This window comes from Streptomyces sp. bgisy159, from assembly GCF_965341775.1.
Taxonomy (GTDB): Bacteria; Actinomycetota; Actinomycetes; order Streptomycetales; family Streptomycetaceae; genus Streptomyces.
In genome coordinates this window covers 1-44,206 of sequence record NZ_CBDQZH010000054.1, presented here as the reverse complement: position 1 = coordinate 44,206, position 44,206 = coordinate 1, and the positions used below count along the sequence as shown (strand labels likewise).

Here is a 44,206-nt window from a genome sequence, read left to right as displayed (position 1 = left end):
CCCGTCGAGCACGTCGGCGGGGCACATCGCCCGCAACCGGGGGAAGAGGAGCTGTTCCTCCTCGACGACATGGTCCGTGACCTGCTCGATCAAGGAGAGCAGAAGGGTGCCGAAGCGCTCCTCGCCCGCTTCCAGGTCCTCCAGCGCGCGCAGCGTCTCGGCGATCCGGCCCTGCCGGTCCAGATCCCGGTCCGCCCAGTCGTCACCGTCCAGGACGTACCGGCGCACGACGGGGAAGAGGTGCTCCCTCGTGACGACGGAGTGGCGGGCCATGGCGGTGCTGAGCTGTTCCAGCAGGGCCTTGCGGCCGTCGCCGTCCCGCGGCGCGGCACGGATCCGGTCGAAGAGCCGCTGCATCCGCTGGTGGTCCGCCGCGAGTTCGTCGATGAGCCCACTGTGACCGTCCACTGCGCCTCCCGGGTCGCCTGCGTCGCTCCGCCTGACAGGGCAGGTGCCCTTGCCGCGCCCGCACCATGCGGCGGGCCGGGCGGATTGAACCGGGCGGCCCATGGGGTACCCCTGGTCTGGCGCCCGACCGGGCAGGCGCCAGACGAGGCGATGACGCGGAGGAGCGTGGTGCCGGCATGGTGGTGACGCGGCGGAAGGCGCGGACGCGGGCCAGGGCTCGTCAAGCCGCCCTCGGGAGTTATGTCTCGGTCGACCGGCGCGCGCCGGTGTCGCAACTGGCGGCCCAGCTCCTGCGCAAGGCGTTCCCCGACCACTGGTCCTTCCTGCTGGGCGAGATCGCCCTCTACAGCTTCGTGGTCCTCGTGCTCACGGGCAGCTATCTGACCCTGTTCTTCGACCCGAGCCTGGCCGAGGTGCCCTACCGGGGCTCGTTCGAACCCCTCCAGGGCCTGCTGGTCTCCAAGGCGTACGAGTCCACGCTCCATCTCAGCTTCGACGTCAGAGGGGGTCTGCTGGTCCGGCAGATGCACCACTGGGCCGCGCTGGTGTTCGTCGCGGCCATCGGCGTCCACATGCTGAGGATCTTCTTCACCGGCGCCTTCCGCCGCCCGCGCGAGGGCAACTGGATCATCGGGGTGACGCTGTTCCTGCTGGCCCTGCTCGAAGGGTTCGCCGGCTACTCGCTCCCGGACGACCTGCTCTCCGGCACCGGGTTGCGCACGGCCAACTCCATCGTGCTGTCCATCCCGGTGGTCGGGACGTATCTGAGTCTGTTCCTGTGGGGCGGTACCTTCCCCGGGGACGCGATCATCGACCGCCTCTACATCGTGCACGTGCTGTTCGTACCCGGACTGCTCATCGCCCTGATCACCGTGCACCTGATCATGGTGGTCTATCTGAAGCACACCCAGTGGGCGGTGCCGGGGCGCACGAACCGCAATGTGGTGGGGCAGCCGATGTTCCCCTCGTTCATCGCCAAGTCGACCGGACTGAGCCTCGTCGTGGCCGCCGTCATCACCCTGATGGCGGCCACCGCGCAGATCAACCCGGTCTGGAACTACGGCCCCTACCGGCCCGACCAGGTGTCCACCGACGCCCAGCCCGACTGGTACGTCGGCTTCCTGGAGGGTGCGCTGCGGCTGATGCCGCCCGCCGAGACGGTCGTCGCCGGGCACACCATCATGTGGAACGTCTTCCTGCCCGCGGTCGTGCTGCCGGCGCTGCTGTTCGCCGTGCTGTACCTGTACCCGTTCTTCGAGCGGTGGGTGACCGGGGACCTGGTGGAGCATCATCTGTGCGACCGACCGCGTGACCGTCCGGTCCGCACGGGGCTCGGGGTGGCCGCCATCGTCTTCTACGCGGTGCTCCTCGTCGCGGGCGGCAACGACGTGATCGCGGTGGTGTTCGACGTATCCGTCAACTCCCTGACCTGGGCCCTGCGCGTGGCCGTCTTCGTCGGCCCGGTCCTCGCCTACCTCCTCACCCGTCGGGTCTGCCTGGCCCTGCAGAAGCACGAGCGGCGGCTGCTGGAGGAGGGCGAGGAGACGGGCGAGGTGCTGCAGGACGTCGCCGGGGGCCTGGCGGAGACCCACGAGGACGTCGACCGTACGCGCCGCTACCGGATGCTGGTCCGGGACGTCCCCCGGCCGCTCGGCCACCCGGGCCCCGGGGCGCCGCTGCGCCGGCGTCTCCAGGTCTCGCTCAGCTCCTGGTACTCCCGCGACCGGATCGAGACCCCCGCCACCACCGAGGAGCGCCTCCAGGCCACGGGCCGCACGGTCGACCCTGTCGCGGGAGGGCCCGCCGAGGAGGAGTGAGCGGGCGGGGCGTACCGCCCCCGCATCGGCGGGTGGTTGCCGCACCGCGGTACGGCCCGCGGCCCGCAGAACGAAGCGGGCCGCGGGCCGCGCGGAGGACGTGCCGGGGCGGGACCGCCCCCGTCAGGCGCTCTCGCGGCCCGCGTACTGGAAGACCATGCCGAAGACCCCTGCGGCGAGCACGCCGAAGCCGATCAGGAAGAGCCACAGGCCGTACACGACGCCGACGGCGAGCACGGTGACGCCCGCGGCGGTGACGACCGGGTACGTGCTGTGCGGCGGGAAGAAGTCGACCCGGCCGGCACGCTCCTGGATCTCACCGTCCGGACGGTCCTCCGGGCGGGGGCCTTTGCGGTGGTGGTTGATCAGCGCGAAGAAGGCGATGACCGCCGCCATGAGGAAGGACACCGTCAGTGCGGCGATGCCCGCGGGTTCCCGGGCGAACCAGATGTAGGCGGCGTCGGTGACGAGGAAGAAGAGGGCGACGCCCGCGAAGAGATATGCCTCGGACTTCATTCGCTCTGCTTTCCCAGGGTGTCGGGTGTGGGTTCGACGGTTCCGCGGTCCGCGGGGCTCAGCCGGTCGAGCGCCTCGGGGTGGCGCAGGTCGAAGGCCGGGGAGTCGGACCGGACGCGCGGCAGGGCCGTGAAGTTGTGGCGGGGCGGCGGGCAGGAGGTGGCCCATTCCAGTGAACGGCCGTACCCCCAGGGGTCGTCCACCTCGACCCTCGGCGCGTATTTCGCGGTCTTCCAGACGTTGTACAGGAAGGGGAGGGTCGAAAGCCCCAGCAGGAGGGCGCCGATGGAGGAGATGGTGTTCAGCGTGGTGAAGCCGTCGGCGGGCAGGTAGTCGGCGTACCGGCGGGGCATGCCGATCTCGCCGAGCCAGTGCTGGACGAGGAACGTCGTCTGGAATCCGGCGAACAGCGTCCAGAACTGGATCTTCCCCAGGCGTTCGTCGAGCATCTTGCCAGTCATCTTCGGCCACCAGAAGTAGAAGCCGGAGAACATGGCGAAGACGATCGTCCCGAAGAGCACGTAGTGCAGGTGGGCGACGACGAAGTAGGTGTCCGTCAGGTGGAAGTCCATCGCCGGGGAGGCGACGAGGACGCCGCTGAGCCCGCCCAGCAGGAAGGTGACCAGGAAGCCCAAGGACCAGAGCATCGGTGTCTCGAAGGAGACGCTGCCGTGCCACATGGTGCCGATCCAGTTGAAGAACTTCACCCCCGTGGGCACCGCGATCAGGAAGGACATCAGCGAGAAGAACGGCAGCAGCACACCGCCCGTGGCGAACATGTGGTGGGCCCACACCGTGGCCGACAGCATGGTGATGGCGATGGTCGCGCCGACCATGCCGACGTACCCGAAGACCGGCTTGCGGCTGAAGACCGGGATCACCTCGGTGACCACGCCGAAGAACGGCAGCGCCACGATGTAGACCTCCGGGTGGCCGAAGAACCAGAACAGGTGCTGCCACAGCAGGGCGCCCCCGTTGGCGGGGTCGTAGATGTGCGCGCCGAACTTGCGGTCGGCCTCCAGCGCGAGCAGGGCCGCGGTGAGCACCGGGAAGGCCAGCAGCGCGAGGATCGAGGTGAAGAGGATGTTCCAGGTGAAGATGGGCATCCGGAACATGGTCATGCCCGGCGCCCGCAGACACACGATGGTGGCGATGAAGTTGACCGACCCGAGCGTGGTGCTGAGCCCCGCGACCACCAGCCCCATGATCCACAGGTCGGCGCCGTGCCCCGGGGTGTGCACCGCGTCGGTCAGCGGCGCGTAGGCGAACCAGCCGAAGGGCGCCGCCCCGTGGGACACCGCGAAGCCGGACAGGACGGTCAGGCCGCCGAAGAGGAACAGCCAGTACGTCAGGGCGTTCAGCCGGGGGAAGGCGACGTCGGGCGCGCCGATCTGCAACGGCATGATGGCGTTCGCGAAACCGGCGAAGGTGGGCGTGGCGAACAGCAGCATCATGATGGTGCCGTGGATGGTGAAGAGCTGGTTGTACTCGTGGCGGGTGACGATCTGCAGTCCGGGCCGGGCGAGTTCGGCCCGCATGAGCAGCGCGAGGATGCCGGCCACCAGGAAGAAGCCGAAGGACGTGACGAGATACAGGTGGCCGATCTTCTTGTGGTCGGTGGTGGTCAGGTAGTCCCGTACGGTCTCGCCCGTGCGGACCCGGGGGGCCGGGGCGGGGCGGGGCTCCTCCAGGCCCGTGTGCGTCTGTGGCATGAACCCTCCACTGGCTGGACCGGCGATGCGGCATCGGCAGGGAGCGGAGTAGCCCCCGGGGGCCCATCGCAAACGCGCGGGCGCCGGTGAGCGCCATGGCCCCCGCCCCGCCCCGGGCCGCCGCACAGCGTAGGGGCCCCGAGCGGCCGGACCGGTCATCCACCGCTGGGGTTCACGAGATCGGCGCAGCGCCGCCGTTGCCGTGGGCCGCTCGGTTCGGCCGGTCCTGGTCAGTCCGTCTGGAGGTGGCGGCGCAGGGTGCCGCAGGCGCGGGACAGCAGGCGGGAGATGTGCATCTGGGAGACGCCGACCCGTTCGGCGACCTGGCGTTGGGTGAGACCGTCTGCGAAGTACAGGTGCATCACCCGGCGCTCCCGTTCGGGCAGGGTGGTCACGAGTGAGCCGAGTGCCACTCTGTCGGTCACACGGTCCAGCGCCGGATCGTCGGCGCCGATGGTGTCGGCCAGGGAGACGCTGCGCTCGGGGCCGCGCAGTTCGTCCACCGAGACCGGGTTGCGCGCCTGGTCGGCGAGGAGAGCCAGCTCGATCTCCCGTTCGTCGAGGCCGGTGAGTTGCCGCAGTTCCCGGGTGGTGCCGCCGTCCGCGCGGCCCGCGCGGCGCAGTTCCTCCTGGGCAGCGCGCACCCGACGGTGCTTCTCCTGGATCCGCCGGGGCACGTGCACGTGCCAGGTGTGGTCGCGCAGGTGCCGCTTGAGCTCCCCGTCGATGGTGGGGACGGCGTACGAGAGGAAGTCGTGCCCACGGGCCGGGTCGAAGCCGTCGACCGCCTTGACCAGTCCGAGGCAGGCCACCTGGTAGAGGTCCTCGCGGCTGTCGGCGGGAGAGCCGTAGCGGCGCGCCAGCCGCCGGGCGACCGGCAGGAAGGCGCGTACGACCGCCTCCCGCAGGGCTCGGCGCTCCGGACCCGGTCCGCAGGCGGCCATGCGATGCACCAGTTCGTCCTGCGGCGTGCGGCTCCTGGCGCGGCCCCGGCCGGGACCTGCGGCATCGCCGTGGGGCTGCGCTGCCCGGCTCTGAACGCTCATGGGTTTCTGTCTACGCGACGGCGGCGCCGCCCGCCTTTCGGCGGACGCCGTTCGGAGGCGGCCCGGCCCGCGCAGGCCGGTCCGGCGTCGGTCGGGCACCGCCTCCGCCGCCGTCGCCACCGCTCCTGGATGCTCGTGTCAGACGTCCCCGGCCCCGTCCTCCCGCACCTGCCGCAGCCGCTCGTTGTGCCAGGCGATGCCGCGCCGGAGTTCCGGTTCGTGCAGGCCGGTGCGGCAGCCGAGTTCCTCCAGGCTGCGCACCGGGCCACCGGTGGTGAAGGCGCAGTCGATCTTGGCGGCCCAGAGCTCCTCCGGGACGAACGGACGGTGCCGGTACCTCTCCCGCACGGTCTCGAAGTGGTCCGCGCAGCAGGCGGTCAACCGGCGCAGCCCGTCGAACCACTGGCGCCTGACGTAGGCGCAGGACGAGTCGGGGACGTAGCCGCTCACCGCCTCGTCCTCGGGGAAGACCGTGCCGCACAGGTCGCAGAGTTCCAGTGCGACGGGTGTCCTGCGGCGGGCGGCAGCCTTGCCTCGTCTCCACATGTCTCACTCCAGGGCCGGGTCGGTCGCCGCACGCTGACCGCCCGGTGGTCAGCGTGCGGCGAAGGCGATGGTCGACAGCAGCGCGTTCGCCGGCTGCCTGCTGTCCAGCCGGGTGTGCTGGACGACCACCGGCACGTCGCTGACGAGTACGGAGGCGTAGTCCGCGTCGGTGGGCAGCGCACCGTCGTCGACGAGTTCCCGGAACCGCTGGTGACGGGTCCGGCGGGCCGGCACGGTGACGTGGTAGGGGCCCGCGGGTTCCCGGTCGGGGAAGAACAGGGTGATCTCCACATGCGCGTCCGCGTCACCGGTGTTGAGGATGCACGCCGTCTCGTGGCTGGTCATCGACGCGGGTCCGGTGCTGGCCCCGGGCACGAACCCCTCGGGGATGGCCCATACTCGCTGTCCCAGGTGTTCCATCTCGCTGCCTCCTTCTAGCGGTCCGAGGCGAGGGGAGTATCCGCCGCCCGCCGGGGTGAAACGGCGTGGCCGCGCGACACGGACTGCGGGAGGGCAGGCTTGCCGTGAACGGGCAACCCGGGAGACTCCGGTGGACGGTGTGGGGCCGGCCGAGGTCTCCGGGACCGTCCACGGCAGGGAAAAGGGAAGACCATGCCCGTCGACAGCCGTCCGAGCGTACTCGTCCTCGACGTCAACGAGACGCTCACCGACCTCACCTCCCTCGGCACCCGCCTGGAGGCCGTGGGGCTGCCCGCGGCCGTGCTGCCGGCCTGGCTCGCCGGCGTGCTGCGCGACGGCATCGCCCTCACGCTGGCCGGCGGCCCCGCCTCCTTCGCCGACGTTGCGGGCTAGGCGCTGCGCACCCTGCTCGCCCAGGAGGGCACGGCCGGACACGACGCGGACCGCGCCGTCGAACACGTCCTCGGCGGGCTCCCCGGCCTGCCCCTCCACCCGGACGTGAGCGAGGGCGTCACAGCCCTGCACGCGAGCGGCCACCGGCTGCTGACCCTCACCAACGGCTCGGCCGACACCACCCGCACCGTGCCGACCCGCGCGGGCCTCGCCGACCGCTGCGAGACCCACCTCGACGTGCAGGGCGCGGGCGGCCGCTGGAAGCCCGCGCCCGACGCCTACGCGTACGCGGTCCGCGCCGCCGGTGCGGAGGCACGGGCGGTGATGCTCGTCTCCGTCCACCCCTGGGACATCGACGGAGCCGCCCGCGCCGGCCTCGCCACCGCCTGGGTGCGTCGCACGCCGGTGCCGTACCCGGCGTCGCGGCGACCGCCCGACCTGGTGGCCACCGGGTTCACGGACCTGGCGCGGCAACTGGACGGCGGGCCGGGCGGACCCCGTTCGGCGGGCTGACGCTCGGAACGCCTCCGACCCGACGGAGGCCGGGCGAGGGGCGACGGTCCGGCCTCCGTCGGGTCGTCGACGGAGGCCGGGCGAGGGGCGACGGTCCGGCCGGCACGGCCATGGGCGCGGCGGCACCTCGGACCAGGGAGAAGGGAAAAACAAAGGCAAGGAGAACGCGCTCCTCGCCACTCTCAACGTATAGCGCACCGGGGGGCTTGCGGCAAGGCCCCGGTCGCGGCGCACAATCGTCGGCCGAAGCCACAACCTGCGGAAATGAGGGCACGACGTGCGCGTGTCGGACGAGGACATGCCCGGCGACGGATGCGACGAGGCGGGCGGCACAGGGGACCCGGCCGTCCGGGCCGGTGCGACGGAACGCGGCACCCCGGGAGCTACGGCGAGAACCGAGCGGTACGTGGTGGATCTGGGTGACGTCGACGAGACGCAGGTCGCCGTCGTCGGCGGCAAGGGCGCGCACCTGGGCGCGCTGTCGGCGGTCGAGGGCGCCCGGGTGCCCGAGGGCTTCTGCGTGACCACGGACGCCTTCCACCGGATCATGGCGCAGGCACCGTCGGTCGAGGAGGAGCTCGCTCGGCTGTCCGCCCTGGACCCGGACGACCGGGAGGCGATCCGCGCGCTGAGCGCGCGGGTCCGCCGGGCCGTCGAGGACGTGCCCGTCCCGGGCGACCTCGCGGCGGCCGTCACCGGAGCGCTCGCCCGGCACGGCGCGCGGACTCCCTACGCGGTCCGGTCCAGCGCGACGGCGGAGGACCTGCCGACGGCCTCCTTCGCCGGCGCGGCTGACGGCCATGGCGCCCATGCACGAGGCCGGCGGGCGGCTGTTCGTGGACGCCGCCCGGCGCCTGGCCTCGCCCGCGAGCCGCGCCGGCCTGCTGGACCTGGTGGGCAGGTCCGATCCGCTGGTCAGGGACGCGTTGGAGACCGTACTCGAACGGGACGGCTTCGTGCCCTCGCTCCCGGACCCGGAGCCCGCCGGGCCCGCGGCCGGTGGCGCGCCCGCCCCGGTCGCGACCGACCCGGCCGTCGTCACCGAGCTGATCGGGCGCAGCCAGGCGTCCACCGCCGCTCTGCGGCGTGAGATCGGGACGAAGAGCGGACCGGAGCTGTTCGACTTCCTGCTGGAGGCCCTCGAGGAGCACAAGCGGGTCCTGGTGGACCCCTTGAGCATCCAGGCCGTCATGGCGGGGATGGAGGCCACCTGGTGGCTCAACGACAAGCTCCGGGAATGGCTGGGCGAGAAGAACGCGACGGACACGCTCACCCTGTCCGTCCGCGACAACATCACGTCGGAGATGGGCCTGGCGCTGCTGGACGTCGCGGACGTGATCCGTCCTCATCCGGAGGTGGTGGCGTTCCTGCGGGACGTCGAGGACGAGGAATTCCTGACGCGGCTGCCGGAACTCCCGGGCGGCGCCGCGGCGCGCGCCGCCGTCGAGGACTACCTCGACCGGTACGGCATGCGCTGCGTGGGCGAGATCGACATCACGCGGCCGCGTTGGCGTGAGCGGCCCACCGCCCTGGTGCCGGCGATCCTCGACAACGTCCGGAACTTCGAGGCGGGCGCCGCCGCACGGCGCTTCGAGCAGGGACTGGAGGCGGCGCGGAGCAAGGAGCGGGACGTGCTCGCCCGCCTGAGAGCCCTGCCGGACGGGGAGCGGAAGGCCGAGGAGACGCAGCGGATGATCCACCGCGTCCGCACCTTCATCGGATACCGGGAGTACCCGAAGTACGACATCGTCAGCCGCTACTTCCTCTACCGGCAGGCTCTCCTGACGGAGGCCGAGCGCCTGGTGCGGGCCGGTGTGGTCACCGAGAAGGAGGACGTCTACCACCTCACGTTCGAGGAGTTCCACGAGGCCGTAAGGTCGGGCCGGGTGGACGCACGGCTGATCCGGCGGCGCAGGGAGGCGTTCCGGACGCACCGCTCACTGACGCCGCCCCGGGTGCTCACCGGAGGGCGAGGCCATCAGCGGGGCGTACCGGCGTGCGGACGCTCCGGCGGGCGCCCTGCTCGGCCTTCCGGTCTCCGCCGGGGCCGTGGAGGGGCGGGCCCGCGTCGTCCATGACATGGCGGACGCCGATCTCCAGGCCGGGGACATCCTGGTCACGGCCTACACCGACCCCAGTTGGTCGCCGCTGTTCGTGGGCATCGCGGGCCTGGTCACCGAGGTGGGCGGGCTGATGACGCATGGCGCGGTGATCGCCCGGGAGTACGGCCTGCCGGCCGTCGTGGGCGTGGAGGGGGCCACTCGCCGCATCCGGGACGGCCGGCGCATCCGCGTGCACGGAACCGACGGGTACGTCGAGATCCTCACCTGAGCGGCCCCGCCCCGGCCGCCGCTGCTCCGTTCCGCCGAGCCCGGTGCGGCGGTCCGGGGGCGGGACGGTGCCGGGGCACCTCGGCGGCGGGTGCCCTCAGGCGTCCTCGACGGCCCGGTCCGCGCCGCCGGGCCCGCTGTCGAGGACGCCTACGAACGCCGAGGCGACGAGGGCGACGGCGCGGTCGTCGTCGTGGGCCAGTCGGCGCAGGACCTGCCGCGCGGTTCTCCCCGGCAGCTCGACGAGGGCCTGGGTCAGGCGGATCCGGGGCGCGGAGTCGGCTCGGGGCGCTGCCAGCTCGTCGACCAGAGCGGACGTGATCCGGGCCGCGCACGCGGGGTCCTCGGACAGCGTGCTCAGGGTGTCCGCCGCCTCCACGTCGTTGTCGCCCTCGACCACCATCGCGACCAGTGCCGGCACGGCAGCGGTCACGCCCCGTCTGCCCAGCGCCACCGCGGCCTGTCCGCGCACCCTGGTGTCCCCGTCCGCCAGTGCTCCGGTGAGCGCCGCGGTCGTCGCCGGGGTCTCGGGCAGCTCGGCGAGCGCGAGCACCGCTCGCCGCCGGGTGCCGGCGTCCCGCGAGCGCATTCCGGCGGTCAGCACGGCGGTGCCGCCGCCGTCGGATCGGGCCAGCGCCCAGCGCAGGGCGCCCGCCACGTTGGGGTCGGTCTCGGTCAGGACCGCCTCCGCCAGCAGTCCGGCGGGGACGCGGACACCCTCCGGCGGGGACAGGACGGCCTGTTGTCTGCGCGCGGCGCTGTGCGAGTCGAGCCCCTGCATCAGTTCGACGACGCGCAGCACGTCCTGCCAGCCGGTGGGGGTCGACGCGTCGATCGCGCGGAGCCGTGCGAGCAGTTCCCGCTCCCGTTCCAGGCGGTCCTCGGTCCACCGGATGAGGTCGCCGACCAGGGCGGACGGGGTGAACGCCGGGTCCTGCAGGGCGCGCCCGATCTGCTTGAGGGAGAGCCCGAGGGACCGCAGGCTCTCCACGTGGAAGATCCTGCGGACGTCCTCGGGGGAGTACTCGCGGTAGCCGCCGACGGTACGGCCGGTCGGCCGTACCAGCCCGAGGGCGTCGTAGTGCCGCAGCATCCGGGGACTCACCCCGGAACGGCGGGCGACCTCGCCGATCAGCACGCGGTGCTCTCCCCCGCGTCTCGCGCCGGGCCGGCCGGCGCCGGCCGGGCGGAGGCGGCGGCCCGTCCGGGGCCGAGTGCGACGACTCGTCTCGCCTCGTCGAGGGCGGTGTCGAAAGAGGCCTCGGGGTTCTGCCGGAGCAGTTCCGTGGCGCGGGCGTGTTCGGCCACCGCCGGGTCGGGGTGGGCCGCGGCCTGCCGCAGAGCCGGTTCGGACGCGTCGCCGAGGTCGGCGAGGGCCCGGCTCAGGCTCAGCCGCACCTCACGGTCGCCGCGGCCGAGGTGCGTGACCAGTTCGTCGGCGAGGCACCGCTGCTCGGACTCGGGGACGAGGGCCACGGCAGCACGCCATGCGGTCCGCGCGACCTCGTCGTCGGTGTCCCGCAGCATGTCGGGGGCGATCCAGGACCAGGTGCCGCTGTCGCCGATCTTGGACAGTGTGTGCACCGCCTGGCTGCGGGCCTGTGGGCGCTCGGAGCCGAGTTCCCGGCGGAGCCGGGGCAGGACGGTCTCCTGTGGGAGGCGGGTCAGCGCCCAGGACAGCATGTCCCGCACGTAGAAGTCCGGTTCGGCCGCGCACCGTTCGACGAGCGTCGGCAGGAACCCGGGGTGTGGGTCCGAGCCGGCCGCCAGGGCGGCCTGGAGCCGGACCGACGGGTCCTCGGCGCCCAGGGCCTCGGCGACACGGGCGTGGTGCGGGGCGATGGGCGGGGTGCTTGCTGGGGTGCTGATCGGGACCACCTCCTGTACCCAGCGCACACCCTGCCACGGTGTCAGGGTCAAGCCGGGTCCGGGTAGGCGCAGGCGCCCGCCAGGGAGTTCCTCCGGTGCGGGCCGAGGGCGATGACTGCGCACGTAGTACTCTGCTTGCAGTGGTTTGGAGCGGGCTACGGCTGGAGTGGTGTCCATGGCCAGACGGAACGACCAGCGGCGCGCCGCCCTAGTCGACTCGGCGATCGAGGTGCTGGCCAGAGAGGGCGCGCGGGGCCTGACGTTCCGGGCGGTGGACGCCGAGGCCGCCGTCCCCGCCGGTACCGCCTCCAACTACTTCGCCAACCGGGACGACCTGCTCACCCAGGCCGGCGCCAGGGTCTACGAACGGCTCCAGCCCGACGAGGCGACGATCGCCCGCCAGCGGACGGCCGGCCGCGACCGGGAGACGTACGTGGAGCTGATGCGGGAGCTCGTCGGCCGCGTCTCCGCGTTCCGCACCGGCTATCTCGCGCTGCTCGAACTGCGCCTGGAGGCCACCCGCCGCCCAGAGCTGCGCAAGGTCCTCACCGAGCGCGTGCGCGCCGATGTCGACGCCAACGTCGCCTACCACGAGACCGCCGGATTCCCCGGCGACGCCATGGCCGTAAAACTCCTGATCCTCACCCTGAACTGGCTGATCGTCGAGCAACTCACCCTGCCGGACGTCTTCACCGAGGCCGAGCGCGATCAACTGGTGACGGCAGCGGTCGAACGCATCGTGGGGGAAGGGTAGGGAGCCGCGAAGGCGGCCGGGTCGTCCGGACCGCCTGCTGGGACACGGCCTGCCCGACGCGGGTGGCGGGTTAGTCGACTGACCCGCCACCGCGATCCGCCGCGGCTCGTCACACACGCGTCACGCCTCGGTCACGCGACGACGTCGCAGCTGAGCACCCACAGATGCCCGAAGGGGTCCCTCACCCGGCCCTGCCGCTTGCCGTAGGGGCGGTCCTCGACAGGGATGACGATCTCGGCGCCGAGCCGTGCCATGCGGTCCGCAACGGCCGCCGGGTCGGGGAGGTCGAGCATCAGCAGGACCGGGGTACCGCCCACCGACAGCGGGTCGTGCCAGCCCCACGCGTCGACGCCCTGCGCCAGCGCGAAGGTCGTGGTGCCCAGGGACAGTTCGGCATGCACGACGCGTCCCTGGTCGTCGGTGACGCGCGAGGTCGGCGCCACTCCCAGGGCGTCGGTGTAGAAGTCGATCGCGGCGTCGGCGTCGGAGACGAGCAGCTTCGGATGCAGTTCAGTGGTCATGGCTCGATGATCGCGGCGCAGGACGCGGCGGGCCTTGTAGATTTCGGCCCTCCTCCGCGAGCCAGCCGCTCGGTGTGGTCCGCATCAGGTCCCGGAAGTCCCGCACCAGATGACTCTGGTCGTGGTAGGCGCTCTCGGCGGCGATCTGGGCCCAGGACTCGGCCCCCTGCCCCGCGCGGTGCGCCGCCGCCGCCAGCCGGGCGACGCGGGAGGCGAACTTCGGGCCGACCCCCACCGCGCTGCCCATCACCTGGCGCAGGCGGCGCGGGCTGAGGTGCACCTGCCGGGCGACGTCCTCCACCGATACCCCGCCGTGCCCGGCCCGGATGATCCGCAGGGCCTCGATGGCGTACGGCGACACGTGGGGCGGGGAGGTCCGGGCCAGTCGGTCGAGGAGACGGCGGCGCATGAGCGGGGCCCGCAGTCCGGCCGGACTGTCCGCCAGTTCCTCTCTCAGGTCGCGCAGCCATGGCAGGAGCAGGTCGGCGTCCAGCCCGCCCGCGTCGACCTCGCCCACCGGGACGCCGGTCAGGCGCTGGGCGGCCAGGGGCGACAGCTCGACGTACACCATCGGCTGGTCGGGGAGCAGGGTGAGGGAGGGCGTGGCGGTGCCGGGCCGCATCAAGCCGGTCACGACGGCCGGCACGCGCCGGGTGTGGTCGCCGTAGCGGACGTCGATGGGCGGCCCGAGGCTGACGACCAGGCGTGAGGCGAGCAGCGGAAGCGCCCGATGCAGCCGAGGGGGGCCGGTGTGCTCGCTGACGGCGACCACGCCGATGCCCGCCGCACGACATGCCTGACGCGACTCCACCGGAGGATTGTCCCATCGCCGCGGGTGCCGTGTCGTCCGGTGCGGCAAGGGGCGATCCGTCCCACCCGCGCTGCACGGGGCGCTGTGCCGACCCACGCGAACACGCCTCCGGGCGGAAAGGATTCCCGCTTGCGGGCCTCGCCCCCGTCCACACCATGGGGGTACGGACACTGCCGCGCCGCCGGTTCACCGCCGCCCGGCAGGGCACTCCCGACAGGGCCGCACATCACCGCAGCACAGAGAGCCGAGGGCGTATGAGTGTGCAGCACGACGACCGCGAGAAGAACCGGGACCTGCATATCAACCCCGTCTTCAGTCGCGAACCCGTCCGGATTCCCCGGTACGCGATGCCGGACGGGGAGATGGAACCGGAGACCGCCTATCAGGTGGTCCACGACGAGCTCATGCTCGACGGCAACGCCCGGCAGAACCTGGCGACTTTCGTTTCCACCTGGGCCGATCCCCAGGCCCGGCGGCTGATGGACGAGTGCGCCGAGAAAAACATGATCGACAAGGACGAGTATCCGCAGACCGCGGAGCTGGAGACCCGCTGCGTGCACATGCTCGCCCGGCTCTGGCACGCCGAGCACCCCCGGCAGGCGATCGGGTGCTCGACCACCGGTTCCAGCGAGGCCGCCATGCTGGGCGGGCTGGCGCTCAAGCGGCGCTGGCAGCACCGCCGCCGCGCCGAGGGCAAGTCCACCGACCGGCCCAACCTGGTCATGGGCATCAACGTGCAGATCTGCTGGGAGAAGTTCGCCGAGTACTTCGAGGTGGAGCCCCGCTACGTCCCCATGGAGGGCGACCGGTACTGCCTCACGCCGGAGAAGGCGGTCGAGCTGTGCGACGAGAACACCATCGGGGTCGTCGCCGTACTCGGCTCCACCTTCGACGGGAGCTACGAACCGGTCGCCGACATCGCCGCCGCCCTGGACGACCTGCAGTCCCGCAGTGGGCTGGACATCCCCGTCCACGTCGACGGCGCCTCCGGAGCGATGATCGCCCCCTTCCTCGACCCGGACCTCCAGTGGGACTTCCGTCTGCCCCGCGTGGCCTCCATCAACACCTCCGGTCACAAGTACGGCCTGGTCATGCCCGGTGTCGGCTGGGCCCTGTGGCGCGACGAGAGCGCCCTGCCCAAGGAGCTGGTGTTCCACGTCAACTACCTCGGCGGCGACATGCCCACCTTCGCGCTCAACTTCTCCCGCCCCGGAGCCCAGGTGGTCGCCCAGTACTACAACTTCCTGCGCCTGGGCTTCGAGGGTTACCGGCGCGTACAGCAGACCTGCCGGGACGTCGCCACGCGCCTGGCGCGGGAGATCGCCGAGCTGGGTCCGTTCGAGCTGATCACGGACGGCAGCCAACTCCCCGTGTTCGCGTTCCGGGTGCGCGAGGGCATCGAGCACTTCAGCGTGTTCGACGTCTCCGCAGCCCTGCGCGAGAACGGTTGGCTGGTCCCCGCCTACACGTTCCCGGAGAACCGCACCGACCTGGCCGCGCTGCGCATCGTGATCCGCAACGGCTTCAGCCACGACCTGGCCGACCTGCTCCTGCGGGACCTGCGCCGGGTGCTGCCCCGGCTGGACAAGCAAAATGAGCCGCATCGCGACGCCGACGACGCGGGCGGCTTCGCGCACGGCGCCGAGACCAAGAATCCGCGCACGCCGGGCCGCCACTGACCGCGCCGCCCGCCTCGGCAGTCGCTCAGTGGTCAGCCGTCGTCGATCGACAGCCGACAGCCGTCTCCGTCGGCAGTCGCAGTCGTCCGGACGAGCCCCATGTGCCGGCTGTTCCGTCTCGGCTGCGCTCGCCTGCGTGCCCGTGCCACCTTCTGACGGCAGGGGAGCCGCGGCTCATCGCTTCACCAGTTCCAGGATCAGGGCGGCGATGTCCTCGGGCCGCTCCTCGGCCATGAAGTGGCCCGCCCGGGTGGTGACGTGCCGGAGGTCGGTGGCCCACGGACGCCAGGTCGCCGCGGCGTCGAAGCCCAACTGGGCGCCCCAGTCCTGCTGGACCACCGTCACCGGCATGGTGAGCCGGTGGCCGGCGTCCAGGTCGGCCCGGTCGTGCTCGATGTCGATCGTCGCGGTGGCCCGGTAGTCGGCGACGATCGACGGGACGGCGGCGGCGCAGGCGCGGAGGTACTCGGCGCGCACATCCGCGGGGACGGCGTCCGAACCGGCGGACCAGACATCGAGGAAGTGGCCGAAGAACGTGTCGGCGCCGGCCGCGATCATCCGCTCGGGCAGGCCGGGCGGCTGGGCCATCAGATAGAGGTGGAAGCCCACCGCCGCACCGACGCCGTGGAGGACGTTCCACATGTCCAGGGTGGGGAGGATGTCCAGAATCCCGAGGTGGGAGATCCGGTGCGGGTGGTCCAGACCGGCCCGGAAGGCGACGTGCGCGCCGCGGTCGTGGCCGACCAGCGCGAACCGGTCGAGTCCGAGTGCGTCGGCCAGGCCGACGACGTCGGCGGCCATCGCCCGCTTGGAGTAGGTGTCCTCGGTGACCGCGTCCGGCTTGCTGCTGGCGCCGTATCCGCGGAGGTCGGGGCAGACCACGGTGTGGTTCTCGGCCAGGACGGGAGCGACGTGCCGCCACATCAGATGGGTCTGGGGAAAGCCGTGGAGCAGCACGATCGCGGGCCCCTCCCCACCGACCGCCGCGGTCAGCTCGATGCCGTCGCACACGCCGATCCGCCTGGTCGTGAATCCGTCGAGGGTGATGCCCATCGCGCCGTCGTCTCCTTCTGTCGAACCCGTAAGCCAGTACCGCCCGCGGGAGGTGGGTGAACGAGAACAGGATCGTCCGGCCGGATCAGCGGCGGATCAGCGGCGACGGCCCGAAGCCGGGCCGCCCGTGGACACGGGCGGCCGAGGACGCGAGCGGCCGAGGACCCTGGCGGCCGAGGACAATGAGGACATGCAGATGCTCGTCAAGGTGCTCGGGCCGATCCTGGTCACGGATGCCGAGGGCCGGCCGGTGGCCGTCGGCAGCCGGCGCCGACGTGAGGTTCTGGGGCGGCTGGTCGCCGCCGGCGGGCGGGCCGTCTCGCTCCCGGTGCTGGTCGCGGATCTCTGGGAGGACCCTCCGCCCACGGCGGCCGGTACGGTCCGCACGTTCGTCTCCGAGCTGCGCCGGGCCCTCGAACCGGACCGTCTCCCCCGGACCCGCTCGCGCCCCATCGAGACCGTCGGCACCGGGTACGCCCTGCGCGTCCCCCGCGCACACGTCGACGCCCACCGCTTCGAGGACACCCTTCGGGCCGCCCGCGACGCACCCGGTGCCGAGGCGGCTGACGCACTGAGCGAAGCGCTCTCGTGGTGGCGGGGCGAGCCGTACGCCGACCTCGACGCCTCGCCCTGGCTGGCGCCGGAGCGCGCCCGTCTGGCCGAGCTGCACAGTCAGGCCGTCGAACTGCGCGCCGAGGCCCTGCTCCGCCTCGGGCGCGGCGCGGCCCTCGTACCGGAGCTGGAGGCGTTCATGGCCGCCCATCCGTGGCGGGAGGGCGCCTGGGCCCTGCTGTCCCACGCCCTCTACCAGGCCGGCCGTCAGGTCGACGCGCTCGCCTCGCTGCGGTCCGCGCGGACCGCTCTGCTGGACCGGTTCGGGCTGGACGCGGTGGACGCCCTGGACCGTCTCGAACGCGACATCCTCCAGCGCGCTCCGCACCTGACGCCCGCCCCCCTGTCGGAGGAGCGGGTGCGCCTGCTCACGCGCACGGAGGCGACGGGCACCTACACCCGGCTTCGCTCGATGAGCACGGTGGCGAGGGCCGCCGCGGTCACCGGGGGCACCAACCTCGTCCTCGCCCAGGAGCAGCGCGCCGCGGCGGCCGCCGAGGCCGAACGGAGCGGGGACCCCGGCCTGACCGCCCGTGTGATCGCCGCGTACGACGTCCCCACCGTCTGGACGCGCGCCGACGATCCCGAGCGCTCCCGTGCCCTGGTGGCGACCGTCCGGCGCACCCTGCACCGGCTCGGGCCCCAGGCGCCGCCCGCGCTGCGGGCGCGGCTCCTCGCCACGCTCGGGCTGGAGCACCGCGGAACCCGGGACCGCTGGGCCGCCGAGGCCGCGGCCGAGGCGGAACGGCTGGCCCGGGAGCTGCACGACCCGGGCGTGCTGGTCCTCGCGCTCAACGCCCGGTTCGTGCAGTCCTTCCAGCGGCCCGGACGCACCGCCGAGCGGGACGCCCTCGCCGACGAACTGATCGTCGTCTCGCGGCGCCACGACCTCCCCGCGTTCGAGATCCTCGGGCACCTGGTCAAGCTCCAGGTGCTCGGGGCCCGCGGCGAGACCGGCACGGAGGCGGCGCGCCACCATGTCGGGGAGGCCGAGCGGCTCGGCGGCCTGCACGAGGCCCCGCTCGCGGGGGTCCTCACCGCCGCCTTCCGTACCATGCGGCTGGCGGAGCGGTCGAACGATTCCGCGGCGGTCGCACACGCCTACCACGCCCTCGCCCGGGATCTCGCCGGCGCGGGCATGCCGGGGGTCGAGGCCGGTGTGCTTCCGCTCGCGCTCCTCTCGCTCCACCTGCGTCACGACCGCCCCGCCCCGACCGATCCCCGCCTCGACTGGGGCCCCTACCGTCCCTGGGCACAGCCCCTCCTCGACCTCGCTCACGGCGACACCGCCGCGGCCCACCGCGCGGCGGCCGCCCTGCCCACACCACCTGCCGACCACCTGTACGACGCGCTCTGGGCCGTCACCGCGCACACGGCGATCCGGCTCGAGGACGCGGCACTTGCCGCTCAGGCCCATGACGCGCTGTCTCCACTGGGCGGGGAGAGCGCGGGCGGGACCACGGCCGTCCTCTCGTTCGGCCCGGTCGACGACCTGCTGTGCGCCCTGGCCGGACACGTCGCCCGGCGCTGACGTCGCCCGCAGCCGGCCGCGCGGGTCTTCGGGTCCGGTTTCAGCGGCCCGCCCCCGGGCACGGGGCACGGGTACGAAGGTCCCGTGGCGCCCTCGCACCGCTGCTCCCCCTGGAGTGCGGTGTCCCCTACGAGTCGCTGCCCGGGGAGCCGATCCGACGGACTGATGCAGCGTCAGGAGGCGCCCCCGAACGGGGCGGTGGGATTCCTCGAAGCGGTTGATGCACACCGGTGCGCCGCGGGACCGCGCAGCACATGCCCGGGCGGGCCTTCGCGGGGTACCGCCGCACCGATGCGTACGCTGGGAGGGTGCAGTTGCTTCCGGAGCCCGTTCGTCGGCTTGCCGCCTGGTGCGCCGCGATTCTGCTGGTCACCGGTGTCGTCTACGTCGGTATCCAGGTGTGTGTGGCGCTCCGGTCCGCCGTGATCCCCGTACTGCTCGCCCTGCTCGGCACCGCGCTGCTGCTGCCCGTCCACCGGTGGCTGGTCAGGGCCCGGGTCAACCGGTCCGTCGCCGCCGGGCTCACCTGCGCCGCGGTCATCGCCGTGGTCGGCGGCGCCGTGTACCTCGTCACGGTGACGCTGGTCGACACGTGGGACCAGATCGTGTCCTCGCTGCGCGAGGCGGTGCGGCAGTTGGCCGACCGGTTCGGCGCGTCCGACACCTCCCTGAACGACCTCGCGGACGACGCGCTGGACCTGCTGGGCAGGCTCGACGGAACGGCCGCCTCCGGCGTCGTCCAAGGGGTCGGTCTCGCAGTCCAGGTCCTCGGCATGGCGGTCCTCGCGCTGCTGCTGGTCTTCTTCTTCCTGCGGGACGCCGACCGGGCCACCGGCGCCCTGCGCTCGCTGGTCCCGGGCGATCGCACCGGCCTCGTGGAGGGGATGGCCCGCCGGGCCTTCGAGGGCGTCGAGGGCTTCATGCGGGGCACCACCGTCGTGGCGCTCATCGACGCGTTCTTCATCACCCTCGGCCTGCTGATCCTCCGTGTACCCGGTGCCCTCGGGCTCGGGGCGATCGTCTTCATCGGTGCCTACGTGCCGTACATCGGCGCCTTCCTCTCGGGCGCCGCGGCGGTCCTGGTTGCGCTGGCGGACCGCGGCTTGGCCATCGCGGTGTGGGTGCTGGGCGTGGTGCTGGCGGTCCAGGTGCTGGAAGGCAACATCTTCCAGCCGATGGTCCAGAGCCGCACCGTGCGGATCCATCCCGCGGTGATCCTCGTGGCGCTGACGGCGGGCGGGGCCGTGGCCGGGATCGTGGGGGTGCTCCTCGCGGTGCCCGCGACCGCCGCGGCCTTCGGGGTCGTCCACGAGCTGCGCGCCCACTACTCCCCCGCACCGCACGACGCGTAGAGAGCACCGGCACGCCGAAAGACCACCGCTCGGTGGGCGCGTCCGCGCCGCGCACGAGCCGAGCAGCCCCGCGCGATGCGCCGTGAGGGCGGCGCAACAGGCCCGCCGTCGGGGCTGCGGGGCCCGCGGGGTGGCGGTGTGTCAGGCCGCGAGGCACCCGGATCATCCGTAATGTCCGGACCGCCGCAGTTATGGACGAGGTGAGGAAGTGGTGTCATGCCGGTCGGTGACTTCCCCTCGGGCCACCGGGCCGGTGTGCGGCCCCGGGGCTGGACGCACGACGTCCGGACCCGCCTCGCCGGCACCCGGCACGAGAAGACCGCCCGGCGCGAGGAGACCGGCCGGTGAGGCAGCGTGACGTCTTCGGCACCGTCTTCGCCCTGGAGGCCGTCGTCGCCGGGACGGTCCTCCTCGTCGTTCTCGCCCACTTCGGCTACGCCCTGGTCCGCCGCCGCGCACGGCTCCGCCCCCGGCGAGACCGGACGGCCCGAGCGACCGCGCCTGGAGGCGTTCTACGTCAGCGTCCTCGCGGCGTTCGCCGTCTTCCTGGTGGCCTGGACCGCCTGGCAGAACCACCGTGAGCACGAGACGTCCGGGCCCGCGCCGGTGCGCGTCGACGTCACCGCCTTCCAGTGGTGCTGGAAGTTCACCCATGTGCGGGCGGAGTGTGCGCGCAGCGTCAGCGCGAACTGCCGGGACGGCCGGCTGCCCACCCTGGTGGTGCCCACCGGCCGCCCGGTGCGGCTGCGGCTGACCTCGCAGGACGTGATCCACTCGCTCTGGGTCCCGGAACTGCGCTGCAAGATGGACGTGTTCCCGCACCACACCAACTCCTTCACCCTGACCCTCGACCACGAGGGACGCTGGCTGGGCAAGTGCGCCGAGTTCTGCGGCCAGCGGCACACCACCATGCACTTCTGGCTGAAGGCCGTTCCGCCCGAGGAGTACGACCGCTACCTCGACGCCCAGCAGGACACGGCGGGAGGCGCGGCGGCATGACGGTCGCCCCGCCGGCGTCGGACCAGGAGGACACCGGGGGCCGGCCCGTCAGGCCGAGCGGCTGGCTCGGCTGGGTGGCGACCACGGACCACAAGCGGATCGGGCTCATCCTCGGCACGTCCCTCGCCATGCTGCTGCTGGTCGGTGTCATCGCACTGGTGATGCGCAGTCAGCTCGCCCTCGCGGAACGGGACCTGATCGACGCCCACACGTACAACCAGCTGTTCACCATCCACGGTTCCGGCACGATCTACCTGGTCGTCACGCCGTTCGCCCTCGGGATGGGCGTCTACCTGGTCCCCCTTCAGATCGGCGCCCCCGGCATCGCGATGCCACGCCTGACTCTGTCACCACCCAGGACCAGCAGGCTGTAGAGGGCGATCTCCCCGAGCAGGAAGGACCAGTGGTCGGGGAACGCCTTGCGCAGGTACTCCTTGCCGGCCTCGCTGAGCGGCACCCGCCGGTCGACGACGGTCGCCACCCGCTCCCCACGACGTGGCCGCGGCGGTCTCCCTCCGCCGGACAGCCCCATGCGCCCTCGTTTCCCGTCGGCCGCCCCGCTCAGGTGGCCCTCCGCCTTCGATGCGTGACTCTTCGCATCCGAGGCTGTCACGGGAGTTCGGGGGGCGCTCGGCGGAGGACGGAGGCGGGACACACGGCGGGCGCCTCCCGCGCCGGGCTTCGCCGTACCACCCGTACGAGTCGGCGAAGCGCCGTTTACGGATCACCGGGCGAGGCTACCCAGCAGGCGTCCGTCGATCGTTTCCTCCATCTCGGGAGCACTCATGACAGAAGTCGCCGACTACGTACTCCAGCGCCTCACCGAATGGGGAGTGGGCAGGGTGTACGGCTATCCCGGTGACGGGATCAACGGCTTCCTCGGCGCCTTCGACCGTGCGAACGGGAACCCGGAGTTCATCCAGGTACGGCACGAGGAGATGGCCGCCTTCATGGCGTGCGCACACGCCAAGTTCACCGGCGAGGTGGGCTGCTGCACGGCGACGTCGGGGCCGGGCGCCGTGCACCTGCTGAACGGGCTGTACGACGCGAAGCTGGACCACCAGCCGGTGGTGGCGGTGGTGGGCCAGCAGAAGAGGCTGAGCCTGGGCGCCCACTACCAGCAGGAGGTGCACCTGGACCGGCTGTTCGCCGACGTCTCCGAGTTCTGCGAGATGGTGACGCATCCGGGGCAGGCCCGGCACGTGGTCGACCGGGCCTTCAAGACGGCGTTGACCACGCGCGGCGTGGCCACCATCATCATCCCGGAGGACATCCAGGAGGCGGACGCCCAGCCATCCCCGCCGAAGCAGCACGGCTCAGTGTTCTCCAGCGTCGGCTGGAGCCGCCCGCGGGTGCTGCCGGACCCCGGCGAACTGCGCAAGGCGGCCGATGTCCTCAACGCGGGGAAGAAGGTCGCCATCCTGGTCGGCCAGGGCGCGGCCCGGGCCCAGGACGAGGTGGTCGAGACGGCCGAACTCCTGGGCGCCGGCGTGGCCAAGGCGCTGCTGGGGCGGGAGGTGCTGCCGGACGACCTGCCGTTCGTGACCGGTCCGATCGGGCTGCTGGGAAGCAAGGCCAGCGACAACATGATCCAGGGCTGCGACACGCTCCTCATGATCGGCACCAGCTTCCCGTACTCCGAATGGCTGCCGGACGAGGGGCAGGCGCGCGGGGTGGAGATCGACATCGACGGGCGGATGATCGGCATCCGCTATCCGATGGATGCCCACCTCGTCGGGGACGCCAGGGAGACCCTGCGCGAGCTGATCCCGCTGCTCCACCGCAAGGAGGACCGGAGCTGGCGAGAGAAGATCGAGAAGGATGTCGTCGAATGGGACGACCTGTGCGAGCGGTGGGCCGCGCAGCACTTCGGCGACACGATCAATCCCCAGGCGGTGGCCGCCGAGCTGTCGCGGCGGCTGCCCGAGAACGCGATCCTGACCGCCGACTCCGGCTCCGGCACCAACTGGTGGGCGCGGAACGTCAAGCTGCGCGAGGGCATGCAGGCGTCGCTGTCGGGGACGCTGGCCACCATGGGGCCGGGCACGCCGTACGCGATCGCCGCCCGGTTCGCCCATCCCGACCGGCCGGTGATCGCGTTCGTCGGTGACGGGGCGTTCCAGATGAACGGCATGAACGAGATGATCACCGTGAAGCGGTACCTGGACCGGCTCTCCGGGTCGACGCCGTTCGTCTTCTGCGTCTTCAACAACCAGGACCTGAACCAGGTCACCTGGGAGCAGCGCGCGATGGCCGGCGACCCCAAGTACCCGGGTTCGCAGGACATCCCGGACGTGCCCTACGCGGCGTACGCCGAACTGCTGGGGCTCAAGGGCATCGTGTGCAGCGACCCGAAGAAGATCGGCGACGCCTGGGAGGAGGCGCTGGCCTGTGACCAGCCGGTGGTTCTGGAGTTCAAGGTGGACAGCGAGATCGCGCCGATCCCGCCGCACATCATGAAGACCCAGGGCAAGGAGGCCGCCAAGGCGGCGCTGCGCGACCCGGAGAAGGCCGGCATCGCCGCGAAGGGCGCCCGGCAGAAGCTCACCCAGTACGCCGAGCACCTGCCCGGCCGGGGTCGCAAGTGACAGGCGCGGCGGACCGTCACGCCCCGGAGGGCCACGGCTCCGGGGCGGGCTCCCAGGTGGTGGTCGTCACCGGGGCGAGCGCCGGCGTGGGGCGCGCCACGGCCCGCGCCTTCGGGGCGCGGGGTGCCGCCGTCGCGCTGCTGGCCCGGGGTGAGGAGGGGCTGGAGAAGGCGGCCCAGGAGATCCGCTCGGCGGGTGGGCAGGCCCTGCCGCTGGTGGTGGACGTGGCCGACCCGGAGGCCGTGGACGGGGCGGCCGAACACGTGGAACGGGAGTTCGGCCCGATCGACGTCTGGGTGAACGCCGCCTTCGCCACCGTCTTCGCCACGGTGCGGGACGTCGAACCGCAGGAACTCAAGCGTGCCACCGAGGTCACCTACCTCGGCTGTGTCCACGGCACGCAGGCCGCCCTCAAGCGCATGCTGCCCCGCGACCGGGGCACCATCGTCCAGGTCGGGTCGGCCCTCGCCTACCGCAGCGTCCCGCTGCAGGCGGTGTACTGTGCGGCCAAGCACGCCATCCAGGGGTTCACCGAGTCCCTGCGCTGCGAACTGCTGCACGACGGCAGTGGAGTGCGGGTCACGATGGTGCAGTTGCCCGGCCTGAACACCCCCCAGTTCACCTGGGTGCGCACCCGTCTGCCCCGGCATCCGCGCCCGGTGGCCCCCGTCTACCAGCCGGAGGTCGCCGCCCGGGGCATCCTGTACGCCGCCGATCACCCCGGCCGACGCGAGTACTGGGTCGGCGGTTCCACGGTCGCCACCCTGCTCGCCCAGAAGGTCGTTCCCGGCCTGCTCGACCGGTATCTGGCGCGCAGCGGGTACGGCGGGCAGCAGACCGACGACCCGGTGGACCCGTCGCGCCCGGCCAACCTGTGGGAGCCCGCGGACAACGCCGAGGGAACCGACCACGGGGCGCACGGGGAGTTCGACAGCGAGGCCCATGCGCGCAGTCTCCAGCTCTGGGTGTCCCGTCACCGCCGGCCGCTCGCCGTGGGGGCTGCCGTGGCCACCACCGCAGGTACGGCGATCGCCGGGAGCCTGCGCCGACGGCCGGCCGCCGGCCGGTGGCCGCGGCACGGCGGCGGCATGGCTGCGGTGCTGCGACGCTCCGGGTGAGGCGGGCAGCCGGGCGCCGGGCAGGCTTCGGGGCCGGCCGCCGCGTCTCAGAGGCCATTTCCGGCTCCGCGCATGTGGCGAGCAGGCCGGTAAGTCCCGGAAGCCGCACCGGCACAGACACGCAGGGGACGGGGGCCAGGCACAAGTGTCGGCGGGTGAACCGAGAGCGTCCGGACGGTGCCGGAGGAAGGTGGCAGTCATGCGCGTGAGGATCGCTGGACCGTGGCGGAGAGCGGTCGCCGTCGTCGCGGCGGGCTGTCTCGCCACCGTGGGCGTGGCGGGATGCTCCGCCGACGACGACATCACACACAACCCGCCGGGTGCCAACGCACGTGTGGGATCGGTTCTGATCCGGTACGGGCACATCGCAGAGCCCACCGACGGCCCCTGGGAGAGGGGGGACGACGCCCCCTTCTACGCCTGGCTGTTCGATCAGGGGCAGCAGCCCGACCGGCTGCTCGGCGCGGAGACGACCGCCGCCCAGTCCGTGGACATCGTGTCCGCGGACGGCACCGTGCGGGGCCCCGTCGAGGTACCCACCGGCCGTCTCGTCGAGCTGAAGAAGGGCAACCCTCACCTGCTGCTCAGGGGCCTGCGCCAGGAGATCCGTGCCGGGGACTACGTGTGGATCACCCTGCGCTTCGAACGAGCCGGCGAGATCGCCCTGCAGGCCCACGCCCAGCTCCCCACCTACGTCGACCGGGAAGCCACCCAGGAGCCGGGGCTCACCTCTCCCTCCCCCGGCGGGTGACACGGATGGAGCGGCGCCGGCGGCCGACGCGGGCCCCCGGTGACGTGCCGCCCGGCACACTCCCGCCGCCGGCCGCGGGCCTGTCGCACCGGCCGGCGGCACAGGGACGGACCCGGGCCCGATGAGGTCGCGGCGGCACCGGCCGACCCCACGACAGGGTCGCGGGACGCGGCGGCGGATCGCGGCCGCCTCCCTGCGTCTCCTCGGCCTCTCGGCCCTGGCGCTGGCCGCGGTGTGGCTGGCGGTACGGATCACTCCGCTGCAACCGGTGTCCGCGGCCGGTCAGACGGTACGGGTGGGCGCCGCGCCGCTGGAGTGGAGTCTGTCCGGCCCGGGGCAGCTCGATCTGTTCGGCCAGAGCATCCCCACCCAACCTGACTTCGACGGCCCGATCAGGCCCCGGCTGGAACTCGCCCACATCAAGGAGGACGCCGAGGTGGCCCGGCTCCTGCGGTCCGGGGACCATGATCGGCTCACCCTGGACGTCGGCCGGAAGCTGGCGGCCGGCTGGCTGCGCTACGGGGCCTGGGAGACCCTGATCGCCGCCGGTCTGGTGGTGCTGCCCCTGGCCGCCTGGACGGGGCTGCGCCGCATGCCCCCGCGCCGTGTCGCCCTGGTGCTGGCCGGCGGTGTGGCTCTGGTGGCCGCGGTCAACGCCGTCGGCTTCTATCTGCTGGCCTCGGACACGCCGCGGGCGCTGCGCCAGGTGCGGTCCCTGGAGGACCTGGTGGGCAAGAGCCCGCTGGCCCCGGTGCCCCGGGCCGAGGGGGCGGCGCTGGGCGACGTCCGAGCGGTGGTCCTGGGCGACTCCACCGCGGCGGGCACCGGGAACGGCCCGCTGCCCGACCCCACCGCGCTCGACGCGGCGTGCCGACGCAGCGCGGACTCCTACCCGCGGGCGCTGGCCCGCGCCAACGGCTGGGACGTGTTCAACCTGGCCTGCGCCGGCGCCACCGTCCGCGACGGCATCCTCGGCGTGCAGATCGTCGGCGACCAGGTGGCGCCGCCGCAGCTGGCCCAGGCGCGGCGGGCGACGGAAGCTTCCTACGTGATCGTCAGTGTCGGGGCCAACGATGTGCGCTGGGCGGACCTGGTCGGTCTGTGCGCAACCTCCCCCACCTGCGACGACCGTGCCACCACCGCCTTCTTCCAGGACCGTCTCGCCCGGTTCGCCCTCGACTACCGTCGGCTGCTGCGCCAGCTGGCCGCCCTCCCCGGGCACCCTGCCGTCCTGGTCAACGAGTACTACGACCCGTTCGGACCGGATGTCGGCTGCCTGCGCGCGGAGCACCTCACCGAGCGGAAGGTGCGGACGCTGCGCTCGCGGCTGGCCGCACTCAACACCGTGCTGCGGGAGGGGGCCGAGGCCGCGGGCTTCCCGGCGGTGCGGCCGGACTTCACGGGGCACGGTCTGTGCAGCGCGCAGCCGTACGTACAGGGGCCGACGGACCGCGCCCCCCTGCATCCGACGGCCGCCGGATCACTGGCCATCGCCCTCACCGACCAGCACGCGCTGACCGCCGAGGCGCCCTGACCGGCGGTTCCCCCTGGCGGAGCGCTCCGCTTCCCGGTGTACCGCCGTGCCGCCGTCACCCCGTACGCCGTCCCGCGGCGAAACAGCGGCCCGGCCGTTTGGGGCGGATCCTCACGGGGACTCCGGCAGCGGGACAGTCCCGGTGACGAGGAGGCGAGCCATGGCCTTCCTCCGAAGCCCGGCAGGTGTGCCGGCCCTGTGCGTGACGGCCGTCCTGGTGGCCGCCGGATGCGTCGGCGGCGAGCCCGGCGGGGGCGCCTCGGCCACGTCCCCGGCGGTGACGGCGGGCGATCGGCAGATCCCGCTGTCGGTGGTGGAGAACGACGGGCAGGTCATCGTGTTCGTGCCGGTGACCATCCAGGGCGAGGGGCCCCTCCGGTTCGTCCTGGACACCGGCGCCTCCGCGAGCGCCGTCGACGACGACGTGGTGCGTGAACTCGGTCTGCCGCGCACCGGCGAGCGCCAGGCCGTCACCGGTGTCACCGGTACGCGGACCGTGCCCGTGGTGAAGGTGTCCGAGTGGAAGGCCGGCGAGGTCGAGCTCGATCCGGCCGAGGTGACCGTGATCGACGTGGACACGCCCCGGGGCGCACCCGGCATCCAGGGCCTGCTGGGTTCCGACGTCCTCAGCGCGTTCGGCAACGTGACCGTGGACTACGAGCACGAGACCCTGCGGTTCCCGGCCCGGTGAGCGGCTCGGCGACGGCGTGATCGGATCGTGACACCTGGTGCAGAATCGTCCCGCAGAAGCATGGTTGGCTCACCTTTCCTCGGATACGCGGGAGATAAGGAAGATCCGCCGAGGAAAGGAAGCAGGTGACGACGTGGCCATGCACTCGCGCATCGAGGAACACCCTGACATCCAGGCCATGCGCGCCCGGGCAGCCGAGGTGTCGGTGCAACCCGCCGCGCAGGCGACGGAGGGGCTGACTCTCCTCACCGGCCTGTACCTGGCCATCTCCCCCTGGGTGATCGGCTTCAACGGCAACCCGCTGGCCGTCAGCAACCTGGTCACCGGGATCGCCCTGGCCGTCCTGGCCCTGGGCTTCGGCTCGGCCTTCGAGCGCACCTTCGGCATGGGCTGGGCGGCGGCCGGAATCGGCGCTTGGGCCGTGATCGCGCCGTGGGTGATGCAGAACGCCTCGACGACGACGGGAACCATCGTCAGCAACTCCATCACCGGAGGCGTCGCGGTCGTCCTCGGCCTGATGACGACGGCGATGGCCAGGGGACGCTCCTGACCCGTCAAGCGGCCGGCCCACCGCTGCCCGCGGGGCGCGGCCGGTGCGTGCCTCGGCCGGGTGGACACGCGGCCGGGGCGTCGTCCGTCCCGCCCCGACCTTCTGGCCGGGACGGCACCGCCGACAACCGCTCGCCGCGCGGGGCGCCGCAAGCCGCCGGTCGGCGTACCGGCCGCGAGGCGCCGCCGTGCGGCGGGTGACCGTCCACCGACCGCCTACGAGCGTGGGAGAGAATTCCGTGCGGACCGTCACCCTGAACAACGGCGTCGAGATGCCGATCCTCGGCTTCGGCGTGTACCAGATCCCGCCGGAGGAGACCGAGCGGGCCGTCAGCGACGCCCTCGCGGCCGGCTACCGGTCGCTGGACACCGCCGCCGCCTACGGCAACGAGGAGGCCGTCGGCCGCGCGATCCGCCGCAGCGGCATCCCCCGCGGGGAACTCTTCGTCACCACCAAGCTGTGGTCCTCCGACGCAGGCGAGGACAGGGCCGCGCGCGCCTTCGACACCTCGCTGCGCAAGCTCGGTCTGGACCACCTCGACCTGTATCTGATCCACCAGCCCTACGGCGATGTCTACGGCTCCTGGCGCGCCATGGAGCGCCTGCACCGTGAGGGCCTGGTCAGGGCCATCGGCGTGTCGAACTTCTACCCGGACCGCCTGGTGGACCTCATCGACCACAACGAGATCACCCCGGCGGTGAACCAGATCGAGACCCACCCCTTCTTCCAGCGCACGCAGTACCAGGAACTCATGCGCGGGCGCGGCGTGCAGATCGAGTCGTGGGGGCCGTTCGCCGAGGGCCGCAACCAGTTCTTCACGCACCCGGTGCTCAAGGAGATCGCCGCGGCGCACGGCCGGTCGGTGGCGCAGGTCGTGCTGCGCTGGCTCGTCCAACGCGATGTCGTGGTCATCCCCAAGTCGGTGCGCGCCGAGCGGATGGCCGAGAACCTCGACGTCTTCGGCTTCCAACTCACCGCGGACCAGATGGCTGCCGTCGCCGCCCTGGACACCGGGTCGTCGCTGTTCTTCGACCACCGCGACCCGGCCGTGACCGCTCGGCTCGGCACCGTCACCCTGGAGGCCTGACCCGCCGGGCGGGCCGGCCGCTCACCAGGCCATCTCGTCGATCAGTGCCGTCATGTCCGGGGGCCCGGCGGCGCCGCCCAGGTTCTGTTCGGCCCAGATCACCTTCCCGTGGGCCTCGTAGCGGGTGCCCCAGCCCTCCGCGAACTGCGAGACCAGGAACAGGCCGCGGCCGCCTTCGTCGGTGATGGCGGCCCGGCGCAGCCGCGGCGAGGTGTTGCTGCCGTCCGCCACCTCGCACACCAGGGTGCGGCCGAGCAGCATCCTCACCGAGACCGGCGGCGCGCCGTAGCGGATGGCGTTGGTGAGGAGTTCGCTGAGGATGAGTTCCGTGCTGAACGACACCTCCTGCAGACCCCACTCCAGCAGCCGGCGGCCGACATTCGCGCGGACCCGGGAGACCTCCGTCACGTCGAACGGCACGTCCCAGGTGGCCACCCGGGAGGGGTCGAGCAGCCGCGTCCTGGCGACCAGCAGCGCGACGTCGTCGCTGGGGTGGGCGGGCAGCATCGTCTCCATCAGCACCCGGCAGGTCTCCTCCGGTGTGCCGTCCGGCCGGGGCACGGCCCCACGCAGCAGGTCGAGACCCTCGTCGATGTCCCGCCCCCGGTCCTCGACCAGCCCGTCCGTGAACAGCACCAGCCGACTGCCCTCGGCCAGCCGCAGCTCTCCGGACTCGAACGGGTAGCCGCCCACGCCGAGCGGCGGTGAGAGGGGGATGTCGGGGAAGGTCACCCGGCCGCGCGGGTCGACGACCGCCGGCGACAGGTGCCCGGCACGGGAGAGGGTGCACCGGCCGCTGACCGGGTCGTAGATGGCGTACAGGCAGGTGGTGCCGGTGAGCGGCTCCGGAGCGCCCTCGGCCGTCTCCGCCTGGGCGTCCAGCCGCGCCACCATCTCGTCGAGATGGCCGAGCAGTTCGTCCGGGGCGAGGTCCAGGGAGGAGAAGTTCAGCACCGCGGTGCGCAACCGGCCCATGGTGACCGCCGCGTGCATTCCGTGGCCGACGATGTCCCCGACGACCAGTGCCACACGGAACCCGGGCAGCGGAATGACGTCGAACCAGTCACCGCCCACACCGGACTGGGCCGGCAGGTACCGCCAGGCGACCTCCAGCGCGTCCTGCTCCGGCAGGTCGCGGGGCAGCAGGCTGCGCTGCAGGGTCACCGCCATGGCGTGCTCGCGGGAGTAGCGGCGGGCGTTGTCGATGGCGACGGCCGCCCGGGCCACCAGTTCCTCGGCGACGGCGATGTCCTCCTGTTCGAACGCCGGGGAGCCTTCGCCACGCCAGAAGTTGACCATGCCGAGGACCACGCCGCGGGCCCGCAGCGGCACGGTGATCAGCGAGTGGATGCCGTACTCCAGGGCCCGCCGGGCGCCCTGCGGGTCGTGGGCCCGCCAGTCCTCGGCGGTGTGCAGGTCCGGCACCAGGACGGCCCGGCCGCCGTAGAGCGCCGCGACCATCGGGGTGTCGGCCACCACGAACCGGATCAGGTCGCCGACCGCCTGCAGCGGGTGCCCGGTCCGGGTCTCGCTCAGCGCGGTGCGCCGCATCCGGGTCACGGCGCCGGTGGGCTCCTCGCCGCGCAGGACGGAGTCGAGCAGTTCCACGGTGACGAAGTCGGCCATGCGCGGGACCGCGACGTCGGCGAGTTCCTCCGCGGTGCGCCGCACATCGAGCGTGGTGCCGATTCGCACGCCGGCCTCGTAGAGCAGGGTCAGCCGGCCGCGGGCCACCTCGGCCTGGCCGGACAGGGCGCTCAGCTCGGTGGTGTCGCGGAAGGTCGCCACCAGGCCCTGGCCGCCGCCGTAGGGCTCGGTGAGCCGGATGTTGACCGCCAGCAGCCGGTCCCCGGCCGGGATGACCTGGTCGGACACGGCCTCACCCGAGGTCATGGTCCGGGTCAGCGTCGGCCCCAGACCCAGGTCGGTGACGTACCCCTGGTCGGTCTCCTCCGGCAGGTCCAGCAGGCGGCGGGCCTCGTCGTTGACGAGCAGGACCCGTCCGTCGCCGCCGACGATGAGCACGCCCTCGCGCACGGCGTGCAGGACGGCGTCGTGGTGCTCGTACATCCGGGTCATCTCGGCGGGGCCGAGGCCGTGCGTCTGCCGGCGCAGCCGCCGGCCGACGAGGGCCGCGCCGCCGGTCGCGAGCACCAGTGCCCCGGCCGCCGAACCCAGCATGACCGGTAGCTGCTGGTTCACCACGTGCCCGAGGGTCGCGACGCGGATCCCGGCGCTGACCATGCCGACCACCCGCCGGCTGGCATCCGTGACGGGCACCACCGCGCGCACGGCGTCGACCGGCTCGCCGCGGAAGGTCTCGGTGAAGGCCTCGCCGGCGGCGGCCCGCTCCACCCCCTCGGCCCGGGTGCCGACGAGGGAGGGATCGGAGGCGGCGATCCGCAGGCCGCGCTTGTCGAGGACGGAGATGAAGTCCACGCCGGTCCCCGCCTGGGCCCGTTCGGTCGGCTCCTGCAGGAGGGCGGCGGCGTTCGAGGAACGCAGCGCCAGGGCGGTGCCGGGCGCGTGGGCGAACGCCTCGGCGGCGGCGAGACTGCGGTTCTCGGCGGCGCGCTCGCCGTCGTAGCGGCTCTGCACCACCAGGGCGGCGGCGGCCGCCGCGACGAGGATGAGCATGATCAGCGCCTGGAGCAGGAAGACCTGCGTGGCGAACGTGCGCACGCTCAGGGCGGCCGGCAACCTGCGCGCCGGCGACGGCCTGGGCGCCGCGGACGGTGGCCGCGCACCGCCGTCGGCCCGCTCTCCGCGCCGTCGTCGGCCTCTCGGTGAGCGAGCCCGATCACGCAGCCGCCGTGCGCCGCTCGGCGGCGGCGCCGCCCTCTTTCGGGACCAGCGCGACCGTCCGCCCATGTCCCCTTTCTAACACTGTGGCTCGGCGGCGGGCGAACGGTGACCGTCCCGCCGAGTGCGCGGTGGCGCCGTCGTCTGCGGACGGCCGCGACGGCCGCGGTGGCGTCGGGCACCGCCTCCCTCACATGGCGGGGTCGGCCGGCCGGTGAAAGGATGGGGGTGGTGCTGGACGCCACTCCCCCACTCCACGCTTTCGCGAGGAGGGATGGTCATGGCCAAGCGTCTGGTCGTCTGCTGCGACGGCACGTGGAACTTCGCCGACCAACCCAGCAGGACGAACGTGGCCAAGGTCGCCCTGTCGGTGCGCCAGGGGTCCGCCGGTGGGAAGGAGCAGCGGACCTACTACCATGCCGGAGTCGGCACGCGGCGCTCGGAGCGCCTGCGCGGTGGGGCCTTCGGCGTGGGACTGTCGCGCAACGTCGCCGACGCCTACCGGTTCCTCGTGGAGTCGTACGAACCGGACGACGAACTGTTCCTCTTCGGTTTCAGCCGGGGCGCGTTCACCGCCCGCAGTCTGGCCGGACTGGTGCGCAACAGCGGCATCCTGCGCCGGGAGCACGTGAGCCGGGCGCGCCAGGCGTGGTCCCTCTACCGCGACCGGCTCGAGCGACCGAACGGCACGGCGTCCACGTTGTTCCGCCGCTCCTACGCCCACGAGACGCGGATCCGCTTCATCGGGGTGTGGGACACCGTCGGCGCGCTGGGCATCCCCCTCCCGGACGCGGCCGCGCTGCAACCCGTGGTGAACCGGTTCAACCGCCGCTGGGCCTTCCACGACACCGAGCTGAGCGGCTGGGTCGACGGTGCCTTCCACGCGCTGGCCGTCGACGAGAAGCGCTCGGCGTTCCGGCCGACGTTGTGGCACCAGCGGCCCGACGCCGCCCGGCAGGGGCAGGAGTTGAAGCAGGTGTGGTTCGCCGGGGTGCACTGCGATGTGGGCGGCGGGTACCAGGAGACGGGGCTGTCCGACATCGCCCTGCTGTGGATGGTGGACCAGGCTCGGCGCTACGGGCTGGCGTTCGACCCCCAGGCCCTCAGTGCGCAGGGGCCGCAGGCGATGGCACCGCGGCGGAGCACCGACTTCCGGGTCCAGCCGGACGGCGCGGGCCGGCTGCACGAGTCCCGCACCGCCTTGTTCGTGCTGTCCAGGCCCTTCCACCGGCCCCTGGGCGGCGCGGTGAACGACCGGAACGAGCCGGACGGGAACGAGTTCCTGGCGGTGCCGGCCAAGGAGCGCCACGACCGCGACGCCGCGTACCGGCCGCCGGAACTCGGACGGTATCTCGCCGCCCAGGACCGGGTCCGGCTGGAGCCCGTCCTGCTGCCGGACCTCGCGGCCGGTCTGCCGCCGATGCCCCCGGCCGCGCCGGCGCCGGGAGCGAAACGCTCGCGCTGAGGACGCGGACGCGCGCGACGGCTTGGCCCCGGGCGGACGGGACGCCCCTGTCTGCCCCACGGGTTCCGGGGCGTCGGTGACGGCACCTGGCCGTGGAACCGCTCGGCAGCCCGGGGTCCGAGGCGATCGGTCGGCCCGAGGTTTGATGCAATCCGACGGACGACGGGGGCGCCGGGACCGGGGGTGGCGGGACCGGAGGCGGCCGGAGCAGGTCGCGGGACCGGAGGCAGGACCGGACCGAGGGCGGGACGGGAAGAGGGCGGAGCAGACCGCGGATCGGCCCGGCTTGCCTACGTGATCACCTGTCCGCTGATGGCGCCCGGGCAGGACGGCGCCGACGGCCGGGGCCGTCAGGTGCTGGCACGGACGACCATACGGGTGGGCAGGACCAGCGGGGTGGGATCCGCCCCGCTGACGAGCGCGACGAGCATCCGCGCCATCTCCCGGCCGAGCCCCTGGATCGGCTGGTGGACGGTGGTGAGCGGGGGATCGGCGACCTGGGCCACGGCCAGGTCGTCGAAGCCGACCACGGCGACGTCGGCGGGCACCGCGCGGCCGGCCTCGCGCAGCGTGCGCAGCGCACCGGCGCCCATGTTGTCGTTGGCGGCGAACAGCCCGTCCAGGTCGGGGCGGTCCGCCAGCAGCGCCGCCATGGCGGCGGCCCCGCTGGGCTCGGTGAAGTCCCCCTCCCTCGGCGGGAACGGTTCGAGACCGGCCCCCAGCATGGCGTCCCGGTAGCCGCGATAGCGGGCGCGCCCCACCTCGGTGTCCAGCCGTCCGCAGATCACGGCCACCCGGGTGCGGCCCCGCGAGATCAGGTACTCGGTCGCCTCGCGCGCCCCGCCGACGTTGTCGACGTCCACGTACCACCGGGGCGCCGATCCGACGGGGCGGCCCCCGAACACGACGGGCATCGCGGCGTCCTCGGCCATCCGGACCAGCGGGTCGTCCTCGCGCAGCGCCATCAGCATGACGCCGTCGGCCCCCTTGGAACGGAAGAGCTCCTCCACCCGCTTGCGGCTTCGGTCGGAAGCGGCCAGACACAGCATCAGGTACAGGTCGGACTCCTCCAGGGCGGCCGACGCCCCGGCGATCACCTGGGCGAAGAAGGGGTCGGCGAAGATCGACGGTTCCTCTCCCGAGACGACCAGGGCCGCCGCTCCCGTCTGCCGGGTGGCCAGCGCACGGGCGGTGGGATTGGGCACGAAGCCGAGGCGCCGCACGGCCCGTTCGACCGCCTCGCGTTTGGCGCGGCTGACGTGCGGGGCGTTGTTCAGGGCGCGGGAGGCCACGGAGCGGGAGACGCCCGCGAGTTCGGCCACCTCCTCCAGCGTCGGCCGCCGCCGCGCAACGTCCTCTGCCATGAGCATGAGCCTTCCGCTCGATCGGACGGGAAGCTTCTCACCCCGCCCCGTACGCCTGCCACCCGTCGGAACTCCTACCCGGCCGGTACCGGGAGCGCTTCCAGAACGCACCGGAATCGGCCCCGCGCCCGAGGACGGCCGAAGACGGCCGACCGAGGTTCTTGACAGCTGGATCGGCCGACCTGACCATACCGATCACACCCAGAAGAGGCCACCGCTTCTGGGAGCGCTTCCACCAGAAGCGCTCGCAGCGATTCGTACCACCGCACTTCCTTCAGCGTGTCGCACGCTCGGGACGAGAGCGCGCGACGCATCCCTGCCAGGAAACCGAGGTACCGTCATGCGCCGCAGACTCCGCACTCTGGCGGCAGCGCTCTTGGCCCTGCCATCGGCGCTCGCCCTAGCGCCGTCCGCCCACGCGGCCGATCCGACCACCATGACCAGCGGGTTCTACGTGGACCCCAACTCCAGCGCCAGACGATGGGTCGCCGCCAACTCCGGCGACGGCCGGGCGCCCGCCATCGAATCCGCCCTCGCCAACACCCCGATGGCGCGCTGGTTCGGTTCCTGGAGCGGCACCATCGGCACCGCCACGGGTGCGTACGTGGGCGCCGCGGATCACTGGGACAAGCTGCCCGTCCTCGTCGCCTACAACATCTACCACCGCGACTACTGCGGCGGTCACTCGGCGGGCGGTGCGGCCTCGCCGTCCGCCTACGCGAACTGGATCGCCCAGTTCGCCGGCGGGATCGCGCACCGCCCGGCCGTCGTCATCCTCGAACCCGATTCGCTCGGCGACTACGGCTGTATGACGCAGGCTCAGATCGACGAGCGGGAGGGCATGCTCACCGGCGCCCTGGCCGAGTTCAGCCGTCAGGCCCCCAACACCTGGGTCTACCTGGACGCCGGCAACCCGGGCTGGACGAGCCCGGCGACCATGGCCCGTCGGCTGCACGAAGCCGGCCTCCGGCAGGCTCACGGCTTCTCCCTCAACGTCTCCAACTACTTCACCACGGCCGAGAACACCGCCTTCGGCAACGCCGTCAACGGCGAGCTGAGCGCCCGCTACGGCTACACGAAGCCGTTCGTCGTGGACACCAGCCGCAACGGCAACGGCTCCAACGGCCAGTGGTGCAATCCCTCGGGCCGCCGCATCGGCACGCCCACCCGGCTCGGCGGCGGCGCGGAGATGCTTCTGTGGATCAAGGCGCCGGGCGAGTCCGACGGTAACTGCGGTGTGGGCGGCGGCTCCTCGGCCGGACAGTTCCTCCCCGAGGTCGCCTACAAGATGATCTACGGCTACTGACTTCCGGGACCACGCCGGCCGCCTCCGGCGTGGTCCGCCTTCCCCGGCCACGGCCGGGCGGCCGTCACACGGCGGCGCGTGCTGGTCAGGGGACGGAGCGGGGGCGAGACTGGTGCGACGGCCTCGCCGTCGGCCCGCCCCCTCACGCCGGGCAAGGGGCAGGGCGGCGGCGCGGCAGCGCGGCGGCCGTGGCCCGGCCGCCCGCCCGGACAGGAAGAGGCGCAGGTGAGTGAGGAAGTGCCCGCTGGGCGACGCCCCGTCGGTCTGTTCGTCGGGCTCTGCACCCTGGACGTGGTCCAGCTGGTGGACCACGTGCCGCGAGCGAACGAGAAGCTGACGGCTCGTCGTCAAGTGGTGGCGGCGGGCGGGCCGGCCGCGAACGCGGCGGTGACCTTCGCACACCTGGGCGGCACCGCCACGCTCCTCACCGCGATCGGCCGCCATCCGCTCGGCCAGGCGGCCGCGGCGGACCTCGCCGAGCGGGGGGTGACCGTCACCGACCTGGCCGCCCGGTCGTCGGCGCCACCGGCCGTGTCCTCCATCCTGGTGACCGCCGCCAGCGGGGAGCGCGCCGTCGCCTCGACGAACGCCACCGGGCAGCGGGTCAGCCCGCCGCCGGACCTCGACGCCATGGTGGCGGCCTGCGACGTCGTCGAGTTCGACGGCCACCACCCGCGGCTGGCGACAGCCGCCGCGCGCGCCGCGGCCGCCGCACGGCGGCCGACCGTCCTCGACGGGGGCAGCTGGAAACCCGGTCTGGGCGACCTGCTGGAAGCGATCGACGTGGCCGTGTGCTCCGCCGACTTCCACCCGCCGGGAGTGGGCGGCCCGGCCGAGACGCTGCGCTTCCTGCGCCGGCACGGGGTCACCTGGGCCGCGGTGAGCCGGGGCGGCGAGCCCATCGTGTGGGCGGGGCCGGACGGCAGCGGTACCGTCGCCGTGCCGAGCGTCCCCGTCGCGGACACGCTGGGCGCCGGGGACGTCCTGCACGGTGCCCTGACCCGTCACCTCGCCCGGCGAGGAACGACGGCCGGGAAGGCCCTGACCACACAAATCTTCGTCGAGGGCCTGCGCGAGGCCGCGCAGGCCGCCTCCCGGTCGTGCGCCTCGTTCGGCACCCGGGCGTGGATGCGGGAGAGCTGATCGGGCTCCGCGCCCGCGGACGGCACGCCGCGGATCAGATCACTCGAGCGGGTCGTGGCCCCAGTTCATCAGCGAGTACCGCCATCGCGTCCCGCTCACGTCCCCGGAGGGACGCTGGGCCCGGTGCCGCCGGATGTAGCCCACGACCTTGCGCATGTGCCGGTAGTCGTCGTCCGACAGGTCGCCCTTCTTCGCCCGGAGGATGTTCACGATCCTGCGCCCGGAGGCGTGTCCGGTCGACTCTCCGCCGTCCTGGTGCTGCCCGGCTTCCTGAGACCGGTCGGTCGAGAGCCATTTCTCCAGTTCCGCCGGTGTCATGTTCACCAGTTCGCGGAAGCTCGTCCAGGTGTCGTCGCGCTCGTCGTCGTCCATACCGCCTCACGGCTCGGGGGCCGTTGCCCCAGCTCTCGGCTTTCCGCACTGACGCGGCTGTGGTCCCGGAGTGAGGGTCCCTGCGCCGTCCGGCATCCCGAGGGCCGGCTCTCCCGCGGGCCGCCCGGCGCGCTCAGGTGTGCTGCTCCCGTCTCCTCACGCGGTCCGGCGGTGCGCTCGGGGCGCGCGCCAGGCCCCCGCCGTACCGCTCACCGCCCGGACGCGGTACGTCGTCTTGGCAGGATCGACGACCGCTTCGCCCAGGGTGATGCGGCCGGCGCGGTGCAAGGTGTCGCACGCGTCGGTGGGCAGCGCCGCGTAGCATCTCCCCCGGCCGCCCGGACCGTCGACCGGCTGCCAGTAGCCGTACCTCCGGCGGCCGCCCGCGTGGACCGTGAGGAAGACGGGGGTGGCGGGGTCGGCGATGAGCCTCAGCAGGTCGGCGCGGGCGGGGCTGAGCGGAACCGGCGACCGGCCCCGATACGCCAAGATCATCGCCGGGCGGGGCAGCGCCTGTTCGGCGCCGAGCGACGGTGCCGGGTCCGCAACGGGCCGCATGAGGTGTCCTCCTTGAGCCGGGGTCGTCACAGTCGTCTACCCGGCTCCGCCGATGTCGATCAGGTTGTGCGCATCATGCAGGACGGCACTGACAATCGGCCGGGCGGCGTACGGGACGGCAGCCGGTTCCGGATACGGCGCTCCTCCGGGCGCCGCCCCTGCCGCGGCGAGGTGGGCACGCCGCTCGGGCGCTCCCCCGGCCGCCCGCCGTAGACTGGTCGGTCCCGCCGCGAGGGAGCACGGGCGCAGCCACGGCGCCGCCGCGACGCACCCGTGTCCCCTCCCCCGTTCCCGCCCCTGGCCCAGTTCCGGTTTCTGTCCTTGACCCTGTTTTCTGTCCCTGGAGTCTGTGATGCGGCACTCGCCCGACGCGTGGGACCCCGGGTCGGACGCGCTGTTCGACCTGGACGCCCTCGGGCCGCCGAGCCCGGCCGTCGCCGGCACCGGGCCGGCCTTCCGCGACGGCGACGTCGCGCGTCGCCTGCTGCCCGTCCGGGAGATCTACGCTGAGCCCGCGGCCGCCGCCTCGGCGCGCGGCCGGCAGGTCCTGGAGCGGTTCCCGCAGGCCCGGGTGACCGAGGTCGACTCCCACTGGGGCATTCCCGGTCTGCACGGCAACGAGGGCAACGTGGACCGCTGGGTCAGGGTGAAGGGGGAGACGCTCGTCCTCGGCGAGAAGAAGACGCTCACGACACGCCCCAACGGGCGGTCCGCCGACTGGATCGCGCCCGGCGCCTCCAACGGTTGCGCCATGGCCTGCGTGTACTGCTACGTTCCGCGGCGCAAGGGCTACGCCAACCCGGTCACCGTGTTCACCAACATCGACCGGATCATCGCCCACCTGGGCCGGCACATCGCACGCCAGGGCAGGAAGCCGCAACCGAACCAGTGCGACGACACCGCCTGGGTGTACGACATCGGGGAGAACGGCGACTGCTCCGTGGACGCTCTGATCTGCGACAACACCGCGGATCTGGTGGGCGCCTTCCGGCACTGGCCGACCGCCAAGGCGTCGTTCGCCACGAAGTTCGTCAATCCGGACCTCCTTGCCCTCGACCCGCGCGGGCGGACCCGGATCCGCTTCTCCGTCATGCCGCCGGACGACTCGCGGCTGCTCGACGTGCGCACCTCACCGGTCACCGAGCGGATCGCGGCGGCCCCCGACTTCCTCGACGCCGGCTACGAGGTCCACTTCAACCTCTCCCCCGTCGTGCTCCGGCCCGGCTGGCGGACGGCGTGGGCCGGGCTGCTCGACGAGCTCGACGACGTCCTGCCGGAGCGGGTGAGACGCCAGGCGGCAGCCGAGGTCATCATGCTCACCCACAACCGGGAGTTGCACGAGGTCAACCTCGGGTGGCATCCCCGGGGTGAGGGACGGCTCTGGCAGCCCTCGCTGCAGCAGGCCAAGCGCTCGGAGAACGGCGCCCTGAACGTCCGCTACCGCGGTCCGGTGAAGGCGCGGGCGGTACACGAACTGCGCGAGCTGGTGGCCGCGCACGCTCCCTGGCTGCGGATCCGGTACGCCTTCTGACGGGCGGGGGACGCGGTCTTCCACAGCAAGTACACCTGCCTCGACAACTACATGAGGAACAGCTTCACCTGCATCGGGCTGTGCGGCGACGGCGCTCCCAGTGGCGGTCGGGCTCCGGCAACGTCCACGGCGAGGAGGGCAACCACTGGGACGTCCTCTCCCACCACCGCGGCGGCTGCCGAGGCCGGGCCCGGGGGCCAGGCGAACCACGCCTCAGGGCCGCCGCCAACTGTCGTCGGGGAGACGGCTGCCGGCCTGCGGGCCCATCCGCAGCATCCCTCCGTCCACGACCCAGGAGGCGCCCGTGACGTACGACGCGTCGGGGCCGGCGAGGAAGGCGATCACGGCGGCCACCTCACGTGCGTCGCCGGGGCGGCTCAGCGGCACGCCGGGGCGTCGCTCCGCGTGGACGTCGGCGTCCTCCTGACCGGTCATCGGGGTGGCGATCTCGCCCGGAATCAGGGCCACCGGGGCGGTGTGCTGCGGTTGCGTCATGGTCGTGGCGTCCCCTCACGACGGCGCTGCTGTCGTGGCGCCGGGTACCCGGGCGACGCGGCGTGAAAGAGGCGCGCACGCAGCCCCGAGGCACGCTTCGGACGCCGTGCGGCGGGGCCGGAGTCCGGGACGGCGTGGAACTCGCGGCGGTTTCCCTGCAACCGATCGGTGGATTCCGCCGCCCGGCCGGACCTGGGCTCAGCGTCTGGGGGGCGCTGGCGGGAGGCCGCCCGGGGCCGCGCCTCCCGTGCCCCTCGCCGTCTGTAGGCGGGTCAGGGCGGTGACCGTCGGACGACGCCGCCGTCCGTCGTGGCCCGTCTGAGGGCGCGGCGCTGGGCGGCCGTGGTGGCACCCCAGATGCCGTCGTCCTCCCCGTGCTCCACGGCCCAGGTGCGGCAGGCCGTCAGGACGGGACAGCGGCGGCATATCGCGCACGCCGACGCGGCGTCCGAACCGGGAGCGAGGCAGTCGGACAGGGGGAAGAAGATCTCGGGATCCTCCCCGACGCACGCCGCCTGATCACGCCAGTCGGGGCGGGCCGGAGGGAGTGGGCGGAAACCGGTCATGCTCAACCTCTGGGCAGACAGCGGCGGCGGCACTGGGTGTGCCGCAGTCCCGGCAGAGGGTCGGTTCAGCTTAGATACATATGCCCGGTTTGCGGTAGTGCACGGACAGGACGGGGCCGAGGTCCGTCACCGGCCGCCCGGGCCTCCTGGATCGCCCTCTCCTCCCCGTCGCCGTCGTCTCCCGGTCGCCATCTCCTCCAGGTCGCCATCTCCTCCCGTAGCCGTGGTCTTCAGATCGCCATCGCCTCCTGGAGCCACCGGGTCACCCGGTAGGGCAGCCACCAGACGACGTCGTCCGCCCGCAGCACGAGGTGTTCGGCGGTGAGTTCGGCAAGGATGTCGGCGGGCACGTCCCCGGGGCCGGCACCTCGGTCGAGGCGGGAGACCGCTGCCGGGTAGCGGGGGTCGTCGGCGGTGAACCTCCGCAGGTCACCCCAGCGCCGGTCGCGGATCTGGAGGAAGCCCGGGCCCTGGCGCCAGACCAGTTTGCAGAGGTAGTGGCGGGTGCGCCAGGCCTGCAGGGCGCTGTCGGGATCGGTGAGACCGGTGACGGTCCGCGGCGGCTGCAGGTGGGACAGGACCTTCCAGGTCTGGTCGGCGTCGTCCGGGGGGAGACGGAGGTCCCAGTCGACCTGGACGGCCCGTGCGGTCAGGTCGCGGAGCAGGCACAGCCGGTCGATCGCGGCGCGGGCGGCGGCCGGCCCGGGCGTGGCCAGGTCGACGGGCCGGTCGAGTTCGGCGCGACGCGCGCCCATGGCCCACAGGCGCTCCGCGGCTCCGGGGTCCGCCGCGACGGGGACCCGGCCCAGGGACATGCCCGGCAGCTCCCGGGCCCCGGAGTCGTGATCGCGCCAAGCCAGGACGGTCAGGGCGGGTGCGGCGGGTGCGGCGGGCGGCATGGCGGCTCCTCGTCGGTGCACGTCTCGGGCGAGCGGGTGCGCTGTCGGGCGGCGGGGCAGCGGGGCAGCAGGGCTACGGGCGGCGGCGATCGGTTCCGGTCAGAGTTCAGAGTTGCGGGGCGGGCTCGTGCGGCCGGTCCGCTCACCTCAGCTCAGGTCAGGTCCGCTCAGGTCAGGTCAGGTCAGGTCAGGTCAGGGGAGCTTCAGGGAAGGGCGGGGGCCGGTGCGGTCGGGGACGACGCGGAGGCGGCCGGTCGCGGCGCCGGGTCCTCGGCGGTCCGGGTCACGGGACCGGCGTCGGGGCGGGCGTGCAGATGGCTCATGTAGTCGAGCCTGAGCAGGTTCTGGTTGACCGACGCGGGAGCGACGTGCACGTACTGGCCCGCGTCGGTGAAGGTCACGCCCAGGTTCGTCCACTCGTCGAGCAGGTCCCGCACGTCGGCGAGGGTGCGGGAGGCGAACGCCGGGTCGGCGGTGACCTTGCGGTGCAGGGCCGCGGGCGAGTGCGGCTGGTCCAGCAGGCGGAAGAGCGCGACCTGGAACGGATCGGTCAGTCGCAGCGTCCGCCAGTCGAACGAGTGGCGTCGGCTGACCAGGACGATCTCGTCACCGAGGTCCGTCTGGGTGAGCCTGGCGTCGGTGTGGTGTTTCTTCCAGGCTCCGATGGCGTCGTTGAGCCGGGTCACCGTGTCGCCCCGGATGCCGCGCTCCGGCGCCTGGAAGACGTACGCCAGGTCGTACAGCTCCTCCTCGGGCAGGTCGTAGGTGAAGAAGTAGTGCTCCTCCGGGCGCAGCGCGGCGAAGCCGAGTTCGGGCCGGTTGAAGTACGGGCTGAACCGTTCGATGGCGATGCGCGCGGACAGGTCGACGGGCGGGTTGAGGTGCTCCAGGGCGGGGAGCTGGCGGATCACCGGGTCGTAGTCGTCGTCCGTCTCACCGGGGAAGCCGTGCAGGTAGTTCCACGACACGGAAAGGCCCGTCTCGGCCGCGTCCCGGAGCATGCGCACGTTCTGGCAGCCGCTGACCCCCTTGTCCATCAGGTCGAGGACCCTGCTGTTGAGGCTCTCGATGCCGGGTTGGACGTAGATGAGTCCGGCGTCGGCGAGCACCTGGAGCTGCGGACGGCGCATGTTCGCCTTGATCTCGATGTGCATGCGCAGGTCGTAGCCGCTGTCGATGATCCGGGGCAGGACGCTGGACAGGTAACGCATGTCGAGGATGTTGTCGACGACGTACATGTCGAGGACGCGGTGACGCTCCGCCAGGCCCATGATCTCCTCGTAGAAGGTGTCGGGGCTCTTGCTGCGGAACTGCATGAACGAGCCGTTCAGGCCGCAGAACGTGCAGTGGTGCTTCTCCCCCCACCAGCAGCCGCGCGCGCCCTCGACGACGAGTTTCGGCTCGACCCAGTTGCGGGCCACGGAGGCGGCGAGGCGTTCGAAGTAGCCGCTGTAGTCCGGGGGCAGGATGGCCGCGGGGGGCAGGGGGCCGGTGGGCATCGGATTGGCCGTCGAGGAGCCGTCGGCGCGGTGGCACAGTCCCGGGATGCCGGCCGCCGCCTCGGTGTGGGTGCCGTCCCGCAGCGCCTCCAGGAGCCGGGGGAAGGCGTCCTCGCCCTCGCCGCGCACCACGTAGTCGACGAACGGGAAGTTGCGGTGCACCGCCGCACCCTGCTCGGCATCGCAGTTGGCGCCGCCCATCACCGTCACGGTGTGCGGGGCGAGCCGTTTGATGTGCCGGGCGGCCGCCAGGGCCGCCGTGTTCTGCTGGAACGTGGACGTCAGCCCCACGACGTCGGGTTCGAGGTCGACGACCCGCTGCGCGATCTCCGCCACGAACTCCGGCACCACGGAGTGCAGTTGCCGGGTCATCCGCATCCGGGAGGCCCGCAGCTTGGGCTTCATCACCCTGGCGAACTCGTCCTCCTTCCAGGCGGGATCGTCGTAGAGGGCGCTGGAGAAGACCCAGTCGCCGCAGCCGAGGAAGTAGGAGGACAGCGCGTAGTACTCGTAGTCCTCCGCGGAGAACTCGGTGCGCCGGGTGATCCAGTCGGTGAACTCCAGGTTGGCGTGCAGCACTTCGCACGTCGCGCCCGGGACGCGTTCGTCGACACTGCGCTTGAGGATGCCCAGGGCCAGGGAGGGCAGGTCGATGGGGGACCACGGCATGTTGAGGAGGAGAACGCGCACGTACGGCTCCTTGGGAGGGGGCGTGGGCGGGCGGGGCGGAGGGGCGGCGAGCCCGGCCGGCCCGCGCGATCACGGGCCGGCCGGGCGGTGCGGTCACTCCTCGTTGTCGTCGGCCTCGTCGGCGTTGCGGAACGGGATCGTGATCGTGATGCCGATGCCCGGCTTGCGGTTCTCCTCGTCGCCGGCGAGCGGGTCGTTGTGGATGATGTCCTTCTGCACGGTGTTTCTCCTTCCTCGATGGGACGGTGCGGTGCTGTGCTCGCCCGGTCCCGCTGTTGCCTCAGCGGGACCGGGGCCCGGGGGGCGGGGGAACGG

At 72.8% G+C, this 44,206-nt stretch carries 41 protein-coding genes and 2 pseudogenes; 22 read left to right on the top strand and 21 right to left on the bottom strand.

Going from position 1 to position 44,206, the window contains the following annotated elements:
* Positions 1–408: hemerythrin domain-containing protein (locus ACSLTV_RS32385; protein ID WP_435613407.1), on the bottom strand; the 408-nt coding region annotated here is incomplete at its 3' end.
* A gap of 176 nt (positions 409–584) precedes the next feature.
* Here ACSLTV_RS32385 and qcrB point away from each other — a divergent pair.
* Positions 585–2,225: a cytochrome bc1 complex cytochrome b subunit gene (gene qcrB, locus ACSLTV_RS32380; RefSeq protein ID WP_435613406.1), complete on the top strand. Its 1,641-nt coding sequence runs from the start codon at positions 585–587 to the stop codon at positions 2,223–2,225.
* Between the two features lie 123 nt (positions 2,226–2,348).
* Here qcrB and ctaF read toward each other — a convergent pair whose 3' ends face one another.
* The 5 genes from ctaF to ACSLTV_RS32355 form a co-directional block, all read right to left on the bottom strand.
* Entirely contained in the window at positions 2,349–2,741 is a 393-nt protein-coding gene (gene ctaF, locus ACSLTV_RS32375; protein WP_432138141.1) for an aa3-type cytochrome oxidase subunit IV, read from the bottom strand.
* Entirely contained in the window at positions 2,738–4,453 is a 1,716-nt protein-coding gene (gene ctaD, locus ACSLTV_RS32370; RefSeq protein WP_432138140.1) for an aa3-type cytochrome oxidase subunit I, read from the bottom strand. Before ctaD ends, ctaF begins: the two co-directional genes overlap by 4 nt.
* Positions 4,454–4,683: 230 nt before the next feature.
* A complete protein-coding gene (locus ACSLTV_RS32365) occupies positions 4,684–5,499 on the bottom strand; it encodes a sigma-70 family RNA polymerase sigma factor (protein ID WP_432155285.1) in 816 nt (271 codons plus the stop codon).
* A 138-nt stretch (positions 5,500–5,637) separates the two neighbouring features.
* Positions 5,638–6,045 (bottom strand): hypothetical protein, encoded by a 408-nt coding sequence (locus tag ACSLTV_RS32360; protein ID WP_432138138.1) that lies wholly within the window; start codon positions 6,043–6,045, stop codon positions 5,638–5,640.
* Between the two features lie 48 nt (positions 6,046–6,093).
* Positions 6,094–6,465, bottom strand: a complete 372-nt coding sequence (locus tag ACSLTV_RS32355; RefSeq protein WP_432138137.1) for a sensory rhodopsin transducer — start codon at positions 6,463–6,465, stop codon at positions 6,094–6,096.
* 192 nt (positions 6,466–6,657) lie between these two features.
* Here ACSLTV_RS32355 and ACSLTV_RS32350 point away from each other — a divergent pair, with 192 nt between their 5' ends.
* The 3 genes and pseudogenes from ACSLTV_RS32350 (at position 6,658) to ACSLTV_RS32340 (ending at position 9,702) form a co-directional block, all read left to right on the top strand.
* Positions 6,658–6,858, top strand: coding sequence for a hypothetical protein (locus ACSLTV_RS32350; RefSeq protein ID WP_432138136.1), 201 nt, complete (start codon positions 6,658–6,660; stop codon positions 6,856–6,858).
* A 3-nt stretch (positions 6,859–6,861) separates the two neighbouring features.
* Positions 6,862–7,371, top strand: a complete 510-nt coding sequence (locus ACSLTV_RS32345; RefSeq protein ID WP_432138204.1) for an HAD family hydrolase — start codon at positions 6,862–6,864, stop codon at positions 7,369–7,371.
* A gap of 298 nt (positions 7,372–7,669) precedes the next feature.
* Positions 7,670–9,702: pseudogene (locus tag ACSLTV_RS32340) on the top strand (PEP/pyruvate-binding domain-containing protein).
* A 96-nt stretch (positions 9,703–9,798) separates the two neighbouring features.
* Here ACSLTV_RS32340 and ACSLTV_RS32335 read toward each other — a convergent pair.
* Positions 9,799–10,839: a MerR family transcriptional regulator gene (locus ACSLTV_RS32335; RefSeq protein WP_435613405.1), complete on the bottom strand. Its 1,041-nt coding sequence runs from the start codon at positions 10,837–10,839 to the stop codon at positions 9,799–9,801.
* Entirely contained in the window at positions 10,833–11,597 is a 765-nt protein-coding gene (locus ACSLTV_RS32330) for a HEAT repeat domain-containing protein (RefSeq protein ID WP_435613404.1), read from the bottom strand. Before ACSLTV_RS32330 ends, ACSLTV_RS32335 begins: the two co-directional genes overlap by 7 nt.
* A gap of 148 nt (positions 11,598–11,745) precedes the next feature.
* Between ACSLTV_RS32330 and ACSLTV_RS32325 the strand changes: the two genes are divergently transcribed.
* Positions 11,746–12,324, top strand: coding sequence for a TetR/AcrR family transcriptional regulator (locus tag ACSLTV_RS32325; RefSeq protein ID WP_435613403.1), 579 nt, complete (start codon positions 11,746–11,748; stop codon positions 12,322–12,324).
* A gap of 131 nt (positions 12,325–12,455) precedes the next feature.
* Here ACSLTV_RS32325 and ACSLTV_RS32320 read toward each other — a convergent pair whose 3' ends face one another.
* Together ACSLTV_RS32320 and ACSLTV_RS32315 are read right to left on the bottom strand one after the other, a co-directional pair.
* Complete coding sequence (locus tag ACSLTV_RS32320; RefSeq protein WP_432138132.1) at positions 12,456–12,845, bottom strand: VOC family protein; 390 nt, start codon at positions 12,843–12,845, stop codon at positions 12,456–12,458.
* Positions 12,835–13,656, bottom strand: a complete 822-nt coding sequence (locus ACSLTV_RS32315) for a helix-turn-helix domain-containing protein (RefSeq protein WP_432138131.1) — start codon at positions 13,654–13,656, stop codon at positions 12,835–12,837. The genes ACSLTV_RS32320 and ACSLTV_RS32315 overlap by 11 nt, the downstream gene beginning before the upstream one ends.
* 254 nt (positions 13,657–13,910) lie before the next feature.
* On the opposite strand from ACSLTV_RS32315, the gene ACSLTV_RS32310 reads away from it, so the two are divergent.
* The gene (locus ACSLTV_RS32310) at positions 13,911–15,335 is read left to right on the top strand and encodes a glutamate decarboxylase (protein ID WP_435613402.1); all 1,425 of its coding nucleotides are present in this window, start codon (positions 13,911–13,913) and stop codon (positions 15,333–15,335) included.
* Between the two features lie 174 nt (positions 15,336–15,509).
* On the opposite strand, the gene ACSLTV_RS32305 is transcribed toward ACSLTV_RS32310, so the two are convergent.
* A complete protein-coding gene (locus ACSLTV_RS32305; protein WP_435613401.1) occupies positions 15,510–16,388 on the bottom strand; it encodes an alpha/beta fold hydrolase in 879 nt (292 codons plus the stop codon).
* A gap of 190 nt (positions 16,389–16,578) precedes the next feature.
* Here ACSLTV_RS32305 and ACSLTV_RS32300 point away from each other — a divergent pair, with 190 nt between their 5' ends.
* The 5 genes from ACSLTV_RS32300 (at position 16,579) to ACSLTV_RS32280 (ending at position 21,256) form a co-directional block, all read left to right on the top strand.
* Positions 16,579–18,531 (top strand): BTAD domain-containing putative transcriptional regulator, encoded by a 1,953-nt coding sequence (locus ACSLTV_RS32300; protein ID WP_432138128.1) that lies wholly within the window; start codon positions 16,579–16,581, stop codon positions 18,529–18,531.
* 308 nt (positions 18,532–18,839) lie between these two features.
* Positions 18,840–19,883: an AI-2E family transporter gene (locus ACSLTV_RS32295; protein ID WP_432138127.1), complete on the top strand. Its 1,044-nt coding sequence runs from the start codon at positions 18,840–18,842 to the stop codon at positions 19,881–19,883.
* A 216-nt stretch (positions 19,884–20,099) separates the two neighbouring features.
* Positions 20,100–20,231, top strand: coding sequence for a hypothetical protein (locus ACSLTV_RS32290; RefSeq protein WP_432138126.1), 132 nt, complete (start codon positions 20,100–20,102; stop codon positions 20,229–20,231).
* 6 nt (positions 20,232–20,237) lie between these two features.
* Positions 20,238–20,882, top strand: coding sequence for a cytochrome c oxidase subunit II (locus tag ACSLTV_RS32285; RefSeq protein WP_432138125.1), 645 nt, complete (start codon positions 20,238–20,240; stop codon positions 20,880–20,882).
* A complete protein-coding gene (locus tag ACSLTV_RS32280) occupies positions 20,879–21,256 on the top strand; it encodes a cbb3-type cytochrome c oxidase subunit I (RefSeq protein ID WP_435613400.1) in 378 nt (125 codons plus the stop codon). The genes ACSLTV_RS32285 and ACSLTV_RS32280 overlap by 4 nt, the downstream gene beginning before the upstream one ends.
* Here the strand turns inward: ACSLTV_RS32280 and ACSLTV_RS32275 are convergent.
* A complete protein-coding gene (locus tag ACSLTV_RS32275; protein WP_432138207.1) occupies positions 21,187–21,363 on the bottom strand; it encodes a hypothetical protein in 177 nt (58 codons plus the stop codon). The two genes, ACSLTV_RS32280 and ACSLTV_RS32275, sit on opposite strands and share 70 nt — an antisense overlap.
* A gap of 304 nt (positions 21,364–21,667) precedes the next feature.
* On the opposite strand from ACSLTV_RS32275, the gene ACSLTV_RS32270 reads away from it, so the two are divergent.
* The 7 genes from ACSLTV_RS32270 to ACSLTV_RS32240 all read left to right on the top strand — a co-directional run bounded on the left by ACSLTV_RS32270 (position 21,668) and on the right by ACSLTV_RS32240 (position 29,201).
* Positions 21,668–23,470, top strand: a complete 1,803-nt coding sequence (locus ACSLTV_RS32270) for a thiamine pyrophosphate-requiring protein (protein ID WP_435613399.1) — start codon at positions 21,668–21,670, stop codon at positions 23,468–23,470.
* Entirely contained in the window at positions 23,467–24,588 is a 1,122-nt protein-coding gene (locus tag ACSLTV_RS32265; RefSeq protein WP_432155293.1) for an SDR family oxidoreductase, read from the top strand. Before ACSLTV_RS32270 ends, ACSLTV_RS32265 begins: the two co-directional genes overlap by 4 nt.
* Positions 24,589–24,787: 199 nt before the next feature.
* Positions 24,788–25,339: a copper chaperone PCu(A)C gene (locus tag ACSLTV_RS32260; protein WP_435613398.1), complete on the top strand. Its 552-nt coding sequence runs from the start codon at positions 24,788–24,790 to the stop codon at positions 25,337–25,339.
* A gap of 121 nt (positions 25,340–25,460) precedes the next feature.
* Positions 25,461–26,873 carry an SGNH/GDSL hydrolase family protein gene (locus ACSLTV_RS32255; RefSeq protein WP_432155295.1) on the top strand — a complete coding sequence of 471 codons (1,413 nt, stop codon included), beginning with the start codon at positions 25,461–25,463 and terminating at the stop codon, positions 26,871–26,873.
* A gap of 160 nt (positions 26,874–27,033) precedes the next feature.
* Complete coding sequence (locus ACSLTV_RS32250; RefSeq protein ID WP_432138119.1) at positions 27,034–27,564, top strand: retropepsin-like aspartic protease; 531 nt, start codon at positions 27,034–27,036, stop codon at positions 27,562–27,564.
* Between the two features lie 139 nt (positions 27,565–27,703).
* A complete protein-coding gene (locus ACSLTV_RS32245; RefSeq protein ID WP_432138203.1) occupies positions 27,704–28,114 on the top strand; it encodes an SPW repeat protein in 411 nt (136 codons plus the stop codon).
* Positions 28,115–28,352: 238 nt separating this feature from the next.
* On the top strand, positions 28,353–29,201 hold the full coding sequence (locus ACSLTV_RS32240) for an aldo/keto reductase (RefSeq protein WP_435613397.1): 849 nt from the start codon (positions 28,353–28,355) through the stop codon (positions 29,199–29,201).
* A 21-nt stretch (positions 29,202–29,222) separates the two neighbouring features.
* Here the strand turns inward: ACSLTV_RS32240 and ACSLTV_RS32235 are convergent, their stop codons facing one another.
* On the bottom strand, positions 29,223–31,838 hold the full coding sequence (locus ACSLTV_RS32235; protein WP_432138202.1) for a SpoIIE family protein phosphatase: 2,616 nt from the start codon (positions 31,836–31,838) through the stop codon (positions 29,223–29,225).
* A gap of 445 nt (positions 31,839–32,283) precedes the next feature.
* Here ACSLTV_RS32235 and ACSLTV_RS32230 point away from each other — a divergent pair, with 445 nt between their 5' ends.
* Positions 32,284–33,468 (top strand): DUF2235 domain-containing protein, encoded by a 1,185-nt coding sequence (locus ACSLTV_RS32230; protein ID WP_435613396.1) that lies wholly within the window; start codon positions 32,284–32,286, stop codon positions 33,466–33,468.
* A gap of 350 nt (positions 33,469–33,818) precedes the next feature.
* Here ACSLTV_RS32230 and ACSLTV_RS32225 read toward each other — a convergent pair whose 3' ends face one another.
* Positions 33,819–34,832: a LacI family DNA-binding transcriptional regulator gene (locus tag ACSLTV_RS32225; protein ID WP_432138116.1), complete on the bottom strand. Its 1,014-nt coding sequence runs from the start codon at positions 34,830–34,832 to the stop codon at positions 33,819–33,821.
* A 340-nt stretch (positions 34,833–35,172) separates the two neighbouring features.
* Between ACSLTV_RS32225 and ACSLTV_RS32220 the strand changes: the two genes are divergently transcribed.
* Both ACSLTV_RS32220 and ACSLTV_RS32215 read left to right on the top strand, forming a co-directional pair.
* A complete protein-coding gene (locus ACSLTV_RS32220) occupies positions 35,173–36,138 on the top strand; it encodes a glycoside hydrolase family 6 protein (protein ID WP_432155297.1) in 966 nt (321 codons plus the stop codon).
* Between the two features lie 225 nt (positions 36,139–36,363).
* A complete protein-coding gene (locus tag ACSLTV_RS32215) occupies positions 36,364–37,281 on the top strand; it encodes a PfkB family carbohydrate kinase (protein WP_435613395.1) in 918 nt (305 codons plus the stop codon).
* A 39-nt stretch (positions 37,282–37,320) separates the two neighbouring features.
* On the opposite strand, the gene ACSLTV_RS32210 is transcribed toward ACSLTV_RS32215, so the two are convergent.
* Together ACSLTV_RS32210 and ACSLTV_RS32205 are read right to left on the bottom strand one after the other, a co-directional pair.
* Positions 37,321–37,653 carry a DUF3140 domain-containing protein gene (locus ACSLTV_RS32210; RefSeq protein ID WP_432138113.1) on the bottom strand — a complete coding sequence of 111 codons (333 nt, stop codon included), beginning with the start codon at positions 37,651–37,653 and terminating at the stop codon, positions 37,321–37,323.
* A 156-nt stretch (positions 37,654–37,809) separates the two neighbouring features.
* Positions 37,810–38,211, bottom strand: coding sequence for a cell envelope biogenesis protein OmpA (locus ACSLTV_RS32205; RefSeq protein ID WP_432138112.1), 402 nt, complete (start codon positions 38,209–38,211; stop codon positions 37,810–37,812).
* A gap of 352 nt (positions 38,212–38,563) precedes the next feature.
* Here ACSLTV_RS32205 and ACSLTV_RS32200 point away from each other — a divergent pair, with 352 nt between their 5' ends.
* Entirely contained in the window at positions 38,564–39,742 is a 1,179-nt protein-coding gene (locus ACSLTV_RS32200) for a spore photoproduct lyase family protein (RefSeq protein WP_435613394.1), read from the top strand.
* Positions 39,743–39,955: 213 nt separating this feature from the next.
* On the opposite strand, the pseudogene ACSLTV_RS32195 reads toward ACSLTV_RS32200, so the two are convergent.
* The 5 genes and pseudogenes from ACSLTV_RS32195 to ACSLTV_RS32175 form a co-directional block, all read right to left on the bottom strand.
* A pseudogene (locus ACSLTV_RS32195) lies at positions 39,956–40,207 on the bottom strand (SDR family oxidoreductase); the annotation flags it as partial.
* Between the two features lie 302 nt (positions 40,208–40,509).
* On the bottom strand, positions 40,510–40,803 hold the full coding sequence (locus ACSLTV_RS32190; RefSeq protein WP_432138110.1) for a WhiB family transcriptional regulator: 294 nt from the start codon (positions 40,801–40,803) through the stop codon (positions 40,510–40,512).
* Between the two features lie 230 nt (positions 40,804–41,033).
* Complete coding sequence (locus ACSLTV_RS32185) at positions 41,034–41,702, bottom strand: DUF5825 family protein (protein ID WP_432138109.1); 669 nt, start codon at positions 41,700–41,702, stop codon at positions 41,034–41,036.
* Positions 41,703–41,905: 203 nt separating this feature from the next.
* The gene (locus ACSLTV_RS32180; protein WP_432138108.1) at positions 41,906–43,891 is read right to left on the bottom strand and encodes a RiPP maturation radical SAM C-methyltransferase; all 1,986 of its coding nucleotides are present in this window, start codon (positions 43,889–43,891) and stop codon (positions 41,906–41,908) included.
* Between the two features lie 93 nt (positions 43,892–43,984).
* Positions 43,985–44,110 (bottom strand): hypothetical protein, encoded by a 126-nt coding sequence (locus tag ACSLTV_RS32175; RefSeq protein WP_432138107.1) that lies wholly within the window; start codon positions 44,108–44,110, stop codon positions 43,985–43,987.
* Between the last annotated feature and the right edge of the window lie 96 nt (positions 44,111–44,206).

What these genes read in the sequence shown, in the direction of transcription:
- qcrB (WP_435613406.1), top strand. Translation starts at nt 585, where the DNA reads ATGGTGGTGACGCGGCGGAAGGCGCGGACGCGGGCCAGGGCTCGTCAA.
- ctaF (WP_432138141.1), bottom strand. Translation starts at nt 2,741, where the DNA reads ATGAAGTCCGAGGCATATCTCTTCGCGGGCGTCGCCCTCTTCTTCCTC.
- ctaD (WP_432138140.1), bottom strand. Translation starts at nt 4,453, where the DNA reads ATGCCACAGACGCACACGGGCCTGGAGGAGCCCCGCCCCGCCCCGGCC.
- ACSLTV_RS32365 (WP_432155285.1), bottom strand. Translation starts at nt 5,499, where the DNA reads ATGAGCGTTCAGAGCCGGGCAGCGCAGCCCCACGGCGATGCCGCAGGT.
- ACSLTV_RS32360 (WP_432138138.1), bottom strand. Translation starts at nt 6,045, where the DNA reads ATGTGGAGACGAGGCAAGGCTGCCGCCCGCCGCAGGACACCCGTCGCA.
- ACSLTV_RS32355 (WP_432138137.1), bottom strand. Translation starts at nt 6,465, where the DNA reads ATGGAACACCTGGGACAGCGAGTATGGGCCATCCCCGAGGGGTTCGTG.
- ACSLTV_RS32350 (WP_432138136.1), top strand. Translation starts at nt 6,658, where the DNA reads ATGCCCGTCGACAGCCGTCCGAGCGTACTCGTCCTCGACGTCAACGAG.
- ACSLTV_RS32325 (WP_435613403.1), top strand. Translation starts at nt 11,746, where the DNA reads ATGGCCAGACGGAACGACCAGCGGCGCGCCGCCCTAGTCGACTCGGCG.
- ACSLTV_RS32320 (WP_432138132.1), bottom strand. Translation starts at nt 12,845, where the DNA reads ATGACCACTGAACTGCATCCGAAGCTGCTCGTCTCCGACGCCGACGCC.
- ACSLTV_RS32310 (WP_435613402.1), top strand. Translation starts at nt 13,911, where the DNA reads ATGAGTGTGCAGCACGACGACCGCGAGAAGAACCGGGACCTGCATATC.
- ACSLTV_RS32305 (WP_435613401.1), bottom strand. Translation starts at nt 16,388, where the DNA reads ATGGGCATCACCCTCGACGGATTCACGACCAGGCGGATCGGCGTGTGC.
- ACSLTV_RS32300 (WP_432138128.1), top strand. Translation starts at nt 16,579, where the DNA reads ATGCAGATGCTCGTCAAGGTGCTCGGGCCGATCCTGGTCACGGATGCC.
- ACSLTV_RS32290 (WP_432138126.1), top strand. Translation starts at nt 20,100, where the DNA reads ATGCCGGTCGGTGACTTCCCCTCGGGCCACCGGGCCGGTGTGCGGCCC.
- ACSLTV_RS32280 (WP_435613400.1), top strand. Translation starts at nt 20,879, where the DNA reads ATGACGGTCGCCCCGCCGGCGTCGGACCAGGAGGACACCGGGGGCCGG.
- ACSLTV_RS32270 (WP_435613399.1), top strand. Translation starts at nt 21,668, where the DNA reads ATGACAGAAGTCGCCGACTACGTACTCCAGCGCCTCACCGAATGGGGA.
- ACSLTV_RS32260 (WP_435613398.1), top strand. Translation starts at nt 24,788, where the DNA reads ATGCGCGTGAGGATCGCTGGACCGTGGCGGAGAGCGGTCGCCGTCGTC.
- ACSLTV_RS32255 (WP_432155295.1), top strand. Translation starts at nt 25,461, where the DNA reads ATGAGGTCGCGGCGGCACCGGCCGACCCCACGACAGGGTCGCGGGACG.
- ACSLTV_RS32250 (WP_432138119.1), top strand. Translation starts at nt 27,034, where the DNA reads ATGGCCTTCCTCCGAAGCCCGGCAGGTGTGCCGGCCCTGTGCGTGACG.
- ACSLTV_RS32245 (WP_432138203.1), top strand. Translation starts at nt 27,704, where the DNA reads ATGCACTCGCGCATCGAGGAACACCCTGACATCCAGGCCATGCGCGCC.
- ACSLTV_RS32235 (WP_432138202.1), bottom strand. Translation starts at nt 31,838, where the DNA reads ATGCTCATCCTCGTCGCGGCGGCCGCCGCCGCCCTGGTGGTGCAGAGC.
- ACSLTV_RS32230 (WP_435613396.1), top strand. Translation starts at nt 32,284, where the DNA reads ATGGCCAAGCGTCTGGTCGTCTGCTGCGACGGCACGTGGAACTTCGCC.
- ACSLTV_RS32225 (WP_432138116.1), bottom strand. Translation starts at nt 34,832, where the DNA reads ATGGCAGAGGACGTTGCGCGGCGGCGGCCGACGCTGGAGGAGGTGGCC.
- ACSLTV_RS32220 (WP_432155297.1), top strand. Translation starts at nt 35,173, where the DNA reads ATGCGCCGCAGACTCCGCACTCTGGCGGCAGCGCTCTTGGCCCTGCCA.
- ACSLTV_RS32210 (WP_432138113.1), bottom strand. Translation starts at nt 37,653, where the DNA reads ATGGACGACGACGAGCGCGACGACACCTGGACGAGCTTCCGCGAACTG.
- ACSLTV_RS32205 (WP_432138112.1), bottom strand. Translation starts at nt 38,211, where the DNA reads ATGCGGCCCGTTGCGGACCCGGCACCGTCGCTCGGCGCCGAACAGGCG.
- ACSLTV_RS32200 (WP_435613394.1), top strand. Translation starts at nt 38,564, where the DNA reads ATGCGGCACTCGCCCGACGCGTGGGACCCCGGGTCGGACGCGCTGTTC.
- ACSLTV_RS32190 (WP_432138110.1), bottom strand. Translation starts at nt 40,803, where the DNA reads ATGACCGGTTTCCGCCCACTCCCTCCGGCCCGCCCCGACTGGCGTGAT.
- ACSLTV_RS32185 (WP_432138109.1), bottom strand. Translation starts at nt 41,702, where the DNA reads ATGCCGCCCGCCGCACCCGCCGCACCCGCCCTGACCGTCCTGGCTTGG.